Origin of the sequence: Microbacterium sp. ZW T2_14, assembly GCF_044987405.1 — a bacterium.
Lineage (GTDB): Bacteria > Actinomycetota > Actinomycetes > Actinomycetales > Microbacteriaceae > Microbacterium.
This window is the reverse complement of the sequence record NZ_JBJDRK010000027.1, coordinates 1-57671: the sequence shown is the minus strand read 5'-3', so window position 1 is coordinate 57671 and position 57671 is coordinate 1. Positions and strand designations below refer to the sequence as shown.

46 protein-coding genes, 1 tRNA gene and 1 pseudogene (1 of these 48 running past the window's edge) are annotated in these 57671 nt (G+C 71.0%); 21 read left to right on the top strand and 27 right to left on the bottom strand.

The window, feature by feature from the left end:
• From ACI3KY_RS10880 to ACI3KY_RS10865, 4 genes are all read right to left on the bottom strand, one after another.
• Positions 1–855, bottom strand: partial view of an HAD-IC family P-type ATPase gene (locus ACI3KY_RS10880; RefSeq protein ID WP_404930189.1) — the start only. It extends 1968 nt beyond the left edge of the window; only the first 855 of its 2823 coding nucleotides appear in the window; it begins with the start codon at positions 853–855; the stop codon falls past the left edge of the window.
• 57 nt (positions 856–912) lie between these two features.
• On the bottom strand, positions 913–1947 hold the full coding sequence (locus ACI3KY_RS10875) for a ribose-phosphate diphosphokinase (RefSeq protein WP_194413554.1): 1035 nt from the start codon (positions 1945–1947) through the stop codon (positions 913–915).
• Positions 1922–3394 (bottom strand): bifunctional UDP-N-acetylglucosamine diphosphorylase/glucosamine-1-phosphate N-acetyltransferase GlmU, encoded by a 1473-nt coding sequence (glmU, locus tag ACI3KY_RS10870; RefSeq protein WP_404930188.1) that lies wholly within the window; start codon positions 3392–3394, stop codon positions 1922–1924. The genes ACI3KY_RS10875 and glmU overlap by 26 nt, the downstream gene beginning before the upstream one ends.
• A gap of 1 nt (position 3395) precedes the next feature.
• Positions 3396–3467 (bottom strand) — tRNA-Gln (locus tag ACI3KY_RS10865).
• A 93-nt stretch (positions 3468–3560) separates the two neighbouring features.
• Between ACI3KY_RS10865 and ACI3KY_RS10860 the strand changes: the two genes are divergently transcribed.
• Positions 3561–4064, top strand: a complete 504-nt coding sequence (locus ACI3KY_RS10860) for a MarR family winged helix-turn-helix transcriptional regulator (protein WP_404930187.1) — start codon at positions 3561–3563, stop codon at positions 4062–4064.
• Between the two features lie 11 nt (positions 4065–4075).
• On the opposite strand, the gene ACI3KY_RS10855 is transcribed toward ACI3KY_RS10860, so the two are convergent.
• The 5 genes from ACI3KY_RS10855 to ACI3KY_RS10835 all read right to left on the bottom strand — a co-directional run bounded on the left by ACI3KY_RS10855 (position 4076) and on the right by ACI3KY_RS10835 (position 9742).
• A complete protein-coding gene (locus tag ACI3KY_RS10855) occupies positions 4076–5887 on the bottom strand; it encodes an ABC-F family ATP-binding cassette domain-containing protein (RefSeq protein WP_404930186.1) in 1812 nt (603 codons plus the stop codon).
• A 61-nt stretch (positions 5888–5948) separates the two neighbouring features.
• Entirely contained in the window at positions 5949–6251 is a 303-nt protein-coding gene (locus ACI3KY_RS10850; protein ID WP_404930185.1) for a DUF427 domain-containing protein, read from the bottom strand.
• 95 nt (positions 6252–6346) lie between these two features.
• Positions 6347–7696, bottom strand: a complete 1350-nt coding sequence (locus ACI3KY_RS10845) for a GNAT family N-acetyltransferase (RefSeq protein WP_404930184.1) — start codon at positions 7694–7696, stop codon at positions 6347–6349.
• A gap of 58 nt (positions 7697–7754) precedes the next feature.
• Positions 7755–8678, bottom strand: a complete 924-nt coding sequence (locus ACI3KY_RS10840) for a 4-(cytidine 5'-diphospho)-2-C-methyl-D-erythritol kinase (protein WP_404930183.1) — start codon at positions 8676–8678, stop codon at positions 7755–7757.
• Positions 8675–9742 carry an aldo/keto reductase gene (locus ACI3KY_RS10835; protein WP_404930182.1) on the bottom strand — a complete coding sequence of 356 codons (1068 nt, stop codon included), beginning with the start codon at positions 9740–9742 and terminating at the stop codon, positions 8675–8677. Before ACI3KY_RS10835 ends, ACI3KY_RS10840 begins: the two co-directional genes overlap by 4 nt.
• A 191-nt stretch (positions 9743–9933) precedes the next feature.
• On the opposite strand from ACI3KY_RS10835, the gene ACI3KY_RS10830 reads away from it, so the two are divergent.
• On the top strand, positions 9934–11520 hold the full coding sequence (locus tag ACI3KY_RS10830; RefSeq protein WP_404930180.1) for a stealth conserved region 3 domain-containing protein: 1587 nt from the start codon (positions 9934–9936) through the stop codon (positions 11518–11520).
• On the opposite strand, the gene ACI3KY_RS10825 is transcribed toward ACI3KY_RS10830, so the two are convergent.
• The gene (locus ACI3KY_RS10825; RefSeq protein WP_404930179.1) at positions 11468–12388 is read right to left on the bottom strand and encodes a phosphodiesterase; all 921 of its coding nucleotides are present in this window, start codon (positions 12386–12388) and stop codon (positions 11468–11470) included. The genes ACI3KY_RS10830 and ACI3KY_RS10825 overlap by 53 nt on opposite strands.
• Before the next feature lie 118 nt (positions 12389–12506).
• Entirely contained in the window at positions 12507–13367 is an 861-nt protein-coding gene (gene rsmA, locus ACI3KY_RS10820; protein ID WP_404930178.1) for a 16S rRNA (adenine(1518)-N(6)/adenine(1519)-N(6))-dimethyltransferase RsmA, read from the bottom strand.
• A gap of 135 nt (positions 13368–13502) precedes the next feature.
• Between rsmA and ACI3KY_RS10815 the strand changes: the two genes are divergently transcribed.
• Positions 13503–14966: a sugar porter family MFS transporter gene (locus ACI3KY_RS10815; protein WP_404930177.1), complete on the top strand. Its 1464-nt coding sequence runs from the start codon at positions 13503–13505 to the stop codon at positions 14964–14966.
• Positions 14967–15015: 49 nt separating this feature from the next.
• Positions 15016–16320: an MFS transporter gene (locus tag ACI3KY_RS10810; protein ID WP_404930176.1), complete on the top strand. Its 1305-nt coding sequence runs from the start codon at positions 15016–15018 to the stop codon at positions 16318–16320.
• Between the two features lie 79 nt (positions 16321–16399).
• Here the strand turns inward: ACI3KY_RS10810 and ACI3KY_RS10805 are convergent, their stop codons facing one another.
• From ACI3KY_RS10805 to metG, 3 genes are read right to left on the bottom strand one after another with little or no spacing between them, the layout of a single operon-like run.
• Positions 16400–16900, bottom strand: a complete 501-nt coding sequence (locus tag ACI3KY_RS10805; RefSeq protein ID WP_404930175.1) for an NUDIX domain-containing protein — start codon at positions 16898–16900, stop codon at positions 16400–16402.
• 38 nt (positions 16901–16938) lie between these two features.
• Positions 16939–17853, bottom strand: coding sequence for a TatD family hydrolase (locus ACI3KY_RS10800; RefSeq protein ID WP_404930174.1), 915 nt, complete (start codon positions 17851–17853; stop codon positions 16939–16941).
• Complete coding sequence (metG, locus tag ACI3KY_RS10795) at positions 17853–19433, bottom strand: methionine--tRNA ligase (protein WP_404930173.1); 1581 nt, start codon at positions 19431–19433, stop codon at positions 17853–17855. The genes ACI3KY_RS10800 and metG overlap by 1 nt, the downstream gene beginning before the upstream one ends.
• A 337-nt stretch (positions 19434–19770) precedes the next feature.
• On the opposite strand from metG, the gene ACI3KY_RS10790 reads away from it, so the two are divergent.
• On the top strand, positions 19771–24135 hold the full coding sequence (locus ACI3KY_RS10790) for a hypothetical protein (RefSeq protein ID WP_404930172.1): 4365 nt from the start codon (positions 19771–19773) through the stop codon (positions 24133–24135).
• Here the strand turns inward: ACI3KY_RS10790 and rsmI are convergent.
• Positions 24108–24926 carry a 16S rRNA (cytidine(1402)-2'-O)-methyltransferase gene (gene rsmI, locus ACI3KY_RS10785; protein WP_404930171.1) on the bottom strand — a complete coding sequence of 273 codons (819 nt, stop codon included), beginning with the start codon at positions 24924–24926 and terminating at the stop codon, positions 24108–24110. The two genes, ACI3KY_RS10790 and rsmI, sit on opposite strands and share 28 nt — an antisense overlap.
• Positions 24927–24949: 23 nt before the next feature.
• Between rsmI and ACI3KY_RS10780 the strand changes: the two genes are divergently transcribed.
• Positions 24950–26638, top strand: a complete 1689-nt coding sequence (locus tag ACI3KY_RS10780) for a dolichyl-phosphate-mannose--protein mannosyltransferase (RefSeq protein WP_404930170.1) — start codon at positions 24950–24952, stop codon at positions 26636–26638.
• A 12-nt stretch (positions 26639–26650) separates the two neighbouring features.
• Here ACI3KY_RS10780 and ACI3KY_RS10775 read toward each other — a convergent pair whose 3' ends face one another.
• From ACI3KY_RS10775 to ACI3KY_RS10745, 7 genes are read right to left on the bottom strand one after another with little or no spacing between them, the layout of a single operon-like run.
• Entirely contained in the window at positions 26651–28546 is a 1896-nt protein-coding gene (locus ACI3KY_RS10775; protein WP_404930169.1) for a thioredoxin domain-containing protein, read from the bottom strand.
• Between the two features lie 28 nt (positions 28547–28574).
• The gene (locus ACI3KY_RS10770) at positions 28575–29411 is read right to left on the bottom strand and encodes an aldo/keto reductase (RefSeq protein ID WP_404930168.1); all 837 of its coding nucleotides are present in this window, start codon (positions 29409–29411) and stop codon (positions 28575–28577) included.
• Positions 29412–29448: 37 nt separating this feature from the next.
• Positions 29449–30225 carry an ABC transporter permease gene (locus ACI3KY_RS10765; RefSeq protein WP_404930167.1) on the bottom strand — a complete coding sequence of 259 codons (777 nt, stop codon included), beginning with the start codon at positions 30223–30225 and terminating at the stop codon, positions 29449–29451.
• Positions 30222–31139, bottom strand: a complete 918-nt coding sequence (locus ACI3KY_RS10760) for an ABC transporter ATP-binding protein (protein WP_404930166.1) — start codon at positions 31137–31139, stop codon at positions 30222–30224. The genes ACI3KY_RS10765 and ACI3KY_RS10760 overlap by 4 nt, the downstream gene beginning before the upstream one ends.
• The gene (locus ACI3KY_RS10755; RefSeq protein WP_404930165.1) at positions 31136–31432 is read right to left on the bottom strand and encodes a transcriptional regulator; all 297 of its coding nucleotides are present in this window, start codon (positions 31430–31432) and stop codon (positions 31136–31138) included. Before ACI3KY_RS10755 ends, ACI3KY_RS10760 begins: the two co-directional genes overlap by 4 nt.
• Entirely contained in the window at positions 31429–32091 is a 663-nt protein-coding gene (locus ACI3KY_RS10750; RefSeq protein WP_404930164.1) for a hypothetical protein, read from the bottom strand. Before ACI3KY_RS10750 ends, ACI3KY_RS10755 begins: the two co-directional genes overlap by 4 nt.
• On the bottom strand, positions 32088–32909 hold the full coding sequence (locus ACI3KY_RS10745) for a CPBP family intramembrane glutamic endopeptidase (protein WP_404930163.1): 822 nt from the start codon (positions 32907–32909) through the stop codon (positions 32088–32090). The genes ACI3KY_RS10750 and ACI3KY_RS10745 overlap by 4 nt, the downstream gene beginning before the upstream one ends.
• Before the next feature lie 104 nt (positions 32910–33013).
• On the opposite strand from ACI3KY_RS10745, the gene hrpA reads away from it, so the two are divergent.
• Together hrpA and ACI3KY_RS10735 are read left to right on the top strand one after the other, a co-directional pair.
• Positions 33014–37030 carry an ATP-dependent RNA helicase HrpA gene (gene hrpA, locus ACI3KY_RS10740; protein ID WP_404930162.1) on the top strand — a complete coding sequence of 1339 codons (4017 nt, stop codon included), beginning with the start codon at positions 33014–33016 and terminating at the stop codon, positions 37028–37030.
• A gap of 57 nt (positions 37031–37087) precedes the next feature.
• Positions 37088–38029, top strand: a complete 942-nt coding sequence (locus ACI3KY_RS10735; protein ID WP_404930161.1) for a zinc-binding alcohol dehydrogenase family protein — start codon at positions 37088–37090, stop codon at positions 38027–38029.
• Positions 38030–38038: 9 nt separating this feature from the next.
• Here ACI3KY_RS10735 and ACI3KY_RS10730 read toward each other — a convergent pair whose 3' ends face one another.
• The gene (locus ACI3KY_RS10730; RefSeq protein ID WP_404930160.1) at positions 38039–38890 is read right to left on the bottom strand and encodes a sulfurtransferase; all 852 of its coding nucleotides are present in this window, start codon (positions 38888–38890) and stop codon (positions 38039–38041) included.
• Between the two features lie 115 nt (positions 38891–39005).
• On the opposite strand from ACI3KY_RS10730, the gene ACI3KY_RS10725 reads away from it, so the two are divergent.
• The 11 genes and pseudogenes from ACI3KY_RS10725 to ACI3KY_RS10675 all read left to right on the top strand — a co-directional run bounded on the left by ACI3KY_RS10725 (position 39006) and on the right by ACI3KY_RS10675 (position 50974).
• Complete coding sequence (locus tag ACI3KY_RS10725) at positions 39006–40394, top strand: O-acetylhomoserine aminocarboxypropyltransferase/cysteine synthase family protein (protein WP_404930159.1); 1389 nt, start codon at positions 39006–39008, stop codon at positions 40392–40394.
• A gap of 40 nt (positions 40395–40434) precedes the next feature.
• Positions 40435–41472, top strand: coding sequence for a Gfo/Idh/MocA family protein (locus ACI3KY_RS10720; RefSeq protein WP_404930158.1), 1038 nt, complete (start codon positions 40435–40437; stop codon positions 41470–41472).
• A 1-nt stretch (position 41473) separates the two neighbouring features.
• Positions 41474–42040, top strand: a pseudogene (locus ACI3KY_RS10715) (NYN domain-containing protein); the annotation flags it as partial.
• Complete coding sequence (locus ACI3KY_RS10710) at positions 42032–42727, top strand: OST-HTH/LOTUS domain-containing protein (RefSeq protein WP_404930192.1); 696 nt, start codon at positions 42032–42034, stop codon at positions 42725–42727. The pseudogene ACI3KY_RS10715 and the gene ACI3KY_RS10710, both read left to right, overlap by 9 nt.
• A 148-nt stretch (positions 42728–42875) precedes the next feature.
• Positions 42876–44078 (top strand): ROK family transcriptional regulator, encoded by a 1203-nt coding sequence (locus ACI3KY_RS10705; RefSeq protein WP_404930157.1) that lies wholly within the window; start codon positions 42876–42878, stop codon positions 44076–44078.
• Between the two features lie 9 nt (positions 44079–44087).
• Positions 44088–45185, top strand: a complete 1098-nt coding sequence (locus ACI3KY_RS10700; protein ID WP_404930156.1) for a sugar ABC transporter substrate-binding protein — start codon at positions 44088–44090, stop codon at positions 45183–45185.
• Positions 45186–45244: 59 nt separating this feature from the next.
• A complete protein-coding gene (locus tag ACI3KY_RS10695) occupies positions 45245–46168 on the top strand; it encodes an ATP-binding cassette domain-containing protein (RefSeq protein WP_404930155.1) in 924 nt (307 codons plus the stop codon).
• Positions 46165–47412, top strand: a complete 1248-nt coding sequence (locus tag ACI3KY_RS10690) for a sugar ABC transporter permease (protein ID WP_404930154.1) — start codon at positions 46165–46167, stop codon at positions 47410–47412. Before ACI3KY_RS10695 ends, ACI3KY_RS10690 begins: the two co-directional genes overlap by 4 nt.
• A gap of 290 nt (positions 47413–47702) precedes the next feature.
• Positions 47703–48785: a sugar ABC transporter substrate-binding protein gene (locus ACI3KY_RS10685; protein WP_404930153.1), complete on the top strand. Its 1083-nt coding sequence runs from the start codon at positions 47703–47705 to the stop codon at positions 48783–48785.
• Positions 48786–48881: 96 nt separating this feature from the next.
• Positions 48882–49706: an ATP-binding cassette domain-containing protein gene (locus ACI3KY_RS10680; RefSeq protein WP_404930152.1), complete on the top strand. Its 825-nt coding sequence runs from the start codon at positions 48882–48884 to the stop codon at positions 49704–49706.
• Positions 49703–50974 (top strand): sugar ABC transporter permease, encoded by a 1272-nt coding sequence (locus ACI3KY_RS10675; protein ID WP_404930151.1) that lies wholly within the window; start codon positions 49703–49705, stop codon positions 50972–50974. Before ACI3KY_RS10680 ends, ACI3KY_RS10675 begins: the two co-directional genes overlap by 4 nt.
• Before the next feature lie 57 nt (positions 50975–51031).
• On the opposite strand, the gene ACI3KY_RS10670 is transcribed toward ACI3KY_RS10675, so the two are convergent.
• The 3 genes from ACI3KY_RS10670 to ACI3KY_RS10660 are packed head-to-tail and all read right to left on the bottom strand — an operon-like array spanning position 51032 to position 53945.
• Complete coding sequence (locus ACI3KY_RS10670; protein ID WP_404930150.1) at positions 51032–51736, bottom strand: NAD-dependent deacylase; 705 nt, start codon at positions 51734–51736, stop codon at positions 51032–51034.
• Complete coding sequence (locus tag ACI3KY_RS10665) at positions 51733–52353, bottom strand: hypothetical protein (protein ID WP_404930149.1); 621 nt, start codon at positions 52351–52353, stop codon at positions 51733–51735. Before ACI3KY_RS10665 ends, ACI3KY_RS10670 begins: the two co-directional genes overlap by 4 nt.
• Before the next feature lie 59 nt (positions 52354–52412).
• The gene (locus ACI3KY_RS10660; protein ID WP_404930148.1) at positions 52413–53945 is read right to left on the bottom strand and encodes a CitMHS family transporter; all 1533 of its coding nucleotides are present in this window, start codon (positions 53943–53945) and stop codon (positions 52413–52415) included.
• A gap of 213 nt (positions 53946–54158) precedes the next feature.
• Between ACI3KY_RS10660 and ACI3KY_RS10655 the strand changes: the two genes are divergently transcribed.
• Entirely contained in the window at positions 54159–55808 is a 1650-nt protein-coding gene (locus ACI3KY_RS10655) for an ATP-binding protein (RefSeq protein ID WP_404930147.1), read from the top strand.
• The gene (locus ACI3KY_RS10650; protein ID WP_404930146.1) at positions 55805–56461 is read left to right on the top strand and encodes a response regulator; all 657 of its coding nucleotides are present in this window, start codon (positions 55805–55807) and stop codon (positions 56459–56461) included. The genes ACI3KY_RS10655 and ACI3KY_RS10650 overlap by 4 nt, the downstream gene beginning before the upstream one ends.
• A 19-nt stretch (positions 56462–56480) precedes the next feature.
• Here ACI3KY_RS10650 and ACI3KY_RS10645 read toward each other — a convergent pair.
• The coding region (locus tag ACI3KY_RS10645; RefSeq protein WP_404930145.1) for an ATP-dependent DNA ligase at positions 56481–57671 on the bottom strand (1191 nt) is incomplete at its 5' end.

Here is a 57671-nt window from a genome sequence, read left to right as displayed (position 1 = left end):
CCCGTGCAGGAAGCGCCCGATCAGCATCATGATCGCCGCCATCGCGAGGATCACGACCGTGAGCACGCGACCGAAGCTGTCCAGCTGGCGGGTGAGCGGGGTGGCCAGCGACTCGGCTTCGTCGGCGAGGCTCTGGATGCGGCCGAGCTCGGTGTCGGATCCGGTCGCGGTCACCAGTCCCCGGCCCTGGCCGGCGCTGACGATGGTGCCCGAGAACGCCATCGATCCGCGGTCGCCGACGCCGGCCTCGGGCGCCGACGGGTCGGTGGTCTTCGACGAGGGGACGGACTCCCCGGTCAGCGCCGCTTCGTCGATGCGCAGCTGGAACGCCTGCAGCAGCCGCAGGTCGGCCGGCACCTTGTCGCCGGGCATGAGCCGTACGACATCGCCGGGAACCAGATCGGCGGCCGGCACGGTGACCCAGCCGCCGTCGCGCCGCGCGCTGGCATCGGCCGACAGCATCCCGCGGATGCCGGCGAGCGCCTTCTCGGCGCGCCCCTCCTGGATGTAGCCGATCACCGCGTTGATGATCGCGACGACCATGATCACCCAGAAGTCGAGCCAGTCGCCCATGAGCGCCTTGATGACGGCGGCGCCCAGCAGGATGTAGATCAGCGTGTCGTTGAAGTGCGCCAGGAATCGCAGCACGGCCGGCTTGCGCGCGGGCTCGGGCAGGCGGTTGGGACCTGCGATCTCGAGACGTGCCGCAGCGTCGGCGGCATTCAGTCCCCCGGCGTCCGCCTCGAGATGCCCGAGCACTTCGTCGGTCGTGAGCGCCCACGGACGCGCGACGGTCAGGCGCGCGGAGGTCAACGGTGCGGAATCAAGCGGTGCGGGGTTCGGCGGCTGCGTCATGGATGCTTCGTCCTTCCGTCGCCGCCGCGGTGTCGGTGCTCCGACCCGGTGCCGGCGTCAGGCCGCCCCGTCGAACATGCTGGTGACGGAGCCGTCTTCGAACACTTCGTGGATCGCGCGCGCGAGCAGTGGCGCGATAGGCAGAATCGTAAGGCTCGGGAACCGCTTCTCGTCGGGGATCGGCACCGTGTCGGTCACCACGACCTCGTCGATCGCCGGGCTCTGCAGCCGCGTCGCCGCCGGATCGCTGAAGATCGCGTGCGTCGCGGCCACGATCACCTTGGTCGCGCCGTTGGCCTTGAGCGCCTCGGCGGCCTTCACGATCGTGCCGCCGGTGTCGATCATGTCGTCGACCAGCAGGCAGACGCGACCGTCGACCGCGCCGACGATCTCGTTGACGGTCACCTGGTTGGCGACATTCGGGTCGCGGCGCTTGTGGATGATCGCCAGTGGCGCACCCAGGCTGTCGGACCACTGGTCGGCGACGCGCACGCGTCCGGTGTCGGGCGAGACCACCGTGAGGCGTGCCCGGTCGGCTTCGCTGAGCGTGTTCTCGAAGTACTCCAGCAGCACCGGCTTGGCGAACAGGTGGTCGACGGGTCCGTCGAAGAAGCCCTGGATCTGCGCGGCGTGCAGATCGACGCTCATGATGCGGTCGGCGCCGGCCGTCTTGAAGAGGTCGGCGACGAGCCGGGCGCTGATCGGCTCGCGGCCGCGGCCCTTCTTGTCCTGGCGGGAGTAGGGGAAGTACGGCGCGACGACGGTGATGCGCTTGGCCGACGCCCGCTTCGCGGCGTCGAGCATGATGAGGGTCTCCATCATCCACTCGTTGACCGGTGGGCCGAAGCTCTGGATGAGGAAGAGGTCGCAGCCGCGGATCGACACCTCGAACCGCGTCAGGATCTCGCCGGACGCGAAGGTGCGGTACTCGGTGGGCACCAGCTCCGTGCTCAGCTGCTCGGCGACCTGTGCCGCGAGCTCGGGGTGCGAGCTGCCGCGCGCGATGACGAGCCGTTTCTTCGTCTTGGCGACGAGGCCGGGGGCGATGTCGTTCGCCCGGTCGAGTTCAACGGTCTTCTTCTTGCGCGCCATCGTCCGCCTTCTGTGCGCTGCGGGCCTTGGCGGCGACGTCCGCCGCTCCGGTACCCGGTCTGTTCTTCTCGACCCACCCCTCGACGTTGCGCTGAGGGGCGACGCTGAGTGCGAGAGCACCGGCCGGCACATCCTTGCGGATGACCGCCCCCGCCCCCGTCTTCGCGCCGTCTCCGATCCTAACGGGCGCCACGAAGACGTTATGCGAGCCGGCGTGCACTTCGTCGCCGATCTCGGTGCGGTGCTTCGCCAGATCGTCGTAGTTGGCGGTGATCGCACCGGCGCCGAGATTGACGCCCCGGCCGATCGTGGTGTCGCCGATGTACGACAGATGGGGCACCTTGCTCGATTCGCCGATCGTGGAGTTCTTCGTCTCGACGAAGGTCCCGATCTTGCCGCGGTCGCCGAGGTACGTGCCCGGCCGGAGGTAGGCGAAGGGGCCGACCGTCGCCTTCGCGCCGATCACGGCCAGGGTGGCGTCGGTGCGGGTGACCGTGGCATCCTCGCCCACCTCGCAGTCGACGAGGCTCGTGTCGGGGCCGACCGTGGCGCCGGCCGCGATCGCCGTCGCCCGGAGGATGTGCGTGTTCGGCAGCACCGTGACGTCGGGCGCCAGCGTCGCGGTGACGTCGATCCAGGTCGTCGCCGGGTCGAGGATCGTCGCGCCCTCGAGCTGCCAGCGACGCACCGTGCGCGCGTTCAGGAGGCGCGCCGCCTCGGACAGCTGCACGCGGTCGTTGACGCCGAGCGCGGCCGCCGCGTCGGGGGCGGTCAGGGCTGCGACAGCCAGACCATCGGCGCGCAGCAGCGCCACGACGTCGGTCAGGTACTTCTCGCCCTGCGCGTTCGAGGTTCCGACGAGTGCCAGTTCGGTGCGAAGCGCCGCCGCCTGGAAGACGTACACGCCCGCATTGATCTCGGAGACGGATGCCTCGTCCGCCGTCGCATCCTTCTGCTCGACGATCCGCGACACCGCGCCGTCGGCGTCGCGGATGACGCGGCCGTAGCCGGTCGCATCGTCCAGCGCGGCGCTGAGCACCGTTGCGGCGACCGCGCCGTCGCGGTGGCTGCGCACGAGGGCGGCGAGGGTGTCGGCCTCGAGGAGCGGCACGTCGCCGCTCAGCACCAGGACGTCGCCCACGAAGTCGTCGAGGGCGTCGAGGGCCACCTCGACCGCCCGGCCTGTTCCCGGGACCTCGTCCTGGTCGACCACGATGACGCCGGGCGCGGCATCCACGACGGCTCCCGCGACCAGGTCGCGTTCGTGCCGGACCACCACCACCACGCGCTCCGGCGCCAGGGCCAGCGCGGTGTCGAGCACGTGGCCGACCAGCGGGCGGCCGCCGATCCGGTGCAGCACCTTCGGCAGGGACGACTTCATGCGGGTGCCCTGGCCGGCGGCGAGGACGATGACGGCCAGAGCGCTGTCGCGGGGGGTGTCGGTCATGCTCCGCCGCCAGGACTCGAACCTGGGCCTCACAGCTCCAAAGGCTGTCGTGCTGCCATTACACCACGGCGGACCACGGCGTTCCGAGGTGCCGGGAGCCGCCCGTCAAGTCTGCCAGACGGTGCCACCTGCATCGGGCGGGACGGCCGCCCCCGATAATGGGGGGATGACGGGGCAGAGCGACGAGGTGGACCGCATCGTCGAGGCGTGGACGACGCAGCGCCCCGACCTCGACTTCTCACCCCTCGGGGTGCTCTCGCGCGTCGACCGGCTGTCGCGTCATCTCGACCGGGCGCGGCGCGACGCATTCCGCCGCAGCGAGCTGGAGCCGTGGGAGTGGGACGTGCTGTCGGCCCTGCGGCGCGCCGGCGAGCCGTTCCAGCTCAGCCCGAAGCAGCTGCTCCAGCAGACGCTGGTGTCCAGCGGCACCATGACGAATCGCATCGATCGCCTGGTGGGCCGCCGACTCGTGCGCCGCGAGGCCGATCCCGACGACGGCCGCAGCGTCCTGGTGACCCTCACCGACGAGGGGAAGATCCGGGTGGATGCTGCGATCACGCGTCTCGTCGACGCGGAGGCGCTGCTGCTCGAGACGCTCTCGCGGGGCGACCGCGAGCGCCTCGCCGGCCTCCTGCGCAAGCTCAGCCTCGGCTTCGACACGCAGGGTTGAGTCCGCCGCGTTCAGCCGAGCTGCTCGGTGAGCTCGAACCAGCGCTCCTCGACGGCGTCGCGCTCCTTCTCGAGGCGGGTGATGCGCGCCATCTCGGCGCCCAGGCCGACGTAGTCCGACTGATCGTGGTCGGCGAGCGCGACGCGCGCCGCGCCGATCTGCGACTCGAGCTTCTCCAGACGCCGTTCGAGCGCGGAGACCTCCTTCTGGGCGGCGCGCAGCTCGGCGCCCGACAGCGCGGGCGAGGCGGATGCCGAGGCCGCGGCATCCGTCCCGCTCGTGCGCTTCGTCTCGTCGCGCTCGCTCAGCGAGCGGGCTCTGAGCCGCAGGTACTCATCCACCCCGCCCGGGAGGTGGCGAAGGTGTCCGTCGAGGATCGCGTACTGCTGATCGGTCACCCGCTCGATGAAGTACCGGTCGTGCGACACGACGAGGAGCGTGCCCGGCCAGGAGTCCAGCAGGTCCTCGATGGCGGCGAGCATGTCGGTGTCGAGGTCGTTGGTCGGCTCGTCGAGGATGAGCACGTTCGGCTGCTCGAGGAGGATGAGCAGCAGCTGCAGCCGGCGCTTCTGACCACCGGACAGGTCTTTCACCGGCGTCGACAGCTGGGCGCTCTGGAAGCCCATGCTCTCCAGGAGCTGGCCCGGGGTGAGCTCCTGCGCCTTGGAGCCGGCGCCGAACGTGTAGGTCGTGCGCAGACTCGAGATGACGACGCGGACCGGATCGTTCAGGTGATCCTCGAGCTCGTCGAGGCGCTGCGTGAGCGTGGCGACCTTCACGGTCTTGCCCCGCTTCACCCGTCCGGCGGTCGGCTCGACATCGCCCGACACCAGCCCGAGCAGCGTCGACTTGCCCGCACCGTTGACACCGAGGATGCCCGTCCGCTCGCCGGGGGCGATCCGCCACTCGACCGGGTGCAGCACCTCGCGCCCGTCGTAGGCGACGGCGGCGTCCAGAAGGTCGACCACGTCCTTGCCGAGGCGCGAGACGGCGAGCGAGCGCAGCTCGGTCGCGTCGCGGATCTCGGGCACGTCGGCGATCAGGTCGTTGGCGGCGTCGATGCGGAACTTGGGCTTGGACGTGCGCGCCGGTGCGCCGCGGCGCAGCCAGGCCAGCTCCTTGCGAGCGAGGTTCTGCCGGCGCTGTTCGATGACGGCGGACTGGCGGTCGCGCTCGACCCGCTGCAGGATGTAGGCCGCGTAGCCGCCCTCGAACGGCTCGACGATGCGGTCGTGCACCTCCCAGGTGGTGTTGCAGACCTCGTCGAGGAACCAGCGGTCGTGCGTCACGACCAGCAGCCCGCCCTGGTTCGCCGGCCACCGTCCCTTGATGTGTGCGGCGAGCCATGAGATCGCCTCGACGTCGAGGTGGTTCGTGGGCTCGTCGAGGAAGAGCACGTCGTGATCGCCCACCAGCAGCGTGGCCAGCGACACGCGCCGCCGCTGCCCGCCCGACAGGCCGGCGACGGGCCCGTCCCAGGGCAGGTCGCCCAGCAGCCCGGCGATGACATCCCGTGCCCGGGGGTCACCGGCCCACTCGTGGTCGGGACGATCCCCGACGACGGTCTGGTGCACCGTGAGCGTGTCGTCGAGCGTGTCGGCCTGGTCGAGCACGCCGACACGGATGCCGCCCCGCACCGTCACCCGGCCGCCATCGGGCTCGAGCCGGCCGGCGAGCATCGCCAGCAGGCTCGACTTGCCGTCGCCGTTGCGGCCGACGACGCCGATGCGGTCGCCCTCGTCGATGCCGAGCGAGACCCGGTCGAAGACGACCTTCGTCGGGAACTCCAGGTGCAGGGCCTCGGCCCCCAGAAGATGTGCCATGTCCCCTCCAGGCTAGGCGAGCCGGAGGGGACCGCCGCGCGTCCGGTGCGCGGCGACCCGCTCAGTCGGCGATCTGGACGGCGCGGTCGAACGCGACGTAGCCCGAGAAATCGGCGCCGACGCGCGTCACGGCGCTCGAGTGCGGCCTCGGATACGACCACGCACGGTCGGTGTGCTCGTGCTCACCGACCCGCACGCTGAAGTACTGCGCCTCGCCCTTCCAGGGGCAGGTGTAGGGCGTCGGGCTCTCGACCAGGGCGCCCTTGGCGACCGCCACCGGCGGCCAGTACCAGTTGCCCTCGATGCGGACGAGGTCGTCCTTGTCCGCCTCGGCGATCACCACGCCGTTCAGCACAGCCTTCACGGTTCCTCCAGGTGGGTTGGTCTGCCCCAGAGGATCGAACCTGTGGGCCCGCGGATGTGTTCCCACCAGCGGGCGGCGCACGCGGAGCCGCCGGATCAGTACCAGATGCTCAGCCGAGGCGCGGTGTGCCAGCCCAGCACACGAGCGGCGGCCGTGGGATCGGTCGTCTTCACGCGGCCCGCGGCGGCGAGCGTCGCCGGCGACACGGCTCCGAGGTACGTGGCCGACAGCTCGGTGATCCCCAGCGCCACCTCCACGGCGCCCGCGGGGGCGTCACCGTCGTCCAGGGGGGTCACGCGTCCCGCGCCGGCGTCGTCGACCTCGAGCAGGTACCGGCCCGTCGAGAGCCCGATCGGGTCGGACACATCGAGCACGAGCGTGCCCGCGGCGCCGTAGCGACGGGCCTCGAGGCACGAGACGACATCGATGATCCGCACGTACTGGTGATCGCGGATGGCGACCTTCGCCGCACGCTGGTCGGCGATCATCCACAGCAGCGGCTCGTCGATCGACAGCTCGCTCGCGTGCACCTCGGCCACCAGGTCGAGTTCGAGCAGGAACCGCCACAGCGCGGCGTAGGCGTCGTCGGTCTCGGCGATGAGGTAGTGGACCGTCACCGTCGCCTTGGTGAAGTCCTCGTGGTTCTCGCGCACGGCGTACACGGCGGCCCCTCGGACTTCGCCCTCGGCATCCCGGTACTGCACGGCACGCTTCTCGCCGACCTTCTCCGCGGCGGGATTCGTACCGGCGAAGCCGTCCCAGTGCGAACCGGGCACGTCGATCTCGCCGGGGAAGCGATGCCGTGCCCGCTCGTGCAGAGCCGGCAGCAGTTCGCGGACCCGGTCGCGGGTCACGAAGTCGATGCGCCCGGCCGGTTCCGGGCCGATCCATGCGGCCCGCTTCGTCTCGATCTGCCACGACGCGCTCGCCACGGCGGGGGCGAATCCGTAGCGCCCGTAGAGCGGCGACTCGCTGACCGTGAGCATCGCCATCGGGATGCCGGCGGCCTGCGCCGCCCGCAGCTCCCCCTCGAGCATGGCCCGGGCGACGCCGCGCCGGCGGTGGGTGGGTGCCACGGTGACGGCCGAGATCGCGCAGGACGGGATGGCGGCGCCGCCGGGCACGGTGAGCTCGCCGAGCCAGGACGCGATGGTCGCCACCGGCGCGTCGGCCATCGGGGCAGCAGGATCGTAGACGCCCGTCAGCCGCCGATAGCCGCTGCGGTCGCGCGCGGCCGAGACCTGCTCATCGGTGCGTTCGCTGTCCTGGAAGCCTCGCGCCGCGGACTGCAGCCAGCCGGCGAACCCGTCGTGGTCGACCGCGAGGCGACGGTAGTCGAGGCCGGTCGCGGCGAGCCGCGCACGGGACTGCTCGTCGACGGGCCCGGCGCGGAACGCCGCACGGTGGGACTCGTCGGCGCCGTTCATGAGATCGAGCATCTTCATGGGTCTTCCTCTCCATGCCGACCCTGGGGGCGGGCTCAGGTCGGCGTGCGGTACGGGGTCAGGTCATCACGCGGGCACCGGCCACCGGACCGTGCACGTGAAGCGCCTCGTACCCCGCGGCCGACAGCGTGATCTGCAGCTCGAGCGCCGACTCGGGGTCGACGGTCAGGAATGCCAGCGTAGGGCCGGACCCCGACACCAGCCCGGCGAGAGCCCCGGACTCCTCGCCGAGCTCGAGCACCTCGCGCAGCTGCGGCCGCATCGAGAGCGCGGCGATCTGCAGATCGTTGCGCGTGTGCTCGGCGAGAGCCACCGGGTCGCCTGCGCGCAGCGCCTGCAGCACCGTGGGGTCGACGGCGGGCACCCGGGCGGCGGCGATGTCGGGGCGCGCACGCAGCTCGTCGAGGTGCGCGTAGACCTCGGGCGTCGACAGCCCGGCCCTCGAGGGCACGACGACCCAGTCGAACCGGCCCTTGGCGAGGGCCGGGTTCAGCTGGTCGCCGCGGCCGGTGCCGATCGCCGTTCCGCCCATCAGCGCGAACGGCACGTCGGCGCCCAGCCGGGATGCGAGCTTGTGCAGTTCGGCGCTGCCGAGCTCGGCCCCCCACAGCGCGTCGCACGCGACGAGGGCGGCCGCGGCATCCGCAGACCCACCTCCCATGCCGCCGGCGACGGGCACGTGCTTGACGATGTCGAGGTGCACGCCGCCCTCGTAGCCGATGCGCTGTGCCACGAGCCGCGCGGCTCGCACGGCGAGGTTGCGGTCGTCGGCCGGAACCCCTGACACGTCGACGGTGCCCGAGATCGCCACGGTGAACTCGTCCGACGGCGAGGCCCAGACGTCCTCGTACAGCGACACCGCCTGGTATGCCGACGCGACGTCGTGGTATCCGTCCTCCTGCACGCCGCCGACCTCGAAGAAGAGGTTGAGCTTGCCCGGCGCCCGCACGCGGACGCCGTCGGCGGCGAGGGCCTGAGTCACCGGTTCGCCGATTCCGCCCAGAGGTCGACGTCGATGCCGTCCGAGAGCGCATCGATGCGCTCGAGCTCCTCCGTGTCGAAGGCCGGGCCGTCGAGCGCCTTGAGGTTCTCGTCGAGCTGCGCCGGACGCGACGCGCCGATCAGCGCGGACGCGACAACCGGATCGCGCAGCACCCACTGGATCGCCATCTGCGCGAGCGTCTGCCCGCGCTCCTTGGCGACGACGTCGAGCGAGCGGAGGGTCGAGAGGCCCTTCTCGCTGAGCGAGCCGCCCGGGAGCGACGCGCGCTGCTGTGCGCGCTCGGCCGAACCGTCGCCCAGATACTTGTCGGTGAGCAGGCCCTGGGCGAGCGGCGTGAACGCGATCGCCCCCATGCCCTCCTGCTTCAGGACGCCGGTCAGGCCGTCCTCGATCCAGCGGTTCAGGATCGAGTACGACGGCTGATGGATCACCAGCGGCGTGCCGAGCGAGCGGGCGACGGATGCCGCGACCGCCGTGCGCTCGGCGCTGTACGACGAGATGCCGACGTAGAGCGCCTTGCCCTGACGCACGAGCGTGTCGAGCGCGCCCACGGTCTCTTCGACGGGGACGTCGGGGTCGACGCGGTGCGAATAGAAGATGTCGACGTAATCGATGCTCATGCGCTTCAGCGACTGCTCGGCGCTCGCGAGGAGGTACTTGCGCGCGCCGCCGTTGCCGTACGGCCCGTGCCACATGTCGTAGCCGGCCTTGGACGAGATGATGAGCTCGTCGCGGTACGGCGCGAAGTCCTCGCGCATCATGCGGCCGAAGTTCGTCTCGGCGCTGCCGTAGGGCGGACCGTAGTTGTTCGCGAGATCGAAGTGGGTGATGCCGCGGTCGAACGCGTGGCGCAGCAGCGCCCGCTGGTTGTCGAACGGGATGTTGTCGCCGAAGTTCCACCACAGGCCCAGCGAGACGGGAGGGAGCGTGAGCCCCGACGTGCCGACGCGGCGATACTCCGCGCGGGCATAGCGGTCGTCGGCGGCGGCGTAGGGGCGGTGGAGGTCTCCTCCACGGGACAGGTAGCGCGCGTCTTCGGTCACCGGTCCAGGCTATCGGCGCCGCGACGGCCGCGCAGGTGCCGCCCCTGGCGTGGCGCGTCAGTACCGGCGCGCGGAGGACACAGCGAGGGCCGCTCTGTCAAGGGATGCGGTCGGAAACGTCTTCGTAACGGATGATGCCTAAAGTGTCCACACCGGACGGCGACATCTCGCCGCCCGCGCAAGGAGGAAATATGGCCGCACTCTCGGCTCTGCCGCAGCCCGCCCGCACCTGGACGGGACTGCTGGAGCGCGCGGACATCGCCGTCGACCGCGGCATCCTGCACCTCGTGCACGACGATGTCACGCCGGTCGAGGCCCGCACGTCGGATCTGCTGCTCGTCGCCGGCGCCCTGGAGGACGCCGGCATCACCGTGACGCTGATCCGTCACGATCGCGCGATCCCGGCGCTGGCCGTCGACATCGACGATCGCGACGCCGCCCTGGCGGCACTCGCCGCTCTCTGCGAGACCGAGCCCGTGTATCTCAAGGCGAAGGGGCGTCCCCCGGTGCTCGCCTCCGACGCCTCGCCGCTCGCGGCGACACCGTTCGGCGTCCGCGCATACCGGCCGCGGATCAGCCGGAACGGCACGCTCCGCTACACCGCCGCGCTCGGCGCCCATCTCGAGTTCTGGCGCTTCGGGGACGACATCGTCGAGGCGCCCCACGACAACGCTCTCACCCGCAAGCTCACGCCCGTCGAGGACCTGTCGTACACGACGGTGGAGCGCTACGGGCGTTCGTGGCGGACGCTCGACGGCATGTTCGAGCCGCAGCCCCACGAGTTCACCGAGGACGTCGACCTCGTCTTCTCCTGGGTGGACGGCTCGTCGAGCGCCTTCCAGCGCATGCGCGCAGCGCAGATGGCCGAGTACGTGGTCGGCGACGGCGACGACAGCCCCGCGCGGTTCCGGCACGTCGACGAGCTGCGCTACGCGCTGCGGAGCGTCCACATGTACGCACCCTGGGTGCGGCGGATCTTCATCGCGACGGACTCGCCCGCGCCGTCGTGGCTCCTCGACCACCCCAAGGTGACGATCGTCCGCAGCGAGGAGTTCTTCGCCGACGCGTCGGTGCTGCCGACGCACAACTCCCACGCCGTCGAGGCTCAGCTGCACCGCATCCCCGGCCTGGCCGAGCACTTCCTCTACTCGAACGACGACATGTTCTTCGGCCGGCTCGTGGAGCCGGAGCTGTTCTTCACCCCCGCGGGCGTGACGAAGTTCGTCGAGTGCGAGGTGCGCATCGGCACCGGCGCTCCGGCCCTGCACCGCAGCGGTCACGACAACGGGCTCCGCGTCAACCGCGCCCTCCTCAGCGAGCGGTTCGGGCGCACCATCGTGCGCGACCTCGACCACTGCGCGACGCCGCTGCTCAAGAGCGTCATGGCGGAGCTCGAGGAAGCCTTCCCCGACGATTTCGCCCGGACCGCGGCATCCCGTTTCCGCTCCGCCAGCGACATCTCGGTCACGAACAGCCTCTACCACTACTACGCGCTGATGACCGGGCGGGCGGTGGCCACGCGCGAACCGCGCGTGCGGTACGCCCAGACCACGATGGCATCGGGCCTTCGGCGCATGCAGCGTCTCGCCGAGCGCACCGACGTCGACATGTTCTGCCTCAACGACGGCGGCAATGCCGAGGTGCCCGAGGACGTTCGCGTCCGGAGTCTGCGGGATTCTCTCGAGCGGATGTTCCCGGTGCGGGCGCCGTGGGAGCGTGCCGAACTCAGCGCAGCAGAGGAATCGGCTCGGTCGGCGCATCCCTCCGCACGGCGGTGACCGGCGCCACGTCGGCCAGGCGCAGGCGGCGCTGCGCCTCGTCGGCGTCGATGTGCTCGAGTGTCCGCGGGGCGTCCACGGGCACGACCGAGTGCACGACGGTGTCGTCGTATACGTGCACGAGGTTGAACGCCTGAGCGCCGTCCTGCGGCCGCGTTCCGCCGACCGGCACGGTGAGATCCTGCGCGTAGCAGGTCGATGACGCCACCGAGACGGGGATGCCGGCGAACGTCGCGAACGTCGAGTAGTGCAGGTGACCCGCGATGATGGCGCGGACGTCCGTGCCGCGCAGCACGGCCGCCAGCCGCGACTGGTCGCGCAGCTCGACGCTCGCAGCGAGCGGCAGCACCGCCGGAACCGGCGGGTGGTGCATGGCGAGGATCGTGCCGAGCGGCGCCGGCGTCGCCAGCACGTCCGCCAGCCATGCCAGCTGCTCGTCGCGCACCTCGCCGTAGTGGTGCCCGGGAACGCTCGTGTCGAGGGTGACGACGCGGAGGCCGTCGAGCTCGTCGACGCGGTCCACCGGACGCTGATCGGATGCCTCGTCCAGCAGCTCGGCGCGGAATGCCCGCCGATCGTCGTGGTTGCCCATGACCCACAGCACGCGTGCGCCGATGCGCGCGGCGAAGGGCTCGACGAGGGCGCGCAGGTCGGCGTAGGCACCGCTCTCGCCGAGGTCGACGAGGTCGCCCGTGAAGACGACGGCGTCGGGGCGGATGCCCGACTCCTCGATGACCTCGAGCGCTCGCGCGAGCTGGGCGGCACCGTCGAGGGCGTCGAACAGGCGCGGCGTCGACGCCGCCCGCAGGTGGGTGTCGCTGATGTGCAGCAAGATGCGTTCAGGGGCCGGATACTCGGCGGGTCGCATGTCGATTCACTCCGGTCCGCCGCGAGGCGAGCTGCCCGTGTATCGGGACGGCGGACGCAGAAATGTTACCGGCATGTTTCGGGCTATCCGGTCACCACACGGTGAACAATCACTGAATTCACACGGCGAGGGCATCTCCGGCGGCCCGTGCGATGCGCACGAAATCATCGATCGACAGGTCTTCGCCGCGCGCGGTCGGCGCCACGCCGGCGCTTTCCAGCACCGCCGACGCCGCGGCCGCCGTGCCGCCGAGGACACCCGAAGTGGCCTGGCGGAGCATCTTCCGCCGCTGCTGGAAGGCCGCGTCGACGATGCCGAACGTCCGCCGTCGCAGGGCCTCGTCACCGCGCGGCTGGGGATCGCGGCGGAATCCGACCAGCACGCTGTCGACGTTGGGGACCGGCCAGAACACCTGACGCGAGACGGTGCCGGCGAGCCGCCACGGGCCGTACCACGCGGCCTTCACGCTGGGCGCGCCGTACACCTTGGAGCCGGGCGGCGCGGCGAGGCGCTCCCCCACCTCGGCCTGCACCATCACGACGCCGCGTTCGAGGTCCGGGAAGGTCTCGAGGAAGTGCAGCAGCACCGGCACGCTCACGTTGTAGGGCAGATTCGCCACGAGCACCGTGGGGGCGCCGGGCAGCTCGGTGATGCGCAGGGCATCGGCGTCCACCACGGTGAGGGCGCCGTCCGCGACGCCGTGGGCGGCCGCGGTCGCGGGCAGGCGGGCGGCGAGGCGGTGGTCGATCTCGACGGCGGTGACGGATGCCCCGGCCTCGAGGATCGCGAGGGTCAGCGATCCGAGGCCCGGCCCCACCTCGACGACGCGGTCGCCGGGAGCCACTTCGGCGACGCTCACGATCTTGCGGACGCTGTTGGCGTCGACGACGAAGTTCTGCCCGAGCTTCTTGGTCGGCGTCACGTCGAGGTCGGCGGCGAGGGCACGGATCTCGGCCGCGCCGAGGAGTGTCACGGGCATGCGTTCACTGTACGGCGTACGGATCCGTAACCCCGGATCGTCCGAGGTCCGCCGACGGGGCGACAGCTGCTTAGCATAATTCCGGAGGCGGCGAGTGCTCTCGCTCGTGCGCCGCCCGGCCGCTAGCGTACGACCATGAGTTCGACCGGATCGATTCCTGCAGACGCGTTCTCTCTCCGCAGCCCCTTCGGGCGCCGCGCGATCGGCCTCTCGGTCGCCGCCGCGGTCGGCGGCTTCCTGTTCGGCTTCGATTCGTCGGTGATCAACGGCGCCGTCGACTCCATCTCCCAGGACTTCGCGCTCAACGACGTCATCACCGGCTTCGTGGTGGCGATCGCACTCCTCGGCTGCGCCGTCGGCGCCATCATCGCCGGCAACCTGTCGGACCGCTGGGGGCGCCTGCGCGTCATGTTCCTCGGCGCGATCATGTTCTTCGTCAGCTCGATCGGCGCCGGCCTCGCCTTCTCCGCGTGGGACCTGGCGCTCTGGCGCGTCATCGGCGGTCTGGGCATCGGCATCGCGTCCGTGGTCGCCCCGGCCTACATCGCCGAGATCGCGCCGCGGCAGATCCGCGGCGGGCTGGCCTCGCTCCAGCAGCTCGCGATCACGCTCGGTATCTTCGCGGCCCTGCTGTCGGACGCCCTGCTCGCGAACACGGCGGGCGGCGCCGACAACGTGCTGTGGTTCGGCCTCGAGGCCTGGCGCTGGATGTTCCTCGTCGGCGTGATCCCGTCGGCCGTGTACGGCATCCTCTCGTTCACCCTGCCGGAGTCGCCGCGCTACCTCATCGCCAAGGGCCGGTACGCCGAGGCGAAGGAGATCTTCTCGCGGCTGGTCCCGGCCGCCGACCTCGACCACACCATCCGCGACCTGCAGACCGCGATCGAGACCGACCGCAAGAACGAGGGCGTGTCGCTGCGAGGACCGGTGCTCGGCCTTCAGCGGATCGTCTGGGTGGGCATCATCCTGTCGGTGTTCCAGCAGTTCGTCGGCATCAACGTGATCTTCTACTACTCGACGAGTCTCTGGCAGTCGGTCGGGTTCGACGAGAGCGACTCGTTCACGATCAGCGTCGTGACCTCCATCACGAACGTCCTGGTGACCCTCATCGCGATCTTCCTCGTCGACCGCGTCGGGCGGAAGCCCATCCTGCTCACCGGATCGGTGATGATGGCGCTGTCGCTCGGCCTGATGGCCATCTCGTTCGTGTTCTCCGAGACCGATGCCGAGGGCGCCGTCACGCTGCCGGCTCCGTGGGGTCCGATCGCCCTCATCGCGGCGAACGTGTTCGTCGTCGGGTTCGGCGCATCGTGGGGACCCCTCGTATGGGTGCTGCTCGGCGAGATCTTCCCGAGCCGGATCCGCGGCAAGGCGCTCGGCGTCGCCGCCGGGGCGCAGTGGATCGCCAACTTCCTCATCACGATCTCGTTCCCCGCGATGTCGTCGTGGTCGCTGCCGCTCACCTACGGCATGTACGCGGTGTTCGCCGCCCTGTCGTTCTTCTACGTGCTGCTGCGGATCCCCGAGACCAAGGGCATGGACATCGAGCAGACCGAGACGCTGTTCACGCACAAGGGCGCCGCCGCTCCGACGAGCTGACAGCGGCGGGGGCGGCTGCGGCATCCGTCACTGCCTCTAGGATGAACGGATGCCCTCGCTCGGCGAACTGATCGCACCACGCCGCCTGGGCACCGACTTCCGCTGGCTCCTCGCGTCGTCCTGGACGAGCAACCTGGGCGACGGCATCGCCCTCGCTGCAGCGCCGCTGCTCATCGCGTCGCTCACGTCGTCACCCGTGCTCGTCGCGGCAGGCGCCATGATGCAGTTCCTGCCGTGGCTGCTGTTCGGCCTGCTCGCGGGCGCGGTCGCCGACCACCACGACCGCCGACGGCTGGTGATGCTCGCCAACGGACTGCGGGCGCTGGTCGTGCTCGCGCTCGTGGTCTTCCTGCTCACCGGTCAGGCGACCGTCTGGCTGGTGCTGGCGACGAGCTTCCTCTACGGCACGGCCGAGGTGTTCGCCGATTCCGCCGGCAGCACGCTGCTGCCGATGCTCGTGAAGCCCGCCGACCTCGGCATCGGCAACGCGCGGATGCAGGCGGGCTATCTGGTGGCGAACCAGCTCGCCGGCCCACCGCTCGGGGCCTTCCTGTTCGCGCTCGGCTCGTTCTGGCCGTTCGTGCTGCAGGTCGTGTGCGTGACGCTCGCCGTGCTGCTCATCTCCCGTATCGCAGACACTCCCGTTCCCGAGCAGGCCGGATCGGCGCGCGGCACGAAGGCCCATGCCATCCGCGAAGGACTGCACTGGCTGCGGCACAACGCGCCGGTGCGCACGCTCGTCATCATCATCCTGGTCTTCAACGTCACGTGGGCGGCGCCGTGGGGCGTGCTCGTGCTGTACGCGACGGAGCACCTCGGCATGGGTCCGGTCGGCTACGGCGCCCTGACGACCGCGTCCGCGCTCGGCGGCATGATCGCGATCTTCAGCTTCGGCTGGCTCGAGAAGCATGTGTCGTTCTCGACCCTGATGCGGGTGTGCCTTTCGCTCGAAGTGCTGATGCACCTGTCGTTCGCGCTGACGAGCTCTCCGGCGGTGGCCTTCGTCATCATGTTCGGGTTCGGCCTGTACGCGTTCGTGTGGGGCACGATCTCGACGACGGTGCGCCAGCGACTTGTTCCTATGGAACTGCAGGGCCGCATCGCGTCCGTCAACATGGTCGGAGTCTTCGGCGGCCTCGTCATCGGGCAGTTCATCGGCGGCGTCCTGGCCCAGCTGTTCGGCCTGACCGCGCCGTGGTGGTTCGCGTTCGCCGGATCGGCAATCACGCTGCTGCTGGTCTGGCGTCCGATCTCGCACATCGCGGCGGCGAAGCCCGTGCTCGACGAGAAGTCGGCGGACGACGTCGCCGGCGAGGACGAGCCCGGCGCCGGCGGAATGCCGCTGCCCGACTGACGGGCATGCCGGCGGCCCGCTCGGCTCATCTGCGCCGTCACGGCTCGTCACCCGAGCCGACGCGCTGCGGATCAGCCGACTACGCGCCTCGCGACGCGACGAGCTCGCCGAGGCGCGGACCGAAGCGCTGCAGTCGCGGCACCCACGGCGCCGCCATCTCGCCGGCCGCTGCGCGGCGGAGCGCCTCCGCGAAGGGCACCCAGGCGCTCTCGCACACCTCTTCCGGGTCCAGCGTCAGCGCGGGGTCCCCCGCCACGGCCGCGACGTAGAGGTCGAACAGGGCCGTCCTCTCGGTGAGCCGGCCGACCAGCACCACGTCGTCGGCACCGACGCGGACGCCGGCCTCTTCGGCCAGCTCGCGCACCGCGGCCTGGGCGCTCGTCTCGCCGGCGAGGGCGCTGCCCGCCGGGAACTCCCAGTCCAGCGGGAAGTCCTTGGTGGCCGCGCGTCGCGTCATGAGCACGAGCCCGTCGCCGCGCACGACGCACACCGACGCCACGATGTGGAACATCCCTTCCGGGAAGTCCGGGTCGCCACGACGGTGCGTGCGCCCGGTAGGGATGCCGTCGGCATCGGTCACGTCCCACAGCTCGCCGTCCACCGCTGCCCCGAACCGCGTCAGTCCTCGAACGCGCCGTAGGCCGCGAGCGTGTTGCGCGCCAGCTGCGCGCAGAACTCGTCGAGTTCGACGCCGAGCTCGGCGGCCATGAAGCGCACCGTCACCGGGATCAGGTACGGCGCGTTGGGGCGGCCGCGGTGCGGGATCGGCGTCAGGAACGGGGCATCCGTCTCGACCAGGATCCGCTCGCGCGGCGTCACCGCGAGGGCGTCGCGAAGGTTCTGGGCGTTCTTGAACGTGACGTTCCCCGCGAACGACAGGTAATAGCCGTGGTCCGCGGCGATGCGCGCCATGGCGTCATCGCCCGAGTAGCAGTGGAAGACGGTGCGTTCGGGGGCACCGACTCGCAGCAGGGTCTCGAGCACGGCGTCGTGGGCGTCGCGATCGTGGATCTGCATCGCGATGCCGTGCTTCTTCGCGAGCGCGATGTGCGCCTCGAAGCTCTCGAACTGCGCGGGCCGCCCGTCTTCGCCGGTGCGGAAGAAGTCGAGCCCGGTCTCGCCGATCGCCCGCACGCGCGGCTGCGCCGCCAGCTCGTCGATGACGGCGATCGCCTCGTCGAGGCGGCCGGCGTCCTTGTACGCAGGGGCCTCGTTGGGGTGGATGGCGACGGCCGCCAGGACGCGGGGGTGGGATGCCGCGGCCCACGCCGACCACCGGCTCGAGTCGATGTCACCACCCGCCTGCACGACGCCCACGACGCCGACGGCCGCCGCCCGCGCCAGCTGCTCGTCGAGCGACAGACCCACCTCGCCGTCCTCGATCTCGAGGTGGGAGTGGTTGTCGTACACCGGCACCGCGAGGGGCTCGGGCGCCGCGGGGTACGTGACGTCGCGCGAGCCCTTCTCCCGCGTGCGGACGTACTGCGAGGGGTCGGAGCCTCCCGCGGGGTACGCGACGGGGGGCGTCGCCATCAGACCGACTGCTCGACGCGCGGGAACAGCGGCGCCAGGCCGTTGACCGACGTGCCCGGCTTGAGCACACCCCACCCGCCCGCCTCGCGCAGCGGCTGGTCCTGCAGGCGACCGACCGACTCCGCCGCGCCCAGCGCGACCCAGAGCTTCTCGGTCGACTCCGGCATGACCGGCGACAGCAGCACCGCGAGTGCGCGCAGGCCCTCGGCCGCCGTGTACAGCACGGTGCCGAGGCGCTCGCGCTGGGCCTCGTCCTTGGCCAGCGCCCAGGGCTCGTTCTCGGTGATGTAGAGGTTCAGCGCGTCGACGATCGTCCACACGGAGCTGATCGCCTCGTCGATGCGGAAGCGGTCGATCGCGGCATCGGCGGCGGCCGCGGCATCCGCCACCGTCTTCTGGATGTGCAGATCGGCCGCAGTGTATTCGGCGGGCGGCGGCACGACGCCCTCGAAGTAGCGCTCGACCATGGCGGTCGTGCGCGACGCGAGGTTGCCGAAGCCGTTGGCGAGCTCGGCCTGATAGCGCGCCGACAGGTCCTCCCACGAGAACGAGCCGTCCTGGCCGAATGCGATGGCCGACAGGAAGTAGAACCGGTAGGCGTCCGAGCCGAACACGTCGGTGATCTCGGTCGGGGCGATGCCGGTGAGCTTCGACTTCGACATCTTCTCGCCGCCGACGAGCAGCCAGCCGTGCGCGAAGACACCGCGGGGCACCTCGAGCCCGGCTGCCATCAGCATCGCGGGCCAGATGACGGCGTGGAAGCGCAGGATGTCCTTGCCGACGATGTGGTACGCCGGCCAGCGTCGGGCGAACTCCTCCGGGTCGGTTCCGTAGCCGATCGCCGTGGCGTAGTTCAGCAGGGCGTCGACCCACACGTAGATGACGTGCGACTCGTCCCACGGGAGCGGGATGCCCCAGTCGAACGCCGACCGCGAGATCGACAGGTCCTTGAGCCCGTTCTTCACGAACGAGACGACCTCGTTGCGCGCCGATTCGGGGCGCACGAAGTCGGGCACGCTCGAGTACAGCTCGAGGAGCCGGTCCTGGAACTCGCTGAGCTTGAAGAAGTAGTTCTTCTCCTGCAGCAGCTCCAGCGGCTTCGAGTGGATGGCGCAGACCTTGAGCCCCTCGAACGCGCCGGTGCCGTCGACGATCTCGGACTCCGGCTTGAACTCCTCGCAGCCCACGCAGTACAGCGCCTCGTACTCGCCGGCGTAGATGTAGCCGCGGTCGTAGATCGCCTGCACGAACTGCTGCACGCGCTCCTCGTGACGCTGCTGCGTCGTGCGGATGAAGTCGTCGTTGGCGACATCCAGGGTCTTCAGCAGCGGGAACCACGCCTCGGTGACGAGCTTGTCGACCCATTCCTGCGGCGTCACGCCGTTCGCCGACGCGGCACGCATCATCTTCTGACCGTGCTCGTCGGTGCCGGTCAGCATCCAGGTGTCATCGCCCGCCTGGCGGTGCCAGCGCGCCAGGGTGTCGACCGCCACGGTGGTGTAGCCGTGGCCGATGTGGGGCACGTCGCTCGGATAGTAGATCGGCGTCGTGATGTAGAAGGACGAGGGGCCGGAAGTCACCCGACGAGTCTAGTTCGAAGGGATGCCGCCCCCGCCGCTGTGACCGCACACCGCCCGGGACGCCCCGAAATCGCAGCGAACGTAACAGTCCGCGCCGTCGGCGCCGGGCGCTACCGGGCACCAGCGGCACCAGGTCGTCGTGCTCGCCTGCTCGAATGGCCCGGTCACGCCGGAATAGCCGAGACGGAGCCATCGGTTGCCCGGGGGTCGCGCGGCGCCTCGGCATCCGGTAGGTTCTGCCTCAAGTCGACGGTCCGCGCGCTTTCACGGTCTGTCCGGCGAGAGGCTGTGGGGGCCTCGGCACTCGGCGTTGGCCTCCTCCTAGGGAAGGACAGCCATGTCGCGCACCCGTATCGTCTCGCTGGTCGCGATCGGCGGACTCCTCGGCGCCCTGCTCGTGCCGGCAGCCGGCGCCGGTGCGGCGACGGCGGCGACCCTCGCACCCTCGGGTCTGCAGTCCGGTTTCCAGATCGACGGAGACAAGGCCGGCGGAACACCGCCGGGCACATTCGACTGGGACTCGTTCCTCACCGCCCCCGTGCCCGACGGCAGCTACACGTTCACCCCGACGGGCCCCTACACGACGGCGGGCGGTCTGCCGTCGACGGGCATCCTCGACGCCGCCTTCTCGTGGGACAACGGCAGCCTTGCCGGCGCGTGCGCCGAGACGGGGTCCGACGCGACAGGCGCTCCCGGCGCGCAGACGCCGAACACGATCCCGTGGGCGCCCGGCCCCGCGGAGGCCAATGACAAGGGCGACGTGTGCAGCACGGCGTCCGCCTACGAGGTGGTCACCGATGCGCAGGGTCAGCGCCACGCCATCCTGTACGCCTACTGGACGCGCCTGGTCGGCAACGGCAGCCTGAGCCTGCTGCAGAACCTCGAGGGGCCCGCGGCAGGGCGCTGCGACGACGTCCTGGTGGTGTTCGACTACGAGGCGAACCTGGGTACAGTGCTCGTGCACTTCCGTCGTTGGGCACCGTCGGCCGACGACGCGTGCGCCAACCCGAACGGTTCCGGCGAGTGGCTCGATACCGGCGAGACCGTCGACTTCGCATGGGCGGTCGGTGTGCGCACCGAGGGCCCGCTCCCCGTGAGCAACCAGCCCCAGGCGACCTTCGGAGAGTTCGGAGTCGACTTGACCACTGCCGGCCTGTTCGACCCGTCCGCCTGCTCCACCTTCGCCGTGTCGACGCAGATCTCGCGCACCGGATCGGCCTTCGGCGCACAGACGCAGGATTACCTCGACGTCGACGATCCGCTCACCATCTCGAACTGCGGGGCACTGACGGTGACAAAGGATGTCGTGCCGGCGGGCTTCGACTCCGACGACCGCTTCGCCTACCGCGTCGATCGTGCGAGCGGCGGCATCGTCCTCCCCGACACGGGCGCGACCGCGATCGTCGACGATCTCGGCATCGACGAGACGGACACCTTCCAGAACGTGCTCGCGGCGTCGGACTATCGGCTCACCGAGACCGTGCCTCCGCCATGGGTGCAGCAGTCGATCGCGTGCACGACGACGCGACCGGGCACCGGCGAGCCGATCGAGTTCGTGCTGACCAGTCCGACCGACCCGTTCACCGTCTATCCGGACACGCAGACGGACTGCGTCATCACGAACGCCATCTCGACGGTCACCGTCACCAAGCAGACGCTTCCCGACGGATCGCCCCAGGAGTTCTCGTTCGACATCGGCGGCAACCCCGCGACACTGGCTGACGGGCAGAGCGCCACCTTCGCCTTCGCACCGGGCTCGACCGTCGATATCAGCGAGGTCGTCCCCGAAGGCTGGCTTGGCGAGCCCGACATCGCATGCACCGACCCTGGCGCGGTGATAGACGGACCAGGTGCCTCCGCTGAAGTGACGACGATCGGCGGGCAGGACGTGTCGTGCACCTTCACGAACACACAGCTGAGCACGATCGTCATCAGCAAGGAGTCGTTCGGAACTCCTCCGGACACCGTCTTCGACTTCACCGGCACGTGGACCACCGGCTCGCCGACCCTTCCCGTCGACGGCGGCTTCTCGATCGACGCCGCGACCGGCGACGGCGGGAACTACACCCAGACCTTCACCGGGGTGACCCCGGGGTCGTACTCGGTGACCGAGCCTGCCGGCCAGCACGGCACGCTGCTGGGATCGCTGATCTGCACGATCGGTGGACAGGACGTGATCTTCGACACCGCGACCGCGGCCTTCGACCTCGCGCCTGGCGACACCGTCAGCTGCTACTTCGTCAACGCCACGCCCGGGCAGATCCTCGTGGTCAAGGAGTCCGACCCGTTCGAGTATGACGAGGACTTCGCGTTCGAGTTCGGCCCGTCAGGCGGCGACCCTACGGAGACATTCACACTGAACCCCCTGCCCGGTCAGGCGACCTGGGTCAGCGCGGCGCTCACCGGCGGCCAATACGACATCACCGAGAACCTGGACGACCTGCCGAACTGGGCTTTGACGGACATCACCTGCGACGTCTCGGAGGGCGGCAGCTCGACGTTCGACCTCGAGACGCTGACCGCGACGGTGGATCTCCCCGCCGCGGGCATCGCCCAGTGCGTGTTCCTCAACACCGCCGAGCCCGTGTCGCTACAGATGGAGAAGATCGTCGCCGGCGTCACGGACGACTTCCCGTGGTCGTTCGACTTCCTGCTGACCGACCTCGAGACGGGCGACGCACGCACCATCACCCTGACGTCCGGGGCCCCGTCGATCGAGGTCACCGACATCGCGCCGGGAGTCGAATACAGCCTCGTCGAAGTCCCGCAGCCCGGCTGGACCAGCACCCTCGAGTGCGACGTGGTCGACACGAGGGGCACGCCCGAGGACGGCTGGCAGTTCGCCCTGGAACCCGGCACCTCGTTCGTCTGCAGCGCCGAGAACACGGCGGCTCCGGCATCCGTGTCGGTCACCAAGGCCGTCACCGACGTGACCAGCGATTACGAGTGGTCGTTCCCCTTCGCGCTGACGCCGTCCGAGGGCGTCACGCCGGCCGGTGGCGTGCAGTCGATCTCGGGAACCGGCCCCGGTTCGGAGGCCGCCACGTGGACGGGTCTGCTCCCCGGCGAGACGTACACGCTGACCGAGCAAGCCGCCCCAGGCTGGGTGCAGGGCACGCTCACGTGCACCGGAGCCGTCGACACGAACACCGACCCGGCCGCGGTGACGTTCGTCGCGCAGCCCGGCATCGCGGTCGCCTGCGCCATCGAGAACGTGCCCGATGTCATCGACATCACGATCACCAAGACCGCACTCGGCGGCGACTCGACGTTCCAGTGGGTACTCACGCCGATCGAGCCTCCGGGCGAGGCGATGGTCTCGTCGGTGGCCACACAGGGCGGCACGGGCGTCGCGACGTTCACGGGTCTCACCCCGGGCGGCCTGTACTCGCTGGCGGAGCTCGACCTGCCCGGCTGGATCGAGGGCGACCTCGTCTGCACGGTCACCCACGCCGACGGCGAGACCGCCGATCTCGATGTGACGGGCTTCCGCGTGGAGCCGGGCGATCAGATCTCCTGCGGCATCGAGAACATCGCGGTCGGGCGCATCGTGATCGTCAAGAACGTCGAAGGCGACGACGCGATGTTCGACTTCACCGGCACGTGGCTCGACCCGGAGGACTTCTCGATCGAGACGTCCGAGGGCGCGGGATCAGCCACCTTCGTGGACGTCATACCAGGCGAGTACGAGGTCACGGAGGTGTCGCCCGACGGCTACGACAACACCCTGCTCTTCTGCGAGGACGGTGACCCGCAGGGCGGCGCGTCGACCGTGGACGGCCTCGTCGGCTCCATCTCGCTCGACCCGGGCGAGATCGTGGTCTGCACGTTCACCAACACGCAATGGGGCTCGCTCTTCGTCGACAAGACGACGCTGCCCGCCGGTTCGCCGGACGAGTTCGACTTCGAGTGGGGCCCCGACGGAGAGCCGTTCATCCTCACCGACGCCGCCGACCCCTACTCGACCGGCCTCATCGCGCCCGGCGAATACACCGTGACCGAGACCGACGCGCCCGATCGCTGGCTGCTCGACGGCATCGAGTGCGTCGGCTCCGACAGCGACCCGGTCGTCGAGGGCTCGTCGGTGGCGGTGCGGGTGCCGCTCCAGGCGGCGGTCTACTGCACCTTCATCAACGCCTACCTCGCACCGCTCGAGATCGACAAGACCGTCGCCTCAGGTCCCACCGCCCAGGCGGACGGCACCTACCTGATCGCCTACTCGCTGACGGTCACGAACCCCGGCGCCGTCACCGACACCTACGACCTCGACGACGAGTTGCGCTTCGGCAGCGGCATCGCCGGGGTCTCGGCGTCTGTCACGTCGGTGGAGGGCTTCGCGGTCGACGCCGGCTGGAACGGCGTCGACGACACGCGCGTCGCCACCGGGGTGTCCATCGACGGCGGGGTCACGCACACCTACGACGTGCGCGTGACAGCCCGTGTGTCGGCCACCATCACGACCGATCAAGCCGACTGCACGACCACCTCCGACGCGGAGGGCTCAGGACTGCTCAACGCCGCCACCGTGGCCTTCACGGACGGGGATGCCACGGCCACCGCCTGCGCGCCGGTCCCGGCGTCGCTGCCGCCGACGGGCGTCACACTCACCGCCCTGTGGGTGGGGCTCGTGATGCTCGCGGGCGGCGGGATCCTCTTCGCGATCCGTCGGCGCCGCTACCCGCGTGCGGAGAGCGCGGCCTGATACAGCTCGCGGCTGGAGTGTCCGGTGAGAGCGGACACCTCGGTCGCGGCATCCTTCAGACGGGTCCCGGTACGCACCAGCTCGAGCACCTGCGCGACCGCGTCGGCGAAGGGCACCTCGCGCGCCGGCGCACCCTCGACGACGATCACGAGCTCGCCGCGGACTCCCCCGTTGGCCCACGCGACGAGCTCGGCGAGCGAACCGCGCGCCACCTCCTCGTGGAGCTTCGTGAGCTCACGGCAGACGGCGGCGCGGCGGTCTGCGCCGAACGCGGTCGCCATGGCGGCCAGCGTGGCAGCCGCACGCGAGGGGGCCTCGAAGAAGACCATGGTGCGCGGCTCGGACGCGAGGGCGCGGAAGGCCGCAGCCCGCTCCCCCGGCTTGCGCGGCGCGAAGCCCTCGAACGTGAAGCGGTCGGTCGGCAGCCCCGACACCGCGAGTGCGGTGACGACGGCGCTGGGTCCCGGGATCGCGGTCACCGCGACGCCCGCGGCGGCGGCCGCCGCGACCAGCCCGTAGCCGGGGTCGCTCACGGTGGGCATGCCGGCGTCGCTCAGCACGAGCACGTCCTGCTCGCGGGCGAGCTCGACGAGCTCGGGCGACCGCTCCTTCTCGTTGTGGTCGTGCAGGGCGATCAGCCGTGGCCGGTTGGCGATGCCGAGGGCGGCGAGCAGGCGCTGCGTCGTGCGGGTGTCCTCGGCGGCGACGACGGTCGCCTCGGAGAGAGCCTCGACCAGGCGGCGGGACGCGTCCCCGAGGTTTCCGATGGGGGTCGCCGCGAGGATGATCACGCCCTCAGCCTAGACTTGGCGGCGTGACGGATGCCCCGCGGCCCGCTGCCGGCCAGCACGGTGTCGACCAGCACAGTATCGACGAGCACGGCGTCGACCAGCCCACTGCCGACCCGCACGGCGTCGACCAGCCCACTGACGACCCGCACGGCGTCGACCAGCCCACTGCGCCCCTCCTCCCCCCGGCACGACCGAGCCTGTACGACCGCTTCGCACGCCGCTTGAGCGGCGACGCGCGCGCTCGGCGGCTCTACGCCTGGCTCGGACCGGCGATCGTCCTCCTCATCGCGGCCGTCCTGCGCCTGTGGAACCTCGCCGCCGCGCACGACCTGATGAACCAGTTCGACGAGACCTACTACGTCAAGGACGCGTGGTCGATGCTGCACCTCGGGTACGAGGGCTCGTGGCCGTCGAACGCGAACGAGAGCTTCCTCTCGGGCGACCCGAACGTCTTCACGTCGAACCCGTCGTTCGTGGTGCATCCGCCGCTCGGCAAGTGGATCATCGCGCTGGGCATGATGGTGCTCGGCCCCGAGTCCGGGTGGGGCTGGCGCATCACCACGGCACTGCTCGGCATCGCCTCGGTGCTGCTGCTCATGCTGATCGCGAAGCGCCTGACGAGGTCGACGACCTTCGCGGTGGTCGCCGGGCTTCTCATGGCGGTCGACGGTCTCGCGATCTCGATGAGCCGCGTGGCGCTGCTCGACACCTCGCTCACCTTCTTCGTGCTGCTGGCGTTCCTCTTCGTGCTGCGCGATCGCGAGCGCACGATGACGCGCATCGCCGAAGCCGTCGCGGCGCGGTACGACGGCGACGAGCCGCCCTCCTGGGGTCCCGTGCTGTGGAACCGCCCGTGGCTCATCGCGGCGGGCGCGGCGCTCGGCGCGGCGAGCGCGGTGAAGTGGTCGGGCGCGTGGGTGCTCGCCGGCCTCGGTGTCTATCTGGTGGTGACCGACGCGCTCGCGCGTCGACGCGCGGGCGTGCTGTTCTGGCCGACGGATGCCGTGCGCCAGGGTCTGGTGACGTTCGTGCTGTTCGTGCCTGTCGCGGTGGTCGTGTATCTGGCGTCCTGGACGGGCTGGCTGGTCACCGACGGCGGCTACGACCGCCACGCCGGCAGCAATCCGCTCGAGAGCCTGTGGCTCTACCACCAGGCGATGTACACCTCGACGGCGGGCATCACCTCGGGGCACGCGTATGCGAGTCCGGCGTGGCAGTGGCCGCTGCTGATCCGGCCGACCGGGGTGTACTACCACCACGACGCGTACGGCGTGAACGGGTGCACCGTCCCCAACGGGTGCAGCGAGGTCATCTCGACCATGCCCAACCCACTGATCTGGTACGCCGGGGTGGCGGCGGTCCTCTACCTGGCGTACCGTTTCGTGGTCGTCCGCGACTGGCGCTACGCGCTCGTGCTCACCGGCGTCGCCGTCACGTACACGCCGTGGCTGTTCCTGCCCGCCCGCACGGTGTTCCAGTTCTACACGGTGCTGATCCTGCCCTTCATGTTGCTGGCGCTCACGTTCGCACTCAAGGACATCGCGGGATCCCCGACAGCTGACACCTACCGCCGTCTGACGGGTCAGCGCCTGGTGCTGGTGTTCCTCGGGGTCGCGCTCGCGCTGTCCGTGTTCTGGTACCCGGTGATCGCCGCGGTGAACGTGCCCTACGACTTCTGGCACATCCACATGTGGCTCAACAGCTGGGTCTGAGGCGGTCGGGCGTCAGGCCTCGAGCGCGGCCTCGTCGGTGACAGGCAGCCGGCACGCGAAATCGCGGCAGTCGTAGGCGGTCGCCTGCCCGTCCCGCAGCGCCTTGTCGGCGAACAGCCCGAATCCGGCGTCCGCCCAGGCTGTGACCTGCTCCGGCGACACGACGCTCACGACGTCGGCACGGATGCCGCGGGCCGCGGTCGCGATCGCGGCGTCGGCGTCGTCGGTGACGACCACGAGCTGCCGGGGAGCGACGGCGAGCGTCGTCGCGACGCGGAGCAGCGCGCCGTACGCGAGCGGCTGCGCGAGCGCCGCCGAGGCGTGCGTCGCGACCAGGCGCTCGGCGAAGGAGCGGTACTGGTCGCCGGCGCCGAGAGTCCAGAGCGCCGCGGCCGCCTCGCCGAGCGCCGCCGGGCCGGAGGGCTCATCGGCGTCGGAGGCGGCATCCGGAGCACCGATGCCCTGCCCGGTCAGCACCGGGTCTCCCCCGCCGGGCACCGCCGCGCGATCGTCCGGACCCACGCACGCATCGACCAGCTCACGTGCCCGGACGGCGTACGCGACCTCACCCGTGGCGACGGCCAGCGCGAGGAGCCCGGCCGCGAGCTGACCGTGGTCGGCGAGCGTCGCGTGCGCGCGTGACGGCACCTCGTCGAGCGAGGCGCGCAGCAGCCGGCCGTCGGCGGCGACGCTCGTCTCGAGCACCGCGTCGGCCGCCCAGCGCGCGGCCTCGATCCAGCGGTCCTCGCCGAGTCGCGCGCCGGCACGGGCGAGCGCGCCGATGGCGAGGCCGTTCCAGCCGCTGACCACCTTGCCGTCGACGGCCGGCGGCTCCAGCGTGGCGCGCCCGGCGGCGTCGCGGAGGTAGTAGCCGCCCTCGCTGCGGACGCCGTCGATCCAGGATTCGGAGTCCTGCGCCGCGCCGAAGCCGCCGCCCGGCTGCTGCAGCACCTCGGTGAGGAACCCGGCGAGCCCCCGGGCGACATCCTCCGGGAGAGGTGCCGCCTGTATCGCCACCGCATCCATCGGCAAAGTGTCCATCGCCACATCGAGCAGCTGGGCGTTGTCGGTCAGCATGCGCTCGTAGTGCGGCACGGTCCAGTCGGGTCGGGTGGCGTAGCGGAAGAAACCGCCCTCGACGGGATCGCGCAGCGGCGACGAGGCCATGACGGCGAGCGCGCGGTCGGCGACGACGGATGCCGCGGGCGCCCGCTCGCGCACCAGCCGGGTCTGCAGGAACCGCAGCGCCGTCGCCACCGGGAACTTGGGAGCGTTCGAGGCGGGATCGCCGAACCCGCCGTGACGCGGATCCTCGCGCGCGGCGAGCGCGCGCGCCGCGGCGACGAGGTCGTCCGCGGTCGGCGCTTCGGCACGCTCCCCGGCTGTACCGGGGCCGGGCTCGGCGTCGCGGACCTCCGCGAGCGCGCCGGCGACGGCATCCGCTGTCTCGTCGATCTGGTCCCGACGTTCGGTCCACGCCTCCTGCACCGCGGCGAGGACCTGCCGGAAGGAGGGGATGCCCGCGCGCGGCTCGGGCGGGAAGTACGTGCCGGCGTAGAACGGCCGTCCGTCGGGCGTGGCGAACACCGTGAGCGGCCAGCCGAGGCTCGGACTGAACGCCGACGCCGCGGCCATGTACGTCGCATCGACCTCGGGATGCTCCTCGCGGTCCACCTTGATCGCCACGAAGCCGGCGTCCAGTTCCGCGGCGGTGGCGGCATCCTCGAACGACTCACGTGCCATCACATGACACCAGTGACACGTCGAGTAGCCGATCGACACCATGACCGGCACGTCACGTCGCCGCGCCTCGGCGAACGCCTCCTCGCCCCACGGGAACCACGCGACCGGGTTGCCCGCGTGGGCTCTCAGGTACGGGCTCGTCGAATTCGCGAGGCGTGGGTTCACGGCATCCGCTCCTCCCGCTCGTGAGCGGTCAGTTCACCTCGTCGGGGTGCGCGCTCACGCGGCCGGTGCCATCGCCCGCGTCCATCGCGTCGATCGCCGCGATCTCGTCGGCGGTGAGCTCGAAGCCGAAGACGTCGAGGTTCTCCTCGAGGCGCTCCCTGCGCACCGACTTCGGGAAGACGATGAAGCCCTTCTGCAGGTGCCAGCGCAGCACGGTCTGCGCCGGGGTCCGGCCGTGCGCCTGGGCGGCGGCTGCGACGGGGGCGGCGTCGAACAGGTCGTACTTCCCCTGTCCGAGCGGGCCCCACGACTCGATCTTCACGTCGTGCGCCGCGGCCCAGTCCGTGATCTCGCGCTGCTGGTGGGCGGGATGCAGTTCGATCTGGTTCACGGCAGGCGTGACGCCGGTGGCCGAGACGATCTTCTCGAGGTGCGGCACGAGGTGGTTCGAGACGCCGATGCTGCGGGTGAGACCGGCGCTGCGCAGCTCGATGAGCTTCTCCCACGCGTGCAGGTAGTTGTCGCGGGCCGGAGTGGGCCAGTGGACGAGGTAGAGGTCGACCTGCTCGAGGCCGAGGCGCTCGAGGCTCTCGGCGATGGCGGCGTTCGGCTCGTCGCCGTCGTGGCGGTCGTTCCACAGCTTCGTCGTGATGAACAGCTCGTCGCGCGGGAGGCCGCTCGCCGCGATGGCCGCGCCGACGCCCTCTTCGTTGCCGTAGATCGCGGCGGTGTCGATGTGGCGGTAGCCGACCCCCAGCGCCTCGGTGACGGCCCGCTCGGTGTCGGCCGCGGGTACCTTGAAGACGCCGTAGCCGAGCTGTGGGATGGAGTTGCCGTCGTTGAGGGTCACGCGGGGAACTGTCATGCTCCCAGCCTAGGACGCACCGCGCACGGCGGAGCGGTCAGCGATACCGGCGCCCTTCGTCGCGACGGAACAGCAGGAGCGCGGCGGCGAGCGACAACGTCGTCCACGCGACGACTCCGACCCATACCCACCACTCGAGTGGACCGCCCTGCACGGCCCAGATCACCAGCTCGCGCGCCTGACGCGACGGCGTGAACTTCGAGATCGTGTCGAGCCAGTCCGCGAACAGGATCGGCGGCAGGAACAGGCCGCCGACGAAGGCGAGCCCGAACATCACGATCTGGATGACGGCGATCGCCGCCTTGAAGGGAAGGGCGTAGCCGATCGTGGTGCCGATGAGCATGAAGGGCAGCGCCGAGACGGCGAGCGCCACCAGCCCCGCGAGCACGCGCAGGACAGGCGCTTCGGCGGCGGTGAAGATGCCGCCGACGACGATCAGCGGGATGATCGCGACGAGCCCGAGCAGCCCGGTCGAGAGGATCTGCGCGAACACGCGGGCGACGCCGGGTGCCGGAAGCGTGCGCAGGTACGGATCCCACGGCTTCTCGCGGTTCTCCGAGATCGTGAGGCCGAACGAGAACAGCGCGTTGGACATGACGGCGAACACCGACAGCGAGATCACCGCCTGCGTCGCGAACTCGGGATCGTCGGCGACCGCGCGCTGCGGGACCACGAAGAAGAGCAGGGCGAGGGCGGGGAAGACGAGCGTTCCGATCACGGCGATGGGCACGCGGAACGTCTCGATCAGCCCGAAGCGGGCGTGCAGCAGCGTGAGCCGCGCGACGGAGGGGACGGTCTCTGCGTGCGCGGTCATGATGCCTTCTCCAGGGTGAGCGTGTCGGTGGCACGGGCCGGCGCGCGCGCCGTGAGCGCGAGGAAGGCCTCCTCGAGAGACGCGCCCCGCACGGCCAGCTCGTGGAAGTCGATGCCGCTGCCCACGAGCGCCCGCACGAACGCGTCGGCGTCCGAGACGGTCAGCACCTCGCGGTCGTCCGCGCTCTCGCGGTGCGCGATCCCGGGGAGCGCCGCGAGTCTGTCGGGCTCGGCGGTGCGCAGCCGCACCTGGGTGACGCCGACCCGCGCGAGGATGCGCGCGACGGTGTCGTCGGCGATCACGGTGCCGCCGGCGATCACGACGGCTCGTTCGGCCAGCGCCTCGATCTCCTCGAGGTAGTGGCTCGTCATGACCACGGTCGCCCCGGCTTGATGCTGCCGGCGGATCGCGTCCCACAGCGTGCGCCGTCCGTCGACGTCGAGACCCGTCGTGGGCTCGTCCAGCAGCACCAGTCGCGGGCGCCCGACGAAGGCCAGCCCCACCGCGAGTCGGCGCTTCTGTCCGCCCGACAGCGAGCCGCACTGCCGCCGCAGCAGCTCGTCGAGCCCGAACTCGGCCGCGAGTTCGGCGGTCGGCACACGATCGACGAAATGCCCGCCGACGTAGTCGATGACCTCACGGACGCGCAGGGTCTCGGGAAGGGCCGTCTCCTGCGGGGTGCAGCCGAGCAGCCGCCGCCGGCGGGCGTCGCGCGGGTCGCCGCCGAACAGCGTGACCGTCCCGGACGTCGGCGTGCGCAGCCCCTGCAGGAGCGACAGCAGCGTCGTCTTGCCGGCCCCGTTGGGACCGAGGAGCCCGACGAGCACGCCGGGTTCGAGGTCGAGGGTGACGTCGTCGACGGCGATCACATCGTCGTAGCGGCGTGTCACGTGGTCGAAGCGGGCGAGGTTCATGGACGTTCTCCCAGGACGGAGCGCAGGGCGTCGGTGTAGTCCTCGAACGCGCGGCGGCCCTGCTTGGTCAGCGCGAGATAGGTGACGGGCGTGCGCCCTCGATGCGTCTTCTCGACCGCGACGTACCCGGCGTCCTCCAGCTTGCGGACGTGCGTCGAGAGGTTTCCGGCGGTCATGTCGAGCAGCTCCCGCAGGCGCGGGAACGCGATGCTCTCACCGGGGTCCAGCGTCGCGAGTGTCGCGGTGATCCGCAGGCGCGCAGCGGCGTGGATCACGGGATCGAGCTCGGTCATCGGCGGATCCACAGCCAGGCGACGAGCGCGCCGACGAGGAAGACGCCGCCGCCCGCGATGGAGAAGACGAGGTAGTGCGTCGGGTACCCGAAGAACGGCGCGACCAGGGCGACGACCATGATCCAGCCGCCGAGCCACAGCAGCGGCTTCGCGTGCCAGATCCCGCCGCCGACGAAGTAGAGAAGTCCCACCAGCAGCGTCGACGCGGTCGGGTAGTAGATGTTCGCGACTTCGGGCGGCATGCCGTTGCGCACGAGTGCGGTGCCGAAGACGAACATCGCGATGAAGGCGATCGTCCAGCTCCATCCGTACACGGCCCCGGTGAACGCGGCTCCTGCCGACGCCCGGATGCCGCGACCGCTGCGGATGCCCAGGATCGCCGTCGCGACGAGGGCACCGGCCATCAGCACGATGAAGACGGTGACCGCCAGCGGCAGCGGCACACTCGCGGCGGGCTTCGCCCCGTCGATGAGCCACAGCAGCCCGAACCCCACGAACCAGGCGATCCCCCACGCGAGCAGGATGAGCGGCACCTCCGCCGCGAGCTGCCGCGTGACGCGGTCCTGCTGACTGCGAACGAGGTCGAGCATCGCTGCGGCGTCGTGCGTCGCATCGTCGTCGGCCGGGTCGGGCAGGTCGGGAGTGCCGGGGATGTTCATCGGGTTCCGTTCGCGAGGAGGAAGGGCACGGCGAGCGCGGGAAGCGTCGAGAGGAGGTTCACCAGCCCGTGGGCGATGATGAGCGGCAGCAGCCGCCCCTGGCGCCACGCGATGATGCCGGAGCCGACGCCCCAGACGAAGAACGCGCAGACGTAGACGATGACAGCGTCGGGCGTCGGGGCGTACCAGACGTGCTGTGCACCGAAGAACGCCGCTGAGATCAGGATCGCGGCGGGCAGCGGCATCCGGCTCGCGAGATCCCGCTGCGCCGACCCGCGATAGACGAGTTCCTCGGTGGGCGCGTTCAGCGGCGCGAACGTCAGCACCGCCACGACGGCGAGCACCGCCGCGGCACCGGGCGACAGCGGCGGAATCGCTTCCGGGTCGAAGAAGACGGTCTCGAACGCCGCGAACATGCCGGCACCGTGGAGCGCCCACATGACGAGCATGATGGTCAGCACGAACGGCACGTACAGCACAGCCAGCCACAGCAGGCCCCACAGGATGTCGCGCCCGAGGCGTCCGCGCCGGTAGCCGATCAGCGCCGCAGCGCTCGTGCCGGCGGCACGGAGGCGACGCACCACCAGCACCAGGCACACGACGTTTACCGGAAGCATCGCCACCGCGGCCACGAGGGGCGGCGGCGGGAAGACCACCGGCCCCGCCCAGACGGTCAGCAGCAGCCATGCCAGCGTGCACGCCGCTGCCACGAGGACGACGCGCAGAGCAGGGAGCCCGATGCCCCACGCGAGCGCACCGCGACGGGAGCGTCGCTCGGGAAGGGGCGGCGATGCGAGAGCGCGCGCCGGAGTGGTCATAAGAACTTTGTACTGCAAAGTTCTTTGTCGATCAAGACACTTCGTCGCGCGATTCGGCGACCCGCAGCCCGGGAACGCCGCGGCACGCGATACGATCGAAGGCTATGTCTGCGCCCGAACCCGTCATCTCGTACCCGCCGGAGCTCCCCGTCAGCGCCGCGCGGGAGGAGATCGCGCGGGCGATCCGCGACAACCAGGTCGTCATCGTCGCGGGCGCCACCGGCTCCGGCAAGACGACGCAGCTGCCGAAGATCGCGCTGGAACTGGGCCGCACCCGCATCGCCCACACGCAGCCGCGCCGGATCGCGGCCCGCACCATCGCCGAGCGGATCGCCGAAGAGCTCCAGGTGCCGCTCGGCTCCACCGTCGGCTACAAGGTCCGCTTCACCGACAAGGTGTCGGAGGACACGCGCATCGCGCTGCTGACGGACGGCATCCTGCTCAACGAGATCCACCGCGACCGGCTGCTGCGCCGGTACGACATGATCATCGTCGACGAGGCCCACGAGCGCTCTCTCAACGTGGACTTCCTGCTGGGCTACCTGCGGCGGATCCTCCCGAAGCGCCCCGATCTCAAGGTCGTGATCACGAGCGCGACGATCGATCCGCAGAGCTTCGCCGAGCATTTCGCGAAGCCCGACGGCACGCCTGCGCCCATCATCGAGGTGTCAGGACGCACCTACCCGGTCGAGATCCGCTACCGCCCGCCGGCGCGGGCCGCCAGGGACGCGGACGAGTCCGACGACGTCGACGGCATCACCTCGGCGCTGCGCGAACTCGACCGGGAGTCCGCGGGCGACGTGCTGGTGTTCCTGCCCGGCGAGGCCGAGATCCGCGACGCCGCGGATGCCGTGCGCGGAATGTACGCGAAGGATGCCGCGCCCACCGAAGTGCTGCCGCTGTACGGCCGCCTGTCGGCGGCCGAGCAGCACCGCGTGTTCGAGAGGTCGCGGGTCGCCGGCATCCGTCGACGTGTGATCCTCGCGACGAACGTCGCCGAGACGAGCCTCACGGTGCCGGGCATCCGGTACGTCGTCGACACCGGCACGGCCCGCATCTCGCGGTACAGCAACCGCAGCAAGGTGCAGCGCCTGCCGATCGAGGCGGTGTCGCAGGCCTCCGCGCAGCAGCGCTCGGGCCGTGCGGGCCGCACCAGCGACGGCATCGCGATCCGGCTCTACTCGGAGGAGGACTTCGACAGCCGCCCGGAGTTCACCGAGCCCGAGATCCTGCGTACGAGCCTGGCCTCGGTGATCCTGCAGATGCTGTCCCTCGGGTTCGGCGACATCTCGTCGTTCCCGTTCCTCACCCCGCCCGACTCCCGCGGCGTGAAGGCGGCGTTCGACCTTCTTGTGGAGCTCGGCGCCGTGCGCCTGCCCGCGCGGGCGGGAAGCAGTGCCGGCGACGACCGCGGCCACCCGACCCTCACCGATCTCGGGCGCGAGATCGCGCGGCTGCCGATCGACCCGCGCTTCGCCCGCATGCTCGTCGAGGCCCGCCGCACCGGCGTCCTGCGCGACGTGCTCGCGATCGTCGCGGGGCTGTCGATCCAGGACGTGCGCGAGCGGCCCGAAGACCGTCGGGAGGAAGCCGATCGCCTGCACGCGCGGTTCACCGATCCGTCCAGCGACTTCCTCAGCCTGCTGAACCTGTGGAACCACCTGCGGGAGAAGCAGTCCGAGCTCGGCTCGAGCGCGTTCCGGCGGCTCTGCCGCGCCGAGCACCTCAACTACGTGCGCGTCCGCGAATGGGCCGACGTGCATCGTCAGCTGAGCACGCTCGTGAAGGCACCCCGCCCTTCGGCAGGCTCAGGGACCGGCAACGGAGGCTCAGGGACCGGCAACGGAGGCTCAGGCACCGGCGCCGGAGGCGCCGCCGACGCCGACGAGGTGCACAAGGCGATCCTCTCGGGTCTGCTGTCGCAACTCGGGATCCTCGACGAGCGCACGACGGGCACCGCCACGCGCGGCCGTACGGCCGATCGCTCCGAGCGCGCCGAGCAGCGTCGCAGTGCCGAGTACGTGGGCTCCCGCGGCACCCGGTTCGCGATCTTCCCCGGCTCGGGACTGAAGAAGAAGCGCCCGAGCGCGGTCATGGCCGCCGAGGTCGTCGAGACCAGCAGGCTGTTCGCGCGCACCGTCGCGGCGATCGATCCGGCGTGGGCCGAGCCGCTGGCGGGCGATCTCGCGAAGCGGTCGCTGAGCGAGCCGCACTGGTCCAAGGCGTCGGGGGCGGCATCGGCCTACGAGAAGATCACGCTGTTCGGGCTGGAGATCGTGCCGAAGCGGCGCGTGCAGCTCGCGCGGTTCGATCGGCCGTTCGCGCGTGAACTGTTCCTGCGCCACGCACTGGTCGAGGGCGAGTGGGACTCGACGCACCTCGACAAGCGGCTGACCGCCTTCGAGCGACGCAATCTCGAGCTGCGCCGCCGCCTCGAGAAGATCGAGGAGCGGGAGCGGCGCCGCGACATCCTCGTCGGCGACGAGGCCGTCTACCGCTTCTACGATGCGCGGATCCCGCGCGACGTGTTCGACGCGCGCTCCTTCGAGGCCTGGTGGCGCGAGGCGTCGGCGCGCACGCCGCGCCTGCTCGACATGACCGAGGCCGACCTGGTCGACGAGGCGTCCCGCGGCGACGAGCGGGACTTCCCGGCACGGTGGACGCAGGGCGACCAGGTGCTCTCGCTCGCGTACCGCTTCGAGCCCGGCGCGGCCGACGACGGCGTGACGGCGGTCGTGCCGCTCGCGCTGCTCGCCCAGCTGCGGCCCGACGGGTTCGACTGGCAGGTGCCGGGCATGCGCGATGAGCTCATCACGGCGCTGCTGCGGTCGCTGCCCAAGGCCATCCGCCGCCACGTGGTGCCCGCCGCCGACTGGGCGGCCACCTTCTCCGCCGACCTCGCCGGGCAGGGTCCAGAGGCGCACGCCGGACTGCCCCCGGTGAAGCTGCGCGAGGCGCTGGCCGCGCGCATCCAGCGTGTGGCGAGCCAGCCGGTGAGTGCCGCCGACTTCGACATGGAACGGGTGCCCGGCCACCTGCAGGTCTCGTTCCGCGCCGTCGATGAGCGGGGGCGCGCCGTGGGCTCCGACCGTGATCTCGTCGCCCTCCAGGCGCGTCTCGCCGACCGTGCGCGGGCCTCGGTCTCGCGCTCGCTGAGCGCGTCGACGCCCGTGTCAGGCCCCGCGCGAGCGGCGGGGACGCCGGCACCCCGGTCGACCGGCACGCCGGCCGCTGCGCGCCCCGAGTCCGCGTTCGTCGAGCAGACCGGTCTCACCGACTGGACGTTCGGCGACCTCCCCGAGGTCGTCGACACGAAGGTCGCCGGCGGCGTCGTGCGCGGCTACCCGGCCCTCGTGGACGAGAGCACCTCGGTCGCCGTGCGCATCGAGACCACGCCCGAGGCAGCGGCGCGCGCCACGCGGGCGGGCGTGCGACGGCTCGTGCTGCTCTCGGTCGCCTCCCCCACGGCGTACGTGCTCGAGCACCTCACGTCCGCGGAGAAGCTCGCGCTCGCGGCATCCCCGTATCCGTCGGCGAAGGCGCTGATCGAGGACTGCCGCGTGGCGGTGGCGGATGCCGTCATCAGCCGCACCGCCGCGGACGCTCTGGTGCGCACGCGCGGGGGCTTCGAGGCGGTGCGCGATGCACTCTCGGGAGCTGTCGTCGACGAGCTCTTCCAGACCGTGTCGCTCGCCGCGCGCATCCTCACCGCCGCCCGCGAGGTCGAGAAGGCGATGCGCGACGGCAACTCGCTGACCCTGCTGGGCGCGCTGAACGACGTGAAGGGGCAGCTGGCAGGTCTGGTCTTCCCCGGTTTCGTGTCGCGCACCGGCACAGCGCGCCTCGCGCACCTTCCGCGATACCTCCGCGGCGCGCGGGATCGGGTGCGGACGCTCGCCGACAACCCGGGCCGCGACAGGCAGCGCATGACGGAGTTCGAGCGCGCCGCGACCGTCTTCGCAGAGGCGGGCGGCACCATTCCGCCCGTCGATGACGCCCCGGTGTCGCTCGTGCACGCACGGTGGCTGCTCGAGGAGTACCGTGTGAGCCTGTTCGCGCAGTCCCTCGGCACGGCGGAGCCCGTGTCGCTGCAGCGGATACAGCGGGCGCTGCACGGCTAGACACTCGACGACAGAGCCCGTGCGCAACACCCGCCTCGACGACAGGAGCTCCCCCGCATGACCACTGCGATCGTGTACACCGAGTTCGGCGGCCCCGACGTGCTGCACGAGATTCCCGTACGGGAGCCCGCGCCGAAGACCGGCGAGGTGGCGATCCGCGTCACGGCGGCGGGCGTGAACCCGATCGATGCGAAGCTGCGCTCGGGCGCGCGCCCGTCGGGCGAGATCACCGAGCCACGTCGCGTCGGCGGCGACGGCGCGGGCGTCGTCCTCGCCGTGGGCGACGAGGTGGACGGATTCCGCGCCGGCGACCCGGTGGTCTTCGCGGGCGCCTCCGGTGCGTACGCGACCGAGGTGGTCGTCGCCGCCGACCGCGTCTTCGCCCGGCCGCCGCACGTGAGCGCAGCGGAGGGCGCCGCCCTCGGCATCCCCGTGGGGACCGCCTATCAGGCGCTCCGCTCGCTCGGTGTCGGGAGCGGCGACACGCTCCTGGTCCACGGCGGCTCTGGTGCCGTCGGCCAGGCCGTCATCCAGTTCGCCGTCCTGTGGGGCGCCACCGTCATCACCACGTCGTCCGAGCGCCGATTCGATCGCGTGAGCGCGCTCGGGGCGACGCCCGTGGCCTACGGCGACGGGCTCGCCGACCGCGTGCGCGACGTCGCCCCGCACGGCGTGACGGTCGCGATCGACGCGGCCGGCACCGACGAGGCACTGGCGACCTCCATCGAACTGGTGCCCGATCGGCAGCGGGTCGCGACACTGGTGCGGGGACGGGATGCCGAGGGCCTCGGCATCCGTGCCTTCTCCGGGGGTTCCCCCCAGCCGCTCACCCGGCAGCAGCAGGTCTGGCGCACCGAGGCGGTGCCGGTGGCCACCGCCCTGATGGCCGCCGGGCGCTTCTCGGTCGAGCTCGGACCGTCATTCGCCCTCGCCGACGCCGCCGACGCGCACCGCGCGATCGAGGCGGGCGTCGACGGCAAGATCACGCTGGTGCCCTGACCGCCGCGTTCAGACGGTGGCGGTGATCTGGGCGGGCGCGGCGCCGGTTGCGATCGGGCGTCCCGGCGTGTTCGTCCACTGGCTCCACGAGCCGGGGTAGATCCCGAGTCGCAGCCCCGCGCGCTCGGCCGCGAACACCGCCTGGGCGGCGGTGACGCCGGACCCGCAGTACGCCGCCGCGGCGACCCCGTCGGCGATGCCGACCTCGCCGAACAGCTCCCGCAGGCTCGCGGCATCCCGAAAGCGCTCGCCGTCCATGTAGGCGCCGGTGGGCAGGTTCGCGGCGCCCGGGATGTGGCCCGCGATGGGATCGACCGGCTCGACCTCGCCCCGATAGCGCTGGGCGGCGCGCACGTCGATGAGCACCCCCGAGGCGGCGAGCTCCGCCGCCTCGTCGATGGAGAGCACAGGCTCCGAGATGGGAGTGAGCGCCACATCCCCCGGCTCCGGCACCACGGGCCCGCTCTCCAGCGGCAGGCCGGCGGCGATCCAGGCCTGCAGGCCGCCGTCGAGGAGACGCACATCGCCCACGCCCGTGCGCGTGAGCAGCCACCACGCGCGCGAGGCGCCCAGCGACCGGTCGTCGTCGTAGATGACGACGGTGTCGCCGTCATGGATGCCCCAGCGCCGCGCCGCCGTCTGCAGATCGTCGATCGCCGGCAGCGGGTGGCGGCCGTCCTCGGGGCGGCCGTGGCGGGAGAGCTCCGTCTCCATGTCGACATAGACGGCGCCGGGGATGTGGCCGTCGGCGTGCTCGGCACTGCCGTCCGGGTGGTCGAGCCGGTAGCGGACGTCGAGCACACGCACGCTGCCGGCGCGGAGAAGGCGGTCGAGTTGTACGGGGGTGATCAGCTGCGCCACGTGTCCATTCTCGCCCGCGCGCGGGCTACCGCCGCCCGGCCGGTCCAGGGCCGCCGATGCAACAGTTCGACACACGACGCACCGGCGCACACCGCGCGGCTCGACAATGGTCAGCATGCCTCGCGCCACCGACAACGATCCCTCGCCTCGCCCGGCCGCCCCTCGCTCGTTCGCGACGGCTCAGGTGCAGGCCGGGTTCGACTCCAGCGTGGCCGAGAACACCGCCGTTCCGGCCATCCACCAGTCCAACGGCTTCGAGTTCCGTTCCCTCGCGGAGGCGCGTGACCTCTTCGCGCTCCGCAAGGACGGCAACATCTACAGTCGCGCCGCCAACCCCACCGTGCTCGTGTTCGAGCGCCGCGTCGCCGAGCTCGAGGGCGGCATCGGCGCCGCAGGAGTGGCATCCGGTCAGGCGGCCGTCGCGGTGGCTCTCCTCGCCCTCGCCAAGCAGGGCCAGCACATCGTCGCCGCCCGCCAGCTGTACGGCGGCACGGTCGACCTGCTGCAGGACACGTTCGCCGACTGGGGCATCGAGGTCACCTTCGTCGACCAGGACGACATCGAGGCCTGGTCGGCCGCGGTGCGCCCCACCACCCGGGCGCTCTTCGCCGAGTCGATCTCGAACCCCATCGCACAGGTGCTCGACCTCGGAGCCGTCGCCGCGGTGGCCAAACAGGCGGGCGTGCCGCTCGTGATCGACAACACCGTCGCGACGCCGTACCTGCAGCGGGCGAAGGACTTCGGCGCCGACATCGTGGTGCACTCGGCGACGAAGTTCCTCGGCGGTCACGGCACGTCGCTGGGCGGCGTGGTCGTCGACCTCGGCACGTTCGATTTCAGCGCCGACCCCGAGCGGTGGCCCCAGCTGACACAGACCTACCCGCGCGTTCCGGACGGAAGCCTCGTCGAGCGCTTCGGAGAGACCGGCTCGCCCTACATCGCCCTCGTCAAGACGAAGTACGTCCACGACCTGGGTCCGTCGCTGTCGGCCTTCAACGCCTTCCAGCTGCTGCAGGGCCTGGAGACGCTCGACCTCCGCATGCAGCGCCACACCGAGAGCGCCCTCGCCGTCGCGCGGTTCCTCGAGACGCACCCCACCGTCGCGCGGGTGCACCACCCCGGCCTCGATTCGAGCCCGTGGCGCGGGCAGGCGCAGACCTACCTCCTCCGCGGCGTCAGCTCGGTCTTCGCGTTCGACCTGCCGACGACGGGCGACCCGGAGGCCGACTTCCGCCTCGTCGAGGCGTTCATCTCGCGGCTGCAGGTCGTACGGCTCGTCGCCAACATCGGCGACGCCCGCAGCCTCGTCGCCCACCCCGCGTCGATGACGCACAGCCACATGTCGCCGACGCAGCTCGCCGAAGCGCACATCGGACCGACGACGGTGCGCCTGTCGATCGGGCTGGAGGATGCGCGCGACATCGTCGACGACCTCGCGCGCGCGCTCGACGGGATCGGCCAGCGCGCCGACACGGCGCGCGTGCCCGAGACCGTCGCCGGGTAGCCGACAGGCGCGGGCGCTCTCGCGCCAGTAGCCTCGTCTCATGACCTCGACGTCCCCCTCACCGGGCCCCTCATCGGACCGGCCGCCCGCCGGGCCGTCGTCCCCCCGCTGGGGCATCCTCGGACCGGGTGGCATCGCACGGGCGTTCACGAGCGACCTGCGCACCGCCGGGCTCGACGTCGCCGCCGTCGGATCCCGCCGGCGCGAGACCGCGGATGCCTTCGCCGCCGACTTCGCCATCCCCCGTGCCCACGGCTCGTACGAGGATCTGGTCGCCGATCCCGACGTCGACATCGTCTACATCGCGACGCCGCATCCGATGCACGCCGCCAACGCCCTGCTGGCGCTGGAGGCGGGAAAGCACGTCCTCGTCGAGAAGCCGTTCACGCTGAACGCCGCCGAAGCGGCAGCGGTCCGCGACGCCGCGGCCGAACGCGGGCTGCTCGCGATGGAGGCCATGTGGACGCGGTATCTGCCGCACATGGTCCGCATCCGGGAGCTGGTCGCCTCGGGCGCGCTCGGCGAGATCCGCGCCCTCAGCGCCGACCACACCCAGCGGATCTCGAGCGATCCCGCCCATAGGCTCAACGACCTCGCACTCGGCGGCGGCGCCCTGCTCGACCTCGGGGTCTACCCCGTGTCGTTCGCGTGGGACATCCTCGGCGAGCCGCTGTCGGTCGTGGCGTCCGCCCGCCTCGGCGACACCGGAGCAGACACCGAGATCGCCACGATCATGGCGCATCAGTCGGGGGCGCTGTCCACGACACTGTCCGCCTCCCGCGCGGCCGGCCCCAATACGGCCGCGATCATCGGAACCGATGCCCGCATCGAGATCGCGCGCGTCTGGTACACCCCGACGTCGTTCCGCGTCGTCTCGCACGACGGCACGGTGCTCGAGGACTTCGTCTCCGACGTTGCCGGACGCGGGATGCAGTACCAGGCACTCGCCGCCGGCCGATACCTCGCAGAGGGACGCACCGATTCCGACGTCCTCCCGATCGACGAGACCGTCGCGATCATGGAGACGCTCGATGAGATCCGCACGCTCGTCGGCGTGCACTACCCCGGGGAGGACTGACATGCCCGATCTGCAGAACGCCCGCGTCGCGGTGTATCTCGATTTCGACAACATCGTGATGTCGTGGTACGACCGCGTCCACGGCCGCAACTCGTATTCCCGCGACCGGCAGCGCATCGCCGACAATCCCACCGATCCCGAGATCGCCGAGCGCCTCTCCGCCGCGACGATCGATGTCGGCGCGATCATCGACTTCGCGGCATCCTTCGGCACGCTGGTGCTCACCCGCGCCTATGCCGACTGGTCGGCCCCCGTCAACGCCATCTATCGCTCGCAGCTCGTCGCGCGTGCGGTCGATCTGGTGCAGCTCTTCCCCGCGGCCGCGTACGCCAAGAACGGCGCCGACATCCGCCTCGCGGTGGACGCCGTCGAAGACATGTTCCGGCTGCCCGACCTGACGCACGTCGTCATCGTCGCCGGGGACTCGGACTACGTGCCGCTCGCCCAGCGCTGCAAGCGGCTCGGCCGCTACGTGGTGGGCGTCGGCGTGGCCGGGTCGACCGCCAAGTCGCTGGCCGCCGCGTGCGACGAGTTCGAGGCGTACGACTCGCTCCCCGGGGTGCCGCGGTTCTCGCGCGAGCCGGCCAAGGCGGTCAAGGCCCCCGAGAAGGCACCCGAGAAGGCCCCCGCGAAGGCGAAGGCAGCCTCGACCCGTGGGACGAAGGCGAAGGAGACGAGCACCGCTGCCGCGGCCGCCTCCGCGCCGCGCTCCGGGGGCCGCCGCGGAGCAGGCAAGACAACGGTCACGGATGCGGCGGCGCAAGAAGCCGCGACGCCCGAGGTCGTCACGCCCGAGGCCACCGCCGCCGCCGGCGCGGACGACACCACCGTGCACGACACGACAGTGGCGACTCCGCCGCTGTCGGCGCCTGAGGTCGAAGCGGCGCTTAACGAGGCACTGGAGAGCACCGCGCCGCCCAAGCGCACGAATCGTCGCGCGTCTTCGAAGACGGTGGCGGCGAGCGCCGAGCCCGCGGCGCCCGAGCCTCCGCAGCCGGTCGAGGAGCCCGCCGAGGATCCGCAGGAGACGGCGACGCGTCTGCTGGAGCGGGCGCTGCGGCTCGGTCACGACAAGAACGACGACTCGGAGTGGCTGCACAGCTCCGCGGTCAAGACCCACATGCGGCGCATGGACCCGTCGTTCAGTGAGAAGGCGCTGGGCTATCGCTCGTTCAACGACTTCGTGAAGGCGCGCGAGTCGATCGCCGAGCTCGAAGAGACCGGGCATGAGCGGCTGGTGCGCCTGCGCGAATAGGCGCGGCGCGCACCGCCCCGCGCGCCAGGGGCCGCAGCGGCGCCCGCGCCAGCGGGCCGTCGCCGGCGGCGAATGCCGCGAACCCGCGGCCGATCTGGGAATCACCACGCCCGATCCCGCCACGGAGGGGTGGGCTACAGTGTGACCTGTGGCACGCCGTCAAGCTCCGCCGGGCTCGCAGACCTCGCTGCGCGAGGCCAATCGCGCGCGCGTCGTCGAGTCGCTCAAGCGACACGGCCGCCTCACGCAGATCGAGCTCGCCGGCAGCACCGGGCTCTCCCCCGCCACGGTCTCGAACATCGTCAAGGAGCTGACGGCGTCGGGCCTGCTCCACACCTCGTTCACCACGAGCAGCGGCCGCCGCGCCACCCTCGTGTCGCTCGCCCGTCGGCTGGGTCTCGTCGCCGGCGTCCACTACAGCTCGCGGCACCTTCACATCGCGATCGCCGACACCGCCCGGACGATCGTCACCCAGTCCTCACTCCCGCTCCCCCTCGACCACCGTCACGACTCCGAGCTCGATCGCCTCGCGCTGCTGCTCGGCGACATGATGGAGTCGCTCGGCGGATCGCTCACCGACCTCCTCGGCGTCGGCCTCGCATTGCCCGCCCCGATCGATCCGCGCACCGGCATGGTGTCGACGCCCGGCCTGCTGCGGGGATGGGAAGGCGTCGACGTCGCCGAGAGCCTCTCGATGCGCATCGGCCGCCCCGTGCACGTCGACAGCGAGGCCAATCTCGGCGGCCTCGCCGAGGCGCGCGAGGGCAACGGCCGCGCCGCCGCGTCGTCGGTCTTCATCCGCGTCGGCCACACCATCAGCGCCGGACTGGTCGTCGGCGGCGACCTGTTCCGCGGCGTCAACGGCAAGGCCGGCCAGATCGGCCACGTCACCCTCGACGAGAACGGCCCCGTCTGCCGCTGCAGCAACCGCGGATGCCTCGAGACCTACGCCGGCGGCCCCGCCCTGCTGTCGCTGTTCCCGCCGAGCGAGGGCATGCACCGTCTCGGCGACCTGCTGCACGCCGCCGAGGCCGGCGACGGCTCCGCGCGACGCGTGATCGCCGACGCGGGCCGCCACATCGGGATCGCCGCGGCGAGCCTGTGCAACCTCTTCGATCCCGAGGTCATCGTGGTGGGCGGTGAACTGGGGCAGGCCGGCGAGATCCTGATGGCGCCGATGCGCCACTCGCTCGAGCGCGCGGCGCTTCCCGCTGCCGACGGGCTGCCCGAGATCGTCGGCGCCTCCTTCGGCGAATGGGCCGAGACCCGGGGCGCCATCGCCATCGCCCTGGACCACGTGACCGTCAGCGCCCAGCTTCCGACCGCGTCCTCTCTGCCGATCACCGCATAGGCTCGTCCGATGTCCCGCACCCGACCCGATCGGCCGCGGCGCCGCCCGGGCGGGCGCCGCGCCGCGGCGGCCGGCGTCCTCCTCCTCGCTGCGGGTCTGCTCTCCGCCTGCACCGGCGATCCCGGCCCCGCGGACGTCACCCCGTCGGACGACACCATCGCGCTGCTGCTGCCCGACGCGAAGACGGCGCGTTACGAGACGTTCGACCGGCCGCTGTTCGAGGCCCGCGTGGCCGAGCTCGGCGAGTACGAGGTGCTCTACGCCAACGCCGATCAGGACGCCGCGAAGCAGCAGCAGCAGGCGGAGTCGGCCCTCACCTCGGGCGCGGGCGTGCTGGTGCTGGATCCGGTGGACGCGAACGCCGCCGTCAGCATCGTGAACTCCGCGAACGCCAAGGGGGTGCCCGTGGTCTCGTACGATCGCCTGATCGCGGGCGGCGATCTGGCGTACTACATCTCCTTCGACAACGAGAAGGTCGGCGTGCTGCAGGCGACGGCGTTCGTCGAGGGGATGCGGTCCACCGAGGACGGCAGCGGCATCCTCATGGTCAACGGCTCGCCGACCGACAGCAACGCGGCGCTGTTCAAGCGGGGCGCGCACAGCGTCATCGACCACAGCGGGCTGCGCGTGCTCGCCGAGTACGACACCCCCGGCTGGAGTCCCGAGAAGGCGCAGGAGTGGGTGTCGGGCCAGATCGCTCAGCACGGCGACGCGATCGCCGGCGTGTACGCCGCCAACGACGCCACCGCCGGTGGCGCGGTCGCAGCCCTCCGGGTCGCGAACGTGGATCCGCTGCCCATCGTGACGGGTCAGGATGCCGAGCTCTCGGCCATCCAGCGCATCCTCACGGGCGACCAGTACATGACGGTGTACAAGGCGATCAAGCCGCAGGCGGAGCTCGCCGCGGAGGTCGCTGTCAAGCTGCTGCACGGCGAAGAGGTGACCGCACCGCTGGAGATCGAGGGGACTCCGGCCACGCTGCTCGATCCCGTGGCAGTCACGATCGACGACATCATGGACACCGTGGTCGCCGACGGATTCTGGAGCGTCGACGACATCTGCACGCCGGCCTATGCCGATGCGTGCGAAGCTGCCGGCATCGGGTAGGGTCCTGACTCTGGCAGGGGCCGGCTGGGGCCGGGAAAGACGATGAGAACGGGGCGAGGATGTCGATGACGCACCCGCGGACGGGGCGGCCGCGTGAACGCGTGCTCACGATGCGCGGCATCGGCAAACGGTTCGGCGCGGTCAAGGCGCTCACCGACGTCGACTTCTGGGTGAACGAGGGAGAGGTCGTCGCGCTCGTCGGCGACAACGGCGCCGGCAAGTCGACGCTCGTCAAAGTGCTGGCCGGAGTCCACCCTCCCGACAGCGGATCCATCGAGTTCGACGGCGAAGACATCGGCATCGCGTCTCCCGCCGACGCCCAGCGGCTCGGGATCGAGACGATCTTCCAGGACCTCGCACTGTGCGACAACCTCGACGTCGTCGCGAATCTGTGGCTCGGGCGCGAGCTGCGCGACGGCGCCACGCTCGACGAGGTCGACATGGAGCAGCGCACGTGGACGCTGCTGCGAGAGCTGTCGGCCAAGATCCCGTCCGTGCGCGTGCCGGTCGCCTCGCTCTCGGGCGGTCAACGTCAGACTGTCGCGATCGCCCGCTCGCTCATCGGCGAGCCGCGTGTCGTCATCCTCGACGAGCCGACGGCGGCGCTCGGCGTCGCACAGACCGCGGAGGTGCTGAACCTCATCGAGCGTCTGCGCGAACGCGGTCACGGCGTCATCCTCATCAGCCACAACATGGCAGATGTCATGGCCGTCGCCGACCGGGTGGTGGTCCTGCGCCTCGGCCGCAACAACGGCGTGTACAACGTCGCCGATGTCACCAGCGAAACGCTCATCGCGGCGATCACCGGCGCGGTCGACCACTCGACGGCGCCGCGACGCCTGCCGGAGCGGACGGATGCCGCGCCCGCCGACCCGCGCGACACCGAGCCGACTCCCGATGAGGGCCACGGCGGCACGGTGATCCGCATGCCGCACGCGGGCTCACGTCGCACCCCGAGACCACGCGGGGATGGGAGCAGATGAGCGCGCAGGGCGACGAGCGTCTGACCGAGCCGGCCGTGGACGACCGCCTCCTGAGCCGCACCGGCATCCGTCTGGCCCTGGAGGGCTTCGTGACGCGCATCCGGGGCGGCGATCTGGGCGCGCTGCCCGTCGTCCTGGGCATCGCGGTCATCTGGACGGTGTTCCAGCTGCTCAACCCGGTGTTCCTGTCGAGCGAGAACCTCGTCAACCTCACGATGCAGTGCGCCGCCATCGGCACGATCGCGCTCGGCGTCGTCCTGGTGCTGCTCGTCGGCGAGATCGATCTGTCGGTCGGGTCGGTGTCGGGTCTCGCCGCCGCCGTCCTGGCGGTGACGTTCGTGCAGCTGCAGTGGAACCTCATCCTGTCGCTGGTGGCGGCGATCGCGGTCGGATGCCTCGTCGGTCTGCTGTACGGCTATCTCTTCACCCGCTTCGGATTGCCGAGCTTCGTCATCACCCTCGCCGGCCTGCTCGGATTCCTCGGGCTGCAGCTGTGGGTGCTCGGTGAGACGGGATCGATCGCGATCCCCTTCGACTCGTGGCTCGTGCAGTTCGCGCAGCAGATGTTCCTGCCCGCCTGGGCGTCGTACGTCGTGGCGACGCTGGCCGCGGCGGCGTTCGCGTGGTCGCTGCTGCGCCGCGCGCGACGGCGCGCCGCCGCCAATCTCGTGAGTCAGAGCACCACCGAGATCGCGGTGCGCACCGGCGTGCTCCTCGCCTTCCTGCTGGTGGCCACCTGGTACCTGAACATCTATCGCGGCGTGGGCGTGATGTTCCTGTTCTTCCTCGCCCTCATCGTCGCCATGAACTTCGTCCTCACCCGCACGCGCTGGGGGCGCGCCGTGTACGCGGTGGGCGGGTCGGTCGAGGCGGCGCGGCGCGCGGGCATCCGGGTGGACCGCATCTACCTCTCGGTGTTCGCGATGTGCTCGACGCTGGCCGCGGTGGGCGGCATCCTGGCGGCGGCGCGCCTCGCGTCGGCGAACCAGAGCTCCGGCACCGGCGATGTGAACCTCAACGCCATCGCCGCGGCCGTGATCGGCGGTACGAGCCTCTTCGGCGGGCGCGGGTCGGCGTTCTCGGCGCTCATCGGCATCGTGGTGATCCAGTCCATCTCGTCGGGCCTCACCCTCATGAACCTCGACTCGTCCGTGCAGTTCATGGTCACCGGCGTCGTGCTCGTGCTCGCGGTGATCGTCGACTCGCTCTCGCGGCGCACGCGGGCCGCCACCGGTCGCGCCTGAACGCCGGGCCCGCCGCTGGCTTCACTTGGCGAACACTCGGGGTAGCCACCCGAGACGCCCGCTAGTACGAGATGTGCATTATGTCCATTACAGCCGCAGAACATGGGCACTCTGCACGGTAAGCGCTCTCTACGCCCGCGGCTCCGCCGCATCCATCTCTCGTAAGCCCGTGCGTTGCCAAAGCGTTACGTTCAAGACTTGACGCCAAGAACGCCGGTCATCGATGATCGCATCAGCGAGAACAAACCAGGGACGATCCTGGGCTGGTTCGCTTCAACGACGAAAGGCGAATGATGAAGAAGTCTTCGATCCTCGCCGTGGCCGCCCTCACGGGCGCGGCCGCGGTGATGCTGGCCGGCTGCTCGAACGGCGGCGGCGGCAACGGCGGTTCCACGGAGGCCGGCGGCGACGGCGCGGACCGTGCATGTGTGATCCTGCCTGACGCGGCCTCATCGCCGCGCTGGGAGAACTTCGACCGCAAGTACCTCCAGGAGGGGCTGGAGGGCGCCGGTTTCGACGTCGACATCCAGAACGCGCAGGGCGACGTCAACAAGTACTCGACGATCGCCGACCAGCAGCTCACCCAGGGCTGCGGCGTCATGCTGCTCGTCGACTACCAGGGCGCGGCGGAGGCCGTCGCGACCAAGGCGAAGGCCGAAGGCATCCCCGTGATCGCCTACGACCGCCCGTTCACGGGCGCGGACTACTACGTGTCGTTCGACAACACCGAGGTCGGCCGCATGGAGGGCCAGACCGTCCTCGACGGCCTCACCGCCGCCGGCAAGGACCCCGCCAGCGCCGTCGTCGTCTACATGGGCGGCGACCCGACCGACGGCAACGCGGCGATGTTCCACGACGGCGCCGTCGAGGTGATGGAGGCCGCGGGCATCAAGGCGGCGGCCGAGCCTCCCGGGGTCTGGGACCAGGCCAAGTCGCAGACCAACTTCGAGCAGGCCCTGACGGGTCTGGGCGGCAAGGTCGACGGCGTGTGGGTCGCGAACGACACCAACGCCGCGGGCGTCATCAAGGTCCTGCAGGACAACAACCTGACCGGCGTCGCGGTGTCGGGCCAGGACGCGAACGTCGCGGGCCTGCAGAACATCCTGCTCGGCTGGCAGACCGCCACGGTCTACAAGCCGGTCAAGGACGAGGCCACGGCTGCCGTCGACACGGCCGTCGCGCTGCTGAAGGGCGAGGACGTCGACTCGCAGGCCGAGCTCGAGGACGGCACGCCCTACATCCAGGTCACGCCGATCCTCGTCGGCCCCGACAAGGTGAAGGATGTCGTCGCTGCCGGCGACGCCGACTACGACGACGTCTGCACCCCCGACGTGATGGCCGCGTGCGAGCAGTACGGAGTCACCGCCAACTAAGCCGGATCGGCTTCGGCCGAACCCGCGAGGGGGCGTCGCGCCGCTGGGCGTGGCGCCCCTTCGCGCCGGACCACGGGCTCTCCCAAGGAAGCGAGCATGTCAGACACATCCACCATCACCCCCACGGTCGGCGTCGAGCCGATCATCCAGCTGGTCGGGGTCAAGAAGTCCTTCGGCCCGGTCAGCGTCCTGAAGGGCGTGGATCTCAAGGTCCACCCCGGCAAGGTCACCGCACTCGTCGGCGACAACGGCGCCGGCAAGTCCACGCTCATCAAGGGGCTCGCCGGCGTGCAGCCCTACGACGAGGGCGAAGTCCTCATCGACGGCGTGCACCGCGACCTGCACGCGCCCCGCGACGCAGGGCACCTGGGCATCGAGGTCGTCTACCAGGACCTCGCCCTGTGCGACAACCTCGACATCGTCCAGAACATGTTCCTCGGCCGCGAGGAGCTCTCGTTCGGCACGTTCGACGAGGGCCGCATGGAGAAGGAGGCGTCCGACACGCTGCGCTCCCTCTCGGTGCGTACCGTGAAGTCGGTCCGCCAGAAGGTGTCGAGCCTGTCGGGCGGGCAGCGTCAGACGGTCGCCATCGCGCGTGCCGTGCTGAAGAAGGCCCGAGTGGTCATCCTCGACGAGCCCACGGCCGCCCTCGGCGTCGCCCAGACCGAGCAGGTGCTGAACCTCGTGAAGCGCCTGTCGGAGCAGGGCGTCGCCGTGATCCTCATCAGCCACAACCTCGCGGACGTCTTCGAGGTGGCCGACGATATCGCGGTCCTCTACCTCGGCCAGATGGTCGCGCAGATCCCGACATCCTCGACGACCCGCGACGACGTCGTGGGCTACATCACCGGCACCAAGACCCCTGCCGGTGTCTCGATCGTCGACACGTCGACCGTTCGCACCGAAGGAGGCGCGGAATGAGCAGCAATGCCACCCGGACCGAGGCCGCACCCGATCCCATCGCCAGCGACCTGATCGGCAGCGGTGTCGAGGGCGGTGTCGGCGACCAGCTCCAGGCGTGGTGGCAGCGTGTGCGCGGCGGCGACATGGGCGCCCTCCCGGCCATCGGCGGCCTCGTCGTCCTCGGGGCGCTGTTCTCGATCATGAGCCCGTTCTTCCTCACGGAGCGCAACTTCGCCAACCTGCTGAACCAGGCGGCGACGCTCGTCGTGCTCGGCATGGCGCTGGTGTTCGTCCTCCTGCTGGGTGAGATCGACCTGTCCGCCGGTGTGACCGGCGGTGTGGGCATGGCGCTATTCGTCGTGCTGAACGCCCAGTTCGGCATCCCCTGGCCGCTCGCACTCCTGATCGGATTCGGGTTCGGGTTCCTCACCGGCGCCCTCATCGGCTTCTTCGTGGCGAGAGTGGGGATTCCCTCGTTCGTCGTCACGCTGGGGTTGTTCCTCGGATTCCAGGGCCTCGCGCTCGTCATCATCGGACCCGGCGGTCTGTTCCGTCTCGAGGTGCCGGAGCTCATCGCGCTGCAGAACGGCAATCTGCCGGTCTGGGGCGGCTGGGCGATGCTGGTGATCATGCTCGCGATCTCGGGAGGCACATCGTTCTGGGACCGGACTCGCCGCGCGCGTGCCGGCGTCCCGAACCGCGCCCTCTCGATGGTGTGGATCAAGCTCGCCGCGATCGCGGTGATCGGCGGGGCGGTCGTCTACGTGCTCAACCAGAACCGCGGACAGTCCGTGGTGGAGGTCGCCGGCGTGCCGATCGTCGTGCCCGTCGTGCTGACGATCCTGTGGCTCGGCACGTTCCTGCTGGACCGCACGAAGTTCGGCCGCTACATCTACGCCATCGGCGGCAACGCCGAGGCAGCACGTCGTTCCGGCGTCAAGGTGCGGTGGATCAAGTGGTGGGCGTTCGTGATCTGCTCGAGCCTCGCGGTGTTCTCGGCGCTGCTGAGCGTCGCGCGCGTCGGCTCCGTGGACGCGACGGTCGGCCGCGACATCGTGCTGTCGGGCGTCGCGGCGGCAGTCGTCGGCGGTGTCAGCCTCTTCGGCGGCAAGGGACGCCTCATGCACGCGGCGATCGGCGCGCTCGTCATTGCGACGATCACGAACGGTCTGGGCCTGCTCAACCTGCCCGCGGGCGTCAACCTGCTGGTGACCGGCGCCGTGCTGATCCTCGCCGCGACCGTGGACGCCCTGTCGCGTGTGCGGTCGGGCGGCGGGCGGATGTAGCGCCACCCAGACGCGAAGAGCGCCGGACGGATGCCTCCGCCCGGCGCTCTTCGCCTTTCAGCGTGTGCCGTGCCGGGCGATCACCTCATCGGCCCACGCCGGTACCAGCACGCTCGCGGGCCCCGCGCGGGAATCGTCGAACGGCACCGCGGCATCGCTCGGCTCGAGGTTGAGCTCGACGGTTTGCGCGCCGAAGGCGGCCGCGAGAGCGACGTAGCCGGCGGCCGGATACACCGCGCCCGACGTGCCGATCGACACGAAGACATCGGCCGCGACGATCGCGTTCTCGATCCGCTCGAGCTCGTACGGCATCTCGCCGAACCAGACCACGTCGGGGCGCAGCATCCGCTCTCCGCATTCGGGGCAGACGGGACGATCGAGGAGGTCGGTCCGCCACTCGGGCCGGCGACCGCACGCGAGGCACAGCGCCCGGCGCAGCTCGCCGTGCATGTGGACCAGGTTGCGACTGCCGGCGCGCTCGTGAAGATCGTCGACGTTCTGCGTGACGATGAGCAGGTCGTCGCCGATCGCGCCTTCGAGTCGTGCCAATGCCCGGTGGGCCGCGTTCGGCGCGACGGCGGCGAGCGCCCGCCGCCGAGCGTCGTAGAAGGCGAGCACGGTGTCGGGGTCCCGCTCGTACGCATCGGGGGTGGCGACGTCCTCGATGCGGTGGTCCTCCCACAGCCCGTCGGTGCCGCGGAAGGTGGGCACGCCGCTCTCGGCAGAGATGCCGGCTCCGGTGAGGACGACGATCCGCGTCATCGAAGGGTTCCCGGGGCGACGTGCGAGAGCACCCGCTCCCACACCTCGGCGAGCACGAGACGGGACTCGGGGCTGGAGGTCTGCGGCACCATCTCGACGCGGGCGGACGGCAGCCCCTCGGCGAACCAGCGTGCGGCGGCGCTCGCGGCATCCGGATCGTCTCGCCCGTTCATCACCAAGGTCTTGGCGGCGATCGTGCCGAGCAGCTCCGCGACCTCGTAGCCGCCGAGCTCCGACTCGGGTCGTGGCACCGCGACGAGGGCGAGGCGGTCCACGCCCGAGCCGACGAGCGCCGCGACCCTGATGGCCAGCTCGCCGGCCGCGCCCACGCCGACGAGTCCGATGGGACGGTCCCTGCGCTCCTCGTCGACGAACCGTGAGATCCCGCGCGCGCTCGCCTCCGCGGGGGTCGTGCCCCGGTAGGCGACCGGGTCGTCGATGTCGTCCAGGGTGAGTCCGACCGCCACGATGCGCGCGTCGCGTCGGGCCGTGGTGTCGGGCAGCGGGTCCGACAGCGCCGAAGCCCCCATGCGCAGCAGGAACACGGTGCGCTCGGCGCCCGGCGCCCCGAAGCTGCGGTGCTCGAAGGCGGCGTCGGGCGCGGCTGCTCTGGTCATGGCCACAGCCTACGAGCCCGGGCCGCCCGGGCGAGCCGAAGCTCGGGGCGCCCAGCTGCTCAGGCCATCAGCGGGATCGCACCCACCAGCACACCCACGGCGAGCATCGCGAGCGCCACGACGCACGCCCGCCACAGCACCTTCTTGTGGTGGTCCCCGAGGTTGACGCTCGCCAGCGAGACCAGCAGCAGGATCGCCGGCACCAGCGGGCTCTGCAGGTGCACCGGCTGTCCGGTGATCGAGGCGCGAGCCATCTCGACCGGGGCGATGCCGAAGTGCTCGGCGCTCTGCGCCAGCACCGGCAGGATGCCGTAGTAGAACGCATCGTTCGACATGAAGAACGTGAACGGGATCGACAGGATGCCGGTGATCACGGCCAGGAACGGTCCGAGCGAGGCGGGGATCACGGTGGTGATCCACGTCGCCATCGCGTCGACCATGCCGGTGCCGTTCAGCACGCCGACGAGCACTCCGGCCGCGAGGACCATCGACACCACGCCCACGATGCTCGGCGCGTGGGCGACGATCTCGTCGGCCTGGCTCTTGAGCTTCGGGAAGTTCACGAACAGTGCGATCGCGGCGCCGACCATGAACACGTACGCGAGGGGGAAGACGTCCAGCACCAGCAGCACCATCACCACGAGGGTGAGCGCCAGGTTGACCCAGATGAGCTTCGGCCGCAGCGTCGCGCGGTTGGGGTCGAGCATCGTGTCCGCCATCGCGGTGTCTTCGCGGTCGACGACAGCCGTGGCGACGGGCAGACTGCCCCTGCCGCCGGCCACCGTCACGATGTTGCCGGTGCGCAGCGTCGCCCGGGCGCCCGGCTTCCGGTCGGCGCTGCGGAAGATGCGGGATCCGCCGAGGACTCCCCCGCCGTCCAGCCGCGACTCGTCGATGCTGCCGATGCGCTTGCGCTCCGACAGCCCGAGGAACCAGGCGAAGGACAGCGAGATGACGATGCCGGCCGCGAGCGAGGGCAGCATCGGCACGAAGATGTCGGTGGGCTGCAGGCCGAGAGCGGTCGCCGCGCGCACCGTGGGGCCGCCCCACGGCACGATGTTCAGCGTGCCGTTCATGAGGCCCGCGACGCAGGTGAGCACGACGGGGCTCATGCCGAGCCGCAGGTAGATCGGCAGCATCGCGGAGGTCGTGATGATGAAGGTCGTCGACCCGTCGCCGTCGAGCGAGACCGCACCGGCCAGCACGGCGGTGCCCAGCACGACCTTGGCCGGGTCGTCGCCGAGCAGCCGCGTGATCGCCCGGATGAGCGGGTCGAACAGGCCGACGTCGATCATGATGCCGAAGTACATGATGGCGAACATCAGCAGCGCCGCCGTCGGGGCCATGCTCCCGATCGCATCGAGGATCATGTCGCCGAGCCCGAGCCCCGCACCGGCGAACAGGCCGAACACGGTCGGCACGATGATGAGCGCGACCATCGGCGTCAGCCGGCGCGTCATGATGAGCGCCATGAAGACCAGGACCATGGTGAAGCCGAGGGCGACGAGCACGCCTTCGGACGGGACGAAGGCGGTGGCGTAGCCTTCGTCGGCCTCGGCGGCGTGGATCAGGAACGGAACTGCCGCGTTCATCTCGACTCCTTCGTCGTGTCGTGCGGGTGCGTGTGGTGCGGGTGATGGCATCGCCCGGTGGCGGTGCGTTCCCGCGAGGTTAGGCGCGGGACCCCGCTCGTCGCGCGGTACGTCGCATTCCTGCAGGTTGTGCGCGTAGCGTGTCTTCTGCGCATTGTGCTCACGTGCGTGCAAGGCCGATGGCAGCTACCGGCCCCAGCTCTTGGAGGTCGGATGCGCTTCGCGACCCGGCTGCTCCTGATGCAGCTGGCGACGGTGACCGCCGTCGTCGCCGTGTGCGCGCTCGTCTTCGGGTGGCTCGGTGTGCGCCAGCTCCGGGCGGAGTCGGAGGCGGCAGCCCTCAACATCGCACGCACGGTCGCGGAGGATCCCGACGTGAAGTCGCTGGTCGCCGAGTTCTCCGCCGACCCCGGAACACCGGATGCCACCCAGCTGCGCAGCGGTCCACTCCAGCAGATCGCCGCCGACGTCGCCGGCCGCACGGACGCGCTGTTCGTCGTCATCACCGACGATCACGGCATCCGTCTCGCGCACCCGACCGAGACGCTTCTCGGTCAGGTCGTCTCCACGCCCTTCGCCGACGTGCTCGAGGGCAACGAGGTCGTCGACTGGGAGGTGGGCACGCTCGGCGAGTCCGCCCGCGCCAAGGTGCCGGTCTATGCCGAGGACGGCGGCGCCCCCGTCGGCGAGGTCAGTGTCGGATTCGAGCGCGCGAGCGTCTTCGACGACCTGCCGGCCCTCGTCGCAACGATCGCCATCGCCGCGATCGGCGGGGTCGCCCTCGCCGCGGTGGCCACACTGCTGCTCCGACGGCGGTTCGAGCGGCTGACGCTCGGGCTCCAGCCGGAGGAGCTCGTCGCCCTCGTGCAGAATCAGGCGGCCGTGCTCGAGGGCGTCGGCGACGGCGTCGTCGCGATCGATCCCGACGGCGTCGTGCGCGTGTGCAATGAAGCGGCGGAACGGATGCTGGGGATCCAGGCTCCGGTCGGGCGCAGGTTCGACGCGCTCGCGCTGCCCGACACGGTGCTCCACGCGGTGCGAGACGGGGTCTCCGGCCTCGAGGCGGTCGTGGGCGACCGGGTGCTGTATCTCGACACCCGCCCGGTGCAGCGGGACGCACGGGCACTGGGCCAGATCGTGGTCGTGCGCGACCGCACGGACGTCGAGGCGCTCGCCGGCCGGCTCGAGACCGTGCGCGCGATGACCGAGGCGCTGCGTGTGCAGCGGCACGAGTTCGCCAATCGCCTCCACGTCGCCTCCGGCTTGATCGATGCGCGACGCGTCGACGAGGCGCGCGCGTTCCTCGGCGATCTGACCGAGCGAGGCGCCGTTGACTTCGGGGTCGCGGGACTCGAGCGCGTCCCGGACGCCTTCCTGAAGTCGCTCCTCGGAGCCACCGCCGCCACGGCCCGGGAGCGTGGCGTCACCGTCCGGATCTCCGAGGACACCCTCCTGCTGAGTGAGGTGGTCGAGGCGGAGGACGTCGCGGCGGTGCTCGGCAACCTCGTCGGCAACGCCGTCACCGCGGCGGTGGCCGGGGAACCGCCCGGCTGGGTCGAGATCGCGCTGCTCGGAGACGGCGGCGAACTCGTGATCACGGTGGCCGACTCCGGCCGCGGCATCCATCCGACGGGAGCCGACCCGTTCGCGCGCGTGGCCCCCCTCGAGGTGCCGGCCGGCGGGGCGGATGCCGTCCACGGTCACGGCTTCGGTCTCCCGCTCTCCCGCGATCTCGCACGCCGCCGCGGCGGCGATGTCTGGCTGATCGATCCGGGCGGTGCGGGCTCCGGCGCCGTGTTCGGCGCCCGGCTCCCTGGGGCGCTCCGCCCCGCCGACGAGAAGCCCGAGAGGAAGAACGCATGAGCCGTCCCATCCGCGTCCTCGTCGTCGACGACGACTTCCGCGTCGCCGGCCTGCACCGTGACATCGTCGCGTCGCGTACCGGGTTCACCGCCCTCGAGTCCGTGCAGTCGCTCGGCGCGGCACGGCAGGCCGTGCGAACGCACGCCCCCGACCTGCTGCTCGTCGACGCGTTCCTCCCCGACGGCGACGGCGTCGAGTTCGTCGCCGCGGCCGGCATCGACGCCTTCGTGCTGTCGGCGGCGACGGATGCCGCCACCGTGCGCCGCGCGCTGCAGGCGGGCGCCCTCGCATACCTGACCAAGCCCTTCGACGCCCGGGTGCTGGCCGAGCGGCTGGACCGCTACGCACGGATGCGCAACCTGCTGGTCACCGACCGGCCCCTGGAGCAGGAGCAGATCGACCGCGCCCTCGCGATCATGCACGGCGGGGCGGAGCCGGCGACCATCGCGCGCTCGGCGACGGAGCAGCGGATCCTCGAGGGGCTCGGCGACGACGAGGCATCCGCCGCGGAGATCGCCGACCGGGTGGGCATCTCTCGGGCCACGGCCCAACGCCACCTGGCCGGGCTCGCCAGCCGCGGCCTGGTCGAGGTGCGGCTGCGCTACGGGACGACGGGCCGGCCGGAGCACAGGTACGTCGCGGTCCGCCGCTGACGTCCGCGCGGCTCAGCGCTCATCCCCGCAGCAGTCCGCGCAGCGTCTCGATCGTGTCGGCTTCGTCGGCGCGTTTGTCGGGGCGATAGCCCTTCACCCGCGCGAAGCGCAGGGCGACACCGCCGGGGTAGCGCGTCGAGCGCTGTACGCCGTCGATCGCGATCTCGACCACTGTCTCGGGCCGCACGTGCACCGCGTAGGACGAGCGATGGGTCTCGATCGTCGGGAAGTACTCGGTCTGCCAGCGCAGGGTGGCGTCGGTCAGGCCCTTGAAGGTCTTCCCCACCATCACGAAGCCCCCGGGTTCGCCGAACGCCCCGTCGGGATCGCGGGCACCGAGGTGCAGATTCGAGAGCTGACCGGTGCGCCGGCCCGACCCCCACTCGACGGCGAGCACGACGAGGTCGTAGGTGAGCACGGGCTTCACTTTGAGCCAGCTCTTGCCGCGCCGCCCGGCGGCGTAGGGCGCGTCGAGCGCCTTCACCATCACGCCTTCGTGCCCCGCGGCGAGAGCCTCGCGCGAGAACTCCTCGGCGCGTGCCGCGTCGTCGGTCACGATGCCGGGCATGCGGGCGTCGCCGACCGCCTCGTCGAGCAGTGCGAGACGCGTCGCCAGCGGCTCGTCGATGAGGTCGCGGCCGTCGAGGTGCAGGATGTCGAAGAACCATGGCCGGAGCACCACCGCTGCGGCGTCGTCGGCGCCCAGGGACCCGAAGCGTGCCATGGTGTCCTGGAACGGGCGTGGCCCGCCGTCCTCGTCGAGCGACAGCGTCTCGCCGTCCAGGATCACGCGGTCGGCCGGCAGCTGCCGCACGACCTTGACGATCTCGGGCACGCGGTGCGTGATGTCGGCGAGACTCCGGGTGAACACGCGTACATCCTCGCCGTCGCGGTGCACCTGGATCCGCGCCCCGTCGAGCTTGTATTCGATGGATGCCGCGGCCCCCAGCGTCTCGAGCGCTTCGGTCGTCGAGCCGGCGGTCGAAGCGAGCATGGGCAGCACGCCGCGCCCCACCTCGAGCCCGATCGCGGCCAGATCCTCGGGCGTACCGGTGAGGGCGATCCGCGCCGTCGCGCCCAGGTCGCCCGACAGCATCGCGGCACGTCGCACGGTCGGAGCGTCACGGCCGGACGCCTTCGCGACCGCATCCAACAGCACGCCCTCGAGCGCTCCGGTGCGGAGTTCGCCGAGCATGACGCGGGCGAGGAA

What these genes read in the sequence shown, in the direction of transcription:
- ACI3KY_RS10875 (WP_194413554.1), bottom strand. Translation starts at nt 1,947, where the DNA reads ATGGCGCGCAAGAAGAAGACCGTTGAACTCGACCGGGCGAACGACATC.
- glmU (WP_404930188.1), bottom strand. Translation starts at nt 3,394, where the DNA reads ATGACCGACACCCCCCGCGACAGCGCTCTGGCCGTCATCGTCCTCGCC.
- ACI3KY_RS10860 (WP_404930187.1), top strand. Translation starts at nt 3,561, where the DNA reads ATGACGGGGCAGAGCGACGAGGTGGACCGCATCGTCGAGGCGTGGACG.
- ACI3KY_RS10855 (WP_404930186.1), bottom strand. Translation starts at nt 5,887, where the DNA reads ATGGCACATCTTCTGGGGGCCGAGGCCCTGCACCTGGAGTTCCCGACG.
- ACI3KY_RS10845 (WP_404930184.1), bottom strand. Translation starts at nt 7,696, where the DNA reads ATGAAGATGCTCGATCTCATGAACGGCGCCGACGAGTCCCACCGTGCG.
- ACI3KY_RS10830 (WP_404930180.1), top strand. Translation starts at nt 9,934, where the DNA reads ATGGCCGCACTCTCGGCTCTGCCGCAGCCCGCCCGCACCTGGACGGGA.
- ACI3KY_RS10825 (WP_404930179.1), bottom strand. Translation starts at nt 12,388, where the DNA reads ATGCGACCCGCCGAGTATCCGGCCCCTGAACGCATCTTGCTGCACATC.
- rsmA (WP_404930178.1), bottom strand. Translation starts at nt 13,367, where the DNA reads ATGCCCGTGACACTCCTCGGCGCGGCCGAGATCCGTGCCCTCGCCGCC.
- ACI3KY_RS10815 (WP_404930177.1), top strand. Translation starts at nt 13,503, where the DNA reads ATGAGTTCGACCGGATCGATTCCTGCAGACGCGTTCTCTCTCCGCAGC.
- ACI3KY_RS10810 (WP_404930176.1), top strand. Translation starts at nt 15,016, where the DNA reads ATGCCCTCGCTCGGCGAACTGATCGCACCACGCCGCCTGGGCACCGAC.
- ACI3KY_RS10800 (WP_404930174.1), bottom strand. Translation starts at nt 17,853, where the DNA reads ATGGCGACGCCCCCCGTCGCGTACCCCGCGGGAGGCTCCGACCCCTCG.
- ACI3KY_RS10790 (WP_404930172.1), top strand. Translation starts at nt 19,771, where the DNA reads ATGTCGCGCACCCGTATCGTCTCGCTGGTCGCGATCGGCGGACTCCTC.
- ACI3KY_RS10770 (WP_404930168.1), bottom strand. Translation starts at nt 29,411, where the DNA reads ATGACAGTTCCCCGCGTGACCCTCAACGACGGCAACTCCATCCCACAG.
- ACI3KY_RS10765 (WP_404930167.1), bottom strand. Translation starts at nt 30,225, where the DNA reads ATGACCGCGCACGCAGAGACCGTCCCCTCCGTCGCGCGGCTCACGCTG.
- ACI3KY_RS10760 (WP_404930166.1), bottom strand. Translation starts at nt 31,139, where the DNA reads ATGAACCTCGCCCGCTTCGACCACGTGACACGCCGCTACGACGATGTG.
- ACI3KY_RS10755 (WP_404930165.1), bottom strand. Translation starts at nt 31,432, where the DNA reads ATGACCGAGCTCGATCCCGTGATCCACGCCGCTGCGCGCCTGCGGATC.
- ACI3KY_RS10750 (WP_404930164.1), bottom strand. Translation starts at nt 32,091, where the DNA reads ATGAACATCCCCGGCACTCCCGACCTGCCCGACCCGGCCGACGACGAT.
- ACI3KY_RS10745 (WP_404930163.1), bottom strand. Translation starts at nt 32,909, where the DNA reads ATGACCACTCCGGCGCGCGCTCTCGCATCGCCGCCCCTTCCCGAGCGA.
- hrpA (WP_404930162.1), top strand. Translation starts at nt 33,014, where the DNA reads ATGTCTGCGCCCGAACCCGTCATCTCGTACCCGCCGGAGCTCCCCGTC.
- ACI3KY_RS10735 (WP_404930161.1), top strand. Translation starts at nt 37,088, where the DNA reads ATGACCACTGCGATCGTGTACACCGAGTTCGGCGGCCCCGACGTGCTG.
- ACI3KY_RS10725 (WP_404930159.1), top strand. Translation starts at nt 39,006, where the DNA reads ATGCCTCGCGCCACCGACAACGATCCCTCGCCTCGCCCGGCCGCCCCT.
- ACI3KY_RS10720 (WP_404930158.1), top strand. Translation starts at nt 40,435, where the DNA reads ATGACCTCGACGTCCCCCTCACCGGGCCCCTCATCGGACCGGCCGCCC.
- ACI3KY_RS10700 (WP_404930156.1), top strand. Translation starts at nt 44,088, where the DNA reads ATGTCCCGCACCCGACCCGATCGGCCGCGGCGCCGCCCGGGCGGGCGC.
- ACI3KY_RS10695 (WP_404930155.1), top strand. Translation starts at nt 45,245, where the DNA reads ATGTCGATGACGCACCCGCGGACGGGGCGGCCGCGTGAACGCGTGCTC.
- ACI3KY_RS10690 (WP_404930154.1), top strand. Translation starts at nt 46,165, where the DNA reads ATGAGCGCGCAGGGCGACGAGCGTCTGACCGAGCCGGCCGTGGACGAC.
- ACI3KY_RS10685 (WP_404930153.1), top strand. Translation starts at nt 47,703, where the DNA reads ATGATGAAGAAGTCTTCGATCCTCGCCGTGGCCGCCCTCACGGGCGCG.
- ACI3KY_RS10680 (WP_404930152.1), top strand. Translation starts at nt 48,882, where the DNA reads ATGTCAGACACATCCACCATCACCCCCACGGTCGGCGTCGAGCCGATC.
- ACI3KY_RS10675 (WP_404930151.1), top strand. Translation starts at nt 49,703, where the DNA reads ATGAGCAGCAATGCCACCCGGACCGAGGCCGCACCCGATCCCATCGCC.
- ACI3KY_RS10670 (WP_404930150.1), bottom strand. Translation starts at nt 51,736, where the DNA reads ATGACGCGGATCGTCGTCCTCACCGGAGCCGGCATCTCTGCCGAGAGC.
- ACI3KY_RS10665 (WP_404930149.1), bottom strand. Translation starts at nt 52,353, where the DNA reads ATGACCAGAGCAGCCGCGCCCGACGCCGCCTTCGAGCACCGCAGCTTC.
- ACI3KY_RS10660 (WP_404930148.1), bottom strand. Translation starts at nt 53,945, where the DNA reads ATGAACGCGGCAGTTCCGTTCCTGATCCACGCCGCCGAGGCCGACGAA.
- ACI3KY_RS10655 (WP_404930147.1), top strand. Translation starts at nt 54,159, where the DNA reads ATGCGCTTCGCGACCCGGCTGCTCCTGATGCAGCTGGCGACGGTGACC.
- ACI3KY_RS10650 (WP_404930146.1), top strand. Translation starts at nt 55,805, where the DNA reads ATGAGCCGTCCCATCCGCGTCCTCGTCGTCGACGACGACTTCCGCGTC.